The organism is Variovorax sp. UC122_21, from assembly GCF_044056785.1.
Taxonomy (GTDB): domain Bacteria; phylum Pseudomonadota; class Gammaproteobacteria; order Burkholderiales; family Burkholderiaceae_C; genus Variovorax.
Window position 1 is genome coordinate 1,500,548 of the sequence record NZ_CP172003.1, and the last position, 55,194, is coordinate 1,555,741.

48 protein-coding genes and 4 pseudogenes (1 of these 52 running past the window's edge) are annotated in these 55,194 nt (G+C 70.0%); 26 read left to right on the forward strand and 26 right to left on the reverse strand.

What is annotated here, in order from left to right:
- Positions 1-504: the 5' portion of an acyl-homoserine-lactone synthase gene (locus ACHMXE_RS07745; protein WP_395345282.1), read on the reverse strand. The gene continues 93 nt to the left of window position 1, outside the view; only the first 504 of its 597 coding nucleotides appear in the window; it begins with the start codon at positions 502-504; its stop codon lies beyond the left edge, outside the window.
- 406 nt (positions 505-910) lie between these two features.
- Here ACHMXE_RS07745 and ACHMXE_RS07750 point away from each other — a divergent pair, with 406 nt between their 5' ends.
- The 6 genes from ACHMXE_RS07750 (at position 911) to ACHMXE_RS07775 (ending at position 5,351) form a co-directional block, all read left to right on the forward strand.
- Positions 911-1,273, forward strand: coding sequence for a chorismate mutase (locus ACHMXE_RS07750; protein WP_203208000.1), 363 nt, complete (start codon positions 911-913; stop codon positions 1,271-1,273).
- Positions 1,252-1,599 carry a helix-turn-helix domain-containing protein gene (locus ACHMXE_RS07755; protein ID WP_395345285.1) on the forward strand — a complete coding sequence of 116 codons (348 nt, stop codon included), beginning with the start codon at positions 1,252-1,254 and terminating at the stop codon, positions 1,597-1,599. The genes ACHMXE_RS07750 and ACHMXE_RS07755 overlap by 22 nt, the downstream gene beginning before the upstream one ends.
- Positions 1,600-1,800: 201 nt before the next feature.
- Positions 1,801-3,477: a phage integrase family protein gene (locus tag ACHMXE_RS07760; protein ID WP_395345288.1), complete on the forward strand. Its 1,677-nt coding sequence runs from the start codon at positions 1,801-1,803 to the stop codon at positions 3,475-3,477.
- Between the two features lie 250 nt (positions 3,478-3,727).
- Positions 3,728-4,108, forward strand: coding sequence for a nuclear transport factor 2 family protein (locus ACHMXE_RS07765; protein WP_261216323.1), 381 nt, complete (start codon positions 3,728-3,730; stop codon positions 4,106-4,108).
- Positions 4,105-4,536, forward strand: a complete 432-nt coding sequence (locus ACHMXE_RS07770) for a PaaI family thioesterase (protein ID WP_395345291.1) — start codon at positions 4,105-4,107, stop codon at positions 4,534-4,536. The genes ACHMXE_RS07765 and ACHMXE_RS07770 overlap by 4 nt, the downstream gene beginning before the upstream one ends.
- Complete coding sequence (locus ACHMXE_RS07775) at positions 4,533-5,351, forward strand: helix-turn-helix domain-containing protein (RefSeq protein ID WP_395345294.1); 819 nt, start codon at positions 4,533-4,535, stop codon at positions 5,349-5,351. The genes ACHMXE_RS07770 and ACHMXE_RS07775 overlap by 4 nt, the downstream gene beginning before the upstream one ends.
- Here the strand turns inward: ACHMXE_RS07775 and ACHMXE_RS07780 are convergent.
- Positions 5,339-6,007: a CHAT domain-containing protein gene (locus ACHMXE_RS07780; protein ID WP_395345297.1), complete on the reverse strand. Its 669-nt coding sequence runs from the start codon at positions 6,005-6,007 to the stop codon at positions 5,339-5,341. The two genes, ACHMXE_RS07775 and ACHMXE_RS07780, sit on opposite strands and share 13 nt — an antisense overlap.
- Positions 6,008-7,187: 1,180 nt before the next feature.
- Positions 7,188-8,381, reverse strand: a pseudogene (locus tag ACHMXE_RS07785) (tetratricopeptide repeat protein); the annotation flags it as partial.
- Positions 8,382-8,512: 131 nt separating this feature from the next.
- Here ACHMXE_RS07785 and ACHMXE_RS07790 point away from each other — a divergent pair.
- From ACHMXE_RS07790 to ACHMXE_RS07810, 5 genes are all read left to right on the forward strand, one after another.
- Positions 8,513-8,953, forward strand: a complete 441-nt coding sequence (locus tag ACHMXE_RS07790) for a hypothetical protein (protein WP_395345300.1) — start codon at positions 8,513-8,515, stop codon at positions 8,951-8,953.
- Between the two features lie 5 nt (positions 8,954-8,958).
- Positions 8,959-9,822, forward strand: a complete 864-nt coding sequence (locus tag ACHMXE_RS07795; RefSeq protein ID WP_395345303.1) for a zinc ribbon domain-containing protein — start codon at positions 8,959-8,961, stop codon at positions 9,820-9,822.
- A gap of 113 nt (positions 9,823-9,935) precedes the next feature.
- Positions 9,936-10,172 carry a hypothetical protein gene (locus ACHMXE_RS07800; protein WP_395345306.1) on the forward strand — a complete coding sequence of 79 codons (237 nt, stop codon included), beginning with the start codon at positions 9,936-9,938 and terminating at the stop codon, positions 10,170-10,172.
- 199 nt (positions 10,173-10,371) lie between these two features.
- The gene (locus ACHMXE_RS07805) at positions 10,372-10,809 is read left to right on the forward strand and encodes a RidA family protein (RefSeq protein ID WP_395345309.1); all 438 of its coding nucleotides are present in this window, start codon (positions 10,372-10,374) and stop codon (positions 10,807-10,809) included.
- Entirely contained in the window at positions 10,806-11,132 is a 327-nt protein-coding gene (locus tag ACHMXE_RS07810; protein ID WP_395345312.1) for a putative quinol monooxygenase, read from the forward strand. The genes ACHMXE_RS07805 and ACHMXE_RS07810 overlap by 4 nt, the downstream gene beginning before the upstream one ends.
- A gap of 13 nt (positions 11,133-11,145) precedes the next feature.
- Here the strand turns inward: ACHMXE_RS07810 and ACHMXE_RS07815 are convergent, their stop codons facing one another.
- The 3 genes from ACHMXE_RS07815 to ACHMXE_RS07825 form a co-directional block, all read right to left on the reverse strand.
- Entirely contained in the window at positions 11,146-12,207 is a 1,062-nt protein-coding gene (locus ACHMXE_RS07815; protein WP_395345315.1) for a ketopantoate reductase family protein, read from the reverse strand.
- Between the two features lie 73 nt (positions 12,208-12,280).
- Positions 12,281-13,099, reverse strand: a complete 819-nt coding sequence (locus ACHMXE_RS07820; protein ID WP_395345317.1) for an IclR family transcriptional regulator — start codon at positions 13,097-13,099, stop codon at positions 12,281-12,283.
- Positions 13,100-13,220: 121 nt separating this feature from the next.
- Positions 13,221-14,114 (reverse strand): amidohydrolase family protein, encoded by an 894-nt coding sequence (locus ACHMXE_RS07825; RefSeq protein WP_395345320.1) that lies wholly within the window; start codon positions 14,112-14,114, stop codon positions 13,221-13,223.
- A gap of 354 nt (positions 14,115-14,468) precedes the next feature.
- Here ACHMXE_RS07825 and ACHMXE_RS07830 point away from each other — a divergent pair, with 354 nt between their 5' ends.
- The gene (locus ACHMXE_RS07830) at positions 14,469-15,275 is read left to right on the forward strand and encodes a Bug family tripartite tricarboxylate transporter substrate binding protein (protein WP_395345323.1); all 807 of its coding nucleotides are present in this window, start codon (positions 14,469-14,471) and stop codon (positions 15,273-15,275) included.
- Between the two features lie 16 nt (positions 15,276-15,291).
- On the opposite strand, the gene ACHMXE_RS07835 is transcribed toward ACHMXE_RS07830, so the two are convergent.
- Positions 15,292-16,044: an SDR family oxidoreductase gene (locus ACHMXE_RS07835; RefSeq protein ID WP_203208416.1), complete on the reverse strand. Its 753-nt coding sequence runs from the start codon at positions 16,042-16,044 to the stop codon at positions 15,292-15,294.
- 13 nt (positions 16,045-16,057) lie between these two features.
- Positions 16,058-16,870: an alpha/beta fold hydrolase gene (locus ACHMXE_RS07840; protein WP_203207984.1), complete on the reverse strand. Its 813-nt coding sequence runs from the start codon at positions 16,868-16,870 to the stop codon at positions 16,058-16,060.
- A gap of 741 nt (positions 16,871-17,611) precedes the next feature.
- Between ACHMXE_RS07840 and ACHMXE_RS07845 the strand changes: the two are divergent.
- The 5 genes and pseudogenes from ACHMXE_RS07845 to ACHMXE_RS07865 form a co-directional block, all read left to right on the forward strand.
- Positions 17,612-17,971 (forward strand): annotated as a pseudogene (locus ACHMXE_RS07845) (protein kinase); the annotation flags it as partial.
- A 92-nt stretch (positions 17,972-18,063) separates the two neighbouring features.
- Positions 18,064-22,398 (forward strand): AAA family ATPase, encoded by a 4,335-nt coding sequence (locus ACHMXE_RS07850; RefSeq protein ID WP_395345327.1) that lies wholly within the window; start codon positions 18,064-18,066, stop codon positions 22,396-22,398.
- Complete coding sequence (locus ACHMXE_RS07855; RefSeq protein ID WP_395345330.1) at positions 22,395-23,099, forward strand: response regulator transcription factor; 705 nt, start codon at positions 22,395-22,397, stop codon at positions 23,097-23,099. The genes ACHMXE_RS07850 and ACHMXE_RS07855 overlap by 4 nt, the downstream gene beginning before the upstream one ends.
- A 101-nt stretch (positions 23,100-23,200) precedes the next feature.
- Positions 23,201-23,590, forward strand: coding sequence for a response regulator transcription factor (locus ACHMXE_RS07860; RefSeq protein WP_395345332.1), 390 nt, complete (start codon positions 23,201-23,203; stop codon positions 23,588-23,590).
- Between the two features lie 245 nt (positions 23,591-23,835).
- Positions 23,836-24,786, forward strand: a complete 951-nt coding sequence (locus ACHMXE_RS07865) for an ATP-binding protein (RefSeq protein WP_395345335.1) — start codon at positions 23,836-23,838, stop codon at positions 24,784-24,786.
- Positions 24,787-24,976: 190 nt separating this feature from the next.
- On the opposite strand, the gene ACHMXE_RS07870 is transcribed toward ACHMXE_RS07865, so the two are convergent.
- On the reverse strand, positions 24,977-26,365 hold the full coding sequence (locus tag ACHMXE_RS07870; protein ID WP_395345338.1) for a pyridoxal phosphate-dependent decarboxylase family protein: 1,389 nt from the start codon (positions 26,363-26,365) through the stop codon (positions 24,977-24,979).
- 187 nt (positions 26,366-26,552) lie between these two features.
- Here ACHMXE_RS07870 and ACHMXE_RS07875 point away from each other — a divergent pair, with 187 nt between their 5' ends.
- Positions 26,553-27,053 (forward strand): Lrp/AsnC family transcriptional regulator, encoded by a 501-nt coding sequence (locus ACHMXE_RS07875; protein ID WP_395345341.1) that lies wholly within the window; start codon positions 26,553-26,555, stop codon positions 27,051-27,053.
- Positions 27,054-27,075: 22 nt separating this feature from the next.
- Here the strand turns inward: ACHMXE_RS07875 and ACHMXE_RS07880 are convergent, their stop codons facing one another.
- A complete protein-coding gene (locus ACHMXE_RS07880; protein ID WP_395345344.1) occupies positions 27,076-28,368 on the reverse strand; it encodes an epoxide hydrolase family protein in 1,293 nt (430 codons plus the stop codon).
- Positions 28,369-28,584: 216 nt separating this feature from the next.
- Between ACHMXE_RS07880 and ACHMXE_RS07885 the strand changes: the two genes are divergently transcribed.
- The gene (locus tag ACHMXE_RS07885; RefSeq protein WP_395345347.1) at positions 28,585-31,461 is read left to right on the forward strand and encodes an ATP-binding protein; all 2,877 of its coding nucleotides are present in this window, start codon (positions 28,585-28,587) and stop codon (positions 31,459-31,461) included.
- 24 nt (positions 31,462-31,485) lie between these two features.
- On the opposite strand, the gene ACHMXE_RS07890 is transcribed toward ACHMXE_RS07885, so the two are convergent.
- On the reverse strand, positions 31,486-32,718 hold the full coding sequence (locus ACHMXE_RS07890; RefSeq protein WP_395345350.1) for a hypothetical protein: 1,233 nt from the start codon (positions 32,716-32,718) through the stop codon (positions 31,486-31,488).
- Between the two features lie 136 nt (positions 32,719-32,854).
- Between ACHMXE_RS07890 and map the strand changes: the two genes are divergently transcribed.
- The 3 genes from map to ACHMXE_RS07905 all read left to right on the forward strand — a co-directional run bounded on the left by map (position 32,855) and on the right by ACHMXE_RS07905 (position 35,817).
- Complete coding sequence (map, locus tag ACHMXE_RS07895) at positions 32,855-33,646, forward strand: type I methionyl aminopeptidase (RefSeq protein WP_395345353.1); 792 nt, start codon at positions 32,855-32,857, stop codon at positions 33,644-33,646.
- A 123-nt stretch (positions 33,647-33,769) separates the two neighbouring features.
- The gene (locus ACHMXE_RS07900; protein ID WP_395345356.1) at positions 33,770-34,072 is read left to right on the forward strand and encodes a hypothetical protein; all 303 of its coding nucleotides are present in this window, start codon (positions 33,770-33,772) and stop codon (positions 34,070-34,072) included.
- Positions 34,072-35,817, forward strand: a complete 1,746-nt coding sequence (locus tag ACHMXE_RS07905; protein WP_395345359.1) for a RecQ family ATP-dependent DNA helicase — start codon at positions 34,072-34,074, stop codon at positions 35,815-35,817. Before ACHMXE_RS07900 ends, ACHMXE_RS07905 begins: the two co-directional genes overlap by 1 nt.
- A 178-nt stretch (positions 35,818-35,995) precedes the next feature.
- On the opposite strand, the pseudogene ACHMXE_RS07910 reads toward ACHMXE_RS07905, so the two are convergent.
- Positions 35,996-36,803, reverse strand: a pseudogene (locus tag ACHMXE_RS07910) (YihY/virulence factor BrkB family protein); the annotation flags it as partial.
- A gap of 251 nt (positions 36,804-37,054) precedes the next feature.
- Here ACHMXE_RS07910 and ACHMXE_RS07915 point away from each other — a divergent pair.
- Positions 37,055-37,393, forward strand: a complete 339-nt coding sequence (locus ACHMXE_RS07915; protein WP_395345362.1) for a hypothetical protein — start codon at positions 37,055-37,057, stop codon at positions 37,391-37,393.
- A gap of 13 nt (positions 37,394-37,406) precedes the next feature.
- Here ACHMXE_RS07915 and ACHMXE_RS07920 read toward each other — a convergent pair whose 3' ends face one another.
- The 5 genes from ACHMXE_RS07920 to ACHMXE_RS07940 all read right to left on the reverse strand — a co-directional run bounded on the left by ACHMXE_RS07920 (position 37,407) and on the right by ACHMXE_RS07940 (position 42,481).
- Complete coding sequence (locus ACHMXE_RS07920) at positions 37,407-38,399, reverse strand: Bug family tripartite tricarboxylate transporter substrate binding protein (RefSeq protein WP_395345365.1); 993 nt, start codon at positions 38,397-38,399, stop codon at positions 37,407-37,409.
- Positions 38,400-38,432: 33 nt separating this feature from the next.
- Complete coding sequence (locus tag ACHMXE_RS07925; protein WP_395345368.1) at positions 38,433-39,233, reverse strand: enoyl-CoA hydratase-related protein; 801 nt, start codon at positions 39,231-39,233, stop codon at positions 38,433-38,435.
- Positions 39,230-40,462, reverse strand: a complete 1,233-nt coding sequence (locus ACHMXE_RS07930; RefSeq protein ID WP_395345371.1) for a CaiB/BaiF CoA transferase family protein — start codon at positions 40,460-40,462, stop codon at positions 39,230-39,232. Before ACHMXE_RS07930 ends, ACHMXE_RS07925 begins: the two co-directional genes overlap by 4 nt.
- 136 nt (positions 40,463-40,598) lie before the next feature.
- Entirely contained in the window at positions 40,599-41,510 is a 912-nt protein-coding gene (gene gcvA / locus ACHMXE_RS07935; protein WP_395345374.1) for a transcriptional regulator GcvA, read from the reverse strand.
- Between the two features lie 5 nt (positions 41,511-41,515).
- Positions 41,516-42,481: an AraC family transcriptional regulator N-terminal domain-containing protein gene (locus ACHMXE_RS07940; protein WP_395345377.1), complete on the reverse strand. Its 966-nt coding sequence runs from the start codon at positions 42,479-42,481 to the stop codon at positions 41,516-41,518.
- A 136-nt stretch (positions 42,482-42,617) separates the two neighbouring features.
- On the opposite strand from ACHMXE_RS07940, the gene ACHMXE_RS07945 reads away from it, so the two are divergent.
- Positions 42,618-43,460, forward strand: a complete 843-nt coding sequence (locus ACHMXE_RS07945) for an oxidoreductase (RefSeq protein WP_395345380.1) — start codon at positions 42,618-42,620, stop codon at positions 43,458-43,460.
- Here the strand turns inward: ACHMXE_RS07945 and ACHMXE_RS07950 are convergent.
- Entirely contained in the window at positions 43,451-44,176 is a 726-nt protein-coding gene (locus ACHMXE_RS07950; protein WP_203207964.1) for a FadR/GntR family transcriptional regulator, read from the reverse strand. The genes ACHMXE_RS07945 and ACHMXE_RS07950 overlap by 10 nt on opposite strands.
- 96 nt (positions 44,177-44,272) lie before the next feature.
- On the opposite strand from ACHMXE_RS07950, the gene ACHMXE_RS07955 reads away from it, so the two are divergent.
- Both ACHMXE_RS07955 and ACHMXE_RS07960 read left to right on the forward strand, forming a co-directional pair.
- Positions 44,273-44,959: an RraA family protein gene (locus ACHMXE_RS07955; RefSeq protein WP_395345383.1), complete on the forward strand. Its 687-nt coding sequence runs from the start codon at positions 44,273-44,275 to the stop codon at positions 44,957-44,959.
- Between the two features lie 110 nt (positions 44,960-45,069).
- Positions 45,070-45,816: pseudogene (locus ACHMXE_RS07960) on the forward strand (transporter substrate-binding domain-containing protein).
- Positions 45,817-45,821: 5 nt separating this feature from the next.
- On the opposite strand, the gene ACHMXE_RS07965 reads toward ACHMXE_RS07960, so the two are convergent.
- The 8 genes from ACHMXE_RS07965 to ACHMXE_RS08000 are packed head-to-tail and all read right to left on the reverse strand — an operon-like array spanning position 45,822 to position 55,143.
- Positions 45,822-47,093 carry an acetyl-CoA hydrolase/transferase family protein gene (locus tag ACHMXE_RS07965; RefSeq protein WP_395345386.1) on the reverse strand — a complete coding sequence of 424 codons (1,272 nt, stop codon included), beginning with the start codon at positions 47,091-47,093 and terminating at the stop codon, positions 45,822-45,824.
- Complete coding sequence (locus ACHMXE_RS07970) at positions 47,090-47,794, reverse strand: aldolase/citrate lyase family protein (protein ID WP_395345389.1); 705 nt, start codon at positions 47,792-47,794, stop codon at positions 47,090-47,092. Before ACHMXE_RS07970 ends, ACHMXE_RS07965 begins: the two co-directional genes overlap by 4 nt.
- Positions 47,795-47,804: 10 nt before the next feature.
- Complete coding sequence (locus ACHMXE_RS07975) at positions 47,805-49,019, reverse strand: alpha-hydroxy acid oxidase (protein WP_395345392.1); 1,215 nt, start codon at positions 49,017-49,019, stop codon at positions 47,805-47,807.
- Positions 49,016-49,960, reverse strand: coding sequence for an SMP-30/gluconolactonase/LRE family protein (locus tag ACHMXE_RS07980; RefSeq protein WP_395345395.1), 945 nt, complete (start codon positions 49,958-49,960; stop codon positions 49,016-49,018). Before ACHMXE_RS07980 ends, ACHMXE_RS07975 begins: the two co-directional genes overlap by 4 nt.
- 5 nt (positions 49,961-49,965) lie before the next feature.
- A complete protein-coding gene (locus ACHMXE_RS07985) occupies positions 49,966-50,952 on the reverse strand; it encodes a Bug family tripartite tricarboxylate transporter substrate binding protein (protein WP_395345398.1) in 987 nt (328 codons plus the stop codon).
- A gap of 47 nt (positions 50,953-50,999) precedes the next feature.
- Positions 51,000-52,625: a thiamine pyrophosphate-binding protein gene (locus ACHMXE_RS07990; RefSeq protein WP_395345401.1), complete on the reverse strand. Its 1,626-nt coding sequence runs from the start codon at positions 52,623-52,625 to the stop codon at positions 51,000-51,002.
- Positions 52,626-52,627: 2 nt separating this feature from the next.
- Entirely contained in the window at positions 52,628-54,115 is a 1,488-nt protein-coding gene (locus ACHMXE_RS07995; RefSeq protein ID WP_395345404.1) for an aldehyde dehydrogenase, read from the reverse strand.
- Between the two features lie 47 nt (positions 54,116-54,162).
- Positions 54,163-55,143, reverse strand: coding sequence for a Bug family tripartite tricarboxylate transporter substrate binding protein (locus tag ACHMXE_RS08000; protein ID WP_395345407.1), 981 nt, complete (start codon positions 55,141-55,143; stop codon positions 54,163-54,165).
- Positions 55,144-55,194: the final 51 nt, after the last annotated feature.

Consider the following 55,194-nt stretch of genomic DNA (forward strand, 5'->3'; position numbering starts at 1 on the left):
TCTGCCCATGCGATGCGCGACGATTCCGGCGCGTCGAAGAATGCGCTCAACGCCGAGCGGCGAAACCGTGATCAGTTCGTCCGCACCGCCAAAGGCCGCGAGCCGCATGACGACGTCCAGAAGTGCCAACGCGCGACAAGATGCGTCGCTTAGCGACTGGGTAGCTGCATTGGAAGCGTCGAGGTCGGTCACAGCGAATCTGGAAAGCTCCCATACTTTCGCGCTGCGCGGAGGCGGACGGCCGTCGAGCAGGTTCGGAAACACGTCGCTCAAAAGGTAGGGCCGATCGGTCGGAAGAAGCCGCGCAACACCGCTCAACCGAGCGTCTCGTTCCCGAGCCATGACATACAGAGTGTCGTCACGGTCGAATTGATCGAGTTCGGTGACGCCGTCGTTTGCGAGCTTCCAGCCAAGTTTTTCGACAAATACGCGATAGCGGTAGTGCGCCATTGCGGAGAACGCGCTGGTCGACAAATTGCTGGCCGTGCCTGCGACGATGTGCATGGTTCGCTTTCGCTGGGTTGAGCAGATGGATTAGATGAAAGCGGACGCAATTTAGGAACTACCAGATTTGACGAGGACCATCGGCAGGGGCCACGGCTAGGCGACTGCTTGGCGAGCCCGAACACGTTGTCTGGGGATCTAGCTAGGAGAGAAAACTCCAGGACTTTTCGGCGCACGTGGCACCGGAAAGCCTTTCGCCGGGACTTTCACGATGCCGGGGCCTTCGAGGGGAAATTGCGTCGCACGAAACCTGTGCCGGCGCACAGCGGGATGGTCCTTGCCTGGCGCGGCTCGGCGGTCGCTGCGCGCCGAGATCCGAGCCCTGTGATTTGCTTGCTATGCAAGCCTTGCTGACGATGGCGGAAGCGATAAGGATTGCGTCCAGGAAACACTTTTCATCGGACTCATGCAATCACCATCCTCGTTCTACGCGCTTGACGATCAGGCACCAGGCGCCAGCTCCGATCAAGCGCTCGTTACTCTGCAAGCACTTCACGTTCAGCTTGATGGTGTAGACGAGCGACTGCTCCAGGCACTTCGCCAGCGGTTGGACTGCTGCTGGCGCATCGGTCTTCACAAGCGCAAGCACGGTATGTCGCTTTTGGAGCCTCGGCGTATGGATTTCGTCCAGAGAAAGGCTGTGAGGTTTGGAGCCGACCACGGCATTCGCGGCGGCTTTATGCAAGCGCTCTATTCGCTGATCATCGATGAGGCATGTCGCCTCGAGCTTGAAGCCATGAAGACGCCATGCGACAGCGGATTGAGCTGACGTCGGTGCGGCGGCTGCGAGCGGCTGGATCAGATGCCTTGGTAGGACATTCCTCGTCACACAGTGATGGTGTAGGAAGCCGCTCTGCGATCGGGAATCCCCCAGGACTGCTGAGTGCCCGATGGGATAGGCAAAGCGGCAGGAACTTGCTCGATCTCCGTACAGCGGCTTGCCTGTCCCAGAAGCAGTTGGCCGGAACCTCCGGCGTGTCGTGCGCGATGATCTCTCGTCTAGAACTTGGTCAGATCCAACCGCGGCCGGACGTTCTTGAGCGAATCGCATGCGCGATCGATTTGGCGGTTACGGTTCGTTTCTGCTCCCTATGAGAGGTTGTTGGTGGGCGAGGGCAGTTTCGGAGGGACGGTGGAAAGGTGCATCATGAGGTGTCTTCCAAGCCAGATTCTTGCTTGGGACAATAGTTAGAATGAGCCAGGATAGAGCGCCCGATATCGCAGGCCTTGCATGCGTTGTCCGGCACCGGCAAGGCACGCTGGGACGCTACTATCGTTCCGCCTGCGAGATCCCACATGAAAACCCACCGTCAACGCTTGCAGCGCGCGCACTTCGCGTTCATGCGGGCGTTGATTCAGGGGCTCGATGCGCGAGCGAGTTGGGATCGGTATCTGCTGCTCGAGGGGGAATCGGCAGACATGCGTAACGTAAGGCGCACGATCGGCTGGATGCGCGATGCCTTCGCAGCCGCTGCGCGGCGGGAGCGTCGCCCCGGCACAGCGCGGCTGATCCTGCTGGACCCTGAACGCTTCTCAAGCTCGCCCAAGCTGCCGACGCTGGAGGATTTCGCGCGCGAGCAAGGTTTGGAAGACTTTTCCCATGCCGAGCAGATCGAGGCTTACGAAGCTGCGCATCCGGGCGCGGGTTCCAGCGACGGTGCTGGGCAAGGCGCCGCGAGTTCGCGTCGCGCGCGGGTGGTGCAACGCCAGCTTGAAGCGCTGCGCTGGCTCGAAGACCTGACGGCTGAAGATCCTCGAGCTGACGATCCCGTATCCGCTTGGCTGAATCCCTTGCTGGCTGGCCGATTGGAGCGTAGTGGTTTGAGTACGCTGCGGGAGTTGGTGGAGCACGTCAATCAGAGCGGTTCGCGTTGGTGGGTCAGGGTGCCCGGGATCGGTGCGCACAAGGCGGCTCGAGTGGTCGAGTGGCTTCAAGCGACTGAGCAAGCACTCGGTCTGCGCGTGGGGCGACACGCGCTACGAAAGCGTTCACAACTTGCGTTCGATGAGCTCCAAGCGGTGGTGCAGCCCGCGTTGGAGCTTCGGCCTCTTGAGAAGCTGATGCTCCCGCCTTCTCTGGACGGCAGCAGTGGAGCTTTTCGGTGTGCTCCATCGATTGAAAGCAAGTCGTCTTCGAACAACGATGTCGAGGCTGTTCTCGAATGGATTCACAGCCGGGGTGCTCCATCGGGTTTGGAGTTCTCGTCGATGCCAGCGGTGCTCACTGCCACTCAGCGGTCCTATCGCAAGGAAGCCGAACGTCTGCTTCTGTGGGCTACCCTCAAGCGGGGCAAGCCTCTGTCGTCGCTCACAGCAGATGACGTCAGTGCTTACGCGGATTTCATCGTCTCACCGCCCGCCGCATGGTGCGGTCCGCGTCACCATCAACGCTGGTCGCCGATGTGGCGACCTTTTGAGGGTGCGCTCTCTCCATCAGCACAGCGCCAGGCGCTAGTGATCCTGCGAGGACTTTTTTCGCATCTTGTGCATCGGGGGTATCTCACGTGCAGCCCCTTTGTGAGCCACGCTTTGCCTGTGATTGCTCCGTTGACAGTGCAGCCTGATCACGCAGATCCAATACAGTGGGATCTCCTAGATCGGCAGTTGGGACTACAGAGCGACGACGAGGCGGCGCGTCGGCTGCGTCGGGCGCTGCGATGGATCCGCGCCACCGGTTTGCGAATTGGTGAAGTGGTTGCGCTGCGTTGCGAACACCTTGTTCCGCCTAGGCTCGAAGAAGCTGCCGACGCCGATACGGCGTGGCTACTCGAGGTCAAGGATGCGGAAGGCGTGACCAAGCGACTGCCGATTGCGGCCGCGCATGTACGCGAGCTGGAGGAGGAACTGGCGCGCCATGGACTCGAGCCACGTGTGGACGCGCAAAGCAATCGCGGCGTTGCGGTACTTGCGCGCTTCGATGCGGGGGGGCTCAGACCCGCTCCTGGTCGGCTTCGGGATTGCATAAGGCGATGAAGCGTTTCCTGCTCGAGGCGGCACAGGGACTGGACGAGTTGCAGGCATCGCGGGTTCGACGTCTTAATACGCACGATCTACGCCGTGTCGCGCGGCGCGCGACGCCTGGATCTGCCTCGGCATGAATCGCGCAGGGAGCGCATTCGACTACGTGTGAGGTCATCGACAACCCAGGCGTCGCGTCGCATGATGGCCGACGTCGGCCGGCCAGTTGGGCCCCGGCACCCCTCCCGGATTCGAAAGCCTCCCCATGCCCACAGCAGAGACCCTCGAGAAATTCATCGCGCGCGTGGAGTCCAACTTCCACGCCGAAGCCCTCGCCGAGTTCTATACCGAGGACTCGTCCATGCAGGAGAACCAGTCGCCACCGCGCGTGGGCCTGGCCGCCAACATCGCGCGCGAGCGCGCCACGCTGGCCCGCGCCTCCGCAGTCCGTTCGCAGTGCGTGCGGCCGGCCTTCGTGCAAGGCGACCATGTCGCGATCCGCTGGATCTTCGAGTTCGACTGGCTCGACGGCAGCAGCAGCCGCATCGAGGAGATCGCCTGGCAGCGCTGGTCGGGCGAGCGCATCGCGTCGGAGCAGTTCTTCTACGACCCCGCGCAGATGGCGCCGAAGAAGCCCGCGCCATGAGCGAGCCCAAGCCATTGGCCCATGCACGCGCGGTGCTGCAGGCCCAGCCCTTCAGCGTGCTGCTGGGCACCGAGATCCTGGCCTTCGGCCCCGCGCTCACTGAACTGCGCCTCGCGCTGCGGCCCGAGCTCAAACAGCAGCACGGCTTCGCCCATGGCGGCGTGCTCAGCTACCTGGCCGACAACGCGCTGACGTTCGCGGGCGGCAGCGCGCTGTCCGATGCCGTCGTTACCGCCGAGTACAAGATCAACTACCTGCGTCCCGCGCAGGGCGCCACGCTGCTCGCGCGCGCCCGCGTGCTGCACGGCGGCAAGCGGCAGGCCGTCTGCGCCTGCGAGATCTTCGCGATCGATGCCGAAGGCGGCGAGAAGCTGGTCGCCGTCGCGCAAGGCACGATCTCCGCGATGGGCGAGCGGCCGGCCGCGTGAGCATCGCGCTGATCCTGCGTCGCACGCGGCTCGAGCACGGCATCAGCCAGCTCGAACTGGCGGGGCGCCTCGACGTCTCGCAGCGGCACGTCAGTTTCCTCGAGTCGGGCCGCGCGCTGCCGAGCCGCGGCCTGATCCTCGCGTGGATGGCCGAGCTGGGCGTGCCGGTGTCGGTGCGCAACGCAGCGCTGTTGCAGTGCGGCTTCGCGCTGCCGCAGCCCGACGAGGACACGCAGGGCGCCGAAGCCCATCTCGTGCGCGAGGCCGTGCGCCGCACGCTCGAGGCACACCTGCCGCATCCGGGCCTGGCCTTCGATGCCGACTGGAAGACGGTGGAGCAGAACCGCGGCGCGCGCTGGCTGTCGTCGGTCGTGATGCCCGGGCTCTGGCGCACGGCCGGCGGCGGCGGCATGGGCCTGGACATCATCACGGCCATCGGCCATCCGCAAGGGCTGCTCTCGCGCGCCCGCGAGCCCGAGGCCACGGCCGCCGCGCTGCTCACGCAACTGCGCGCCGAAACCTGGAGCCGGCCCGCGCTCGCCTCGCGCGTCGAGTGGCTCGCACGCGCGCTCGAGCGCCGCTACCCGGGCCGTATGCCCGAGCGCGGCCGTGCGGTCGGCGTGCCGTATTTCAGCTTCGTCTTCGATACCGAGTTCGGCGCGCTGTCCTTCGAGGTCATGCAGAGCGTGTTCGCGCTGCCGCAGGACGTGACGCCGGCCTCGCTGCGCGTCGAGATGTGGTTCCCGCGCGATCGCGCCACCGCCGAGGCGATGGCGCGCCACGTGCCGCTGCAACCGGCGCCTCAGGTGCCGTAGAGCACGAACGGCGCCCAGTAGACGGGCTTGCGCAGGCGTTCCCCGTACTCGCCCTCGGCGAAGGCGCGCTTGGTTTCCGCCAGCGCGCGCTCCACCGGCAGCTTGCGCTCGATGCGCGCGAAGAAGGCCTCCATGAAGCGCGCCGTGCTCTCGTCGCTGACCGGCCAGAGCGTCATCACCGTGTTGACGTTGCCCGCCACGTACAGCGCATAGGGCAGCCCCATCACGCCGTCGCCCGCCACCACCTTGCCGATGCCGGTCTCGCAGGCCGACATCACGACCAGGTCGCTGCGCAAGGTGTAGCCCGGCCATTCCGCGGCCGTGACATAGCCGTCCACCGACGGCGGGTTGTCCACCTGGCCCAGCACCAGCGCGCTCAGCGCCGGCACGCTCGGGCTCAGGTAGCCGTGCACCGAGAACAGCAGGTGCCGGTACTTCGCGAGCTCGCCGCCGCGGTCGAGCCGCTGCAGGTTCTGCTCGGTCGCGTCGGCGCCGCTGATCAGGTCGATCTGGCGATGCCGGAACACGCGCGCGATGCTCTCGAGTTCGCGCTGCGTGCCGGGCAGGTTCTCCCAGCTGTTCTCGGCGCAGTTCCTCGACCGCCGCGCCGATGCCTTCCTCGCTTTCCGCCGAGGCGCGGGCCGACAGCAGCGCATCGTCGCCGGCGGCCGCGCCGCGTTTGCCCGATGGCTGCGCCGCGCCAGCCTGGCCTTCGTACACCGGATTGCCGATCGCCAGCATCGCCTTGCGCGGTGGCAGGCGGCCGTAACTGGCGGAGCGGCGCTGCAGCAGCTCCATCATCGAAAGCGACTGCACATAGCCCACGCTGTGCCGCTGTGCGAGCAGCTCGCCGTCGACCGGCAGCGCCTCGAACGGCAGCATCGCGAGCGCGCCATCGGGCGAAACAATCAGCCGCCGCCGCGCGCCGATGCTCGCCTGCAGCGGCGCGATCAGCCGCTTCGACAGCCATTGCCCGATCGGCGCCGCATCGCTCACGCGTTGCGCGCCTTCCTGCGGCGGCTGGGCGGCCGGTGCCACGCGATAGCGCTCGGGTCCGAGCTGCCACACCGCCTGTCCCTCGCCGAGCGCATCGCCCACGAGTCGCCGGTAGGCATCGATGCTGTCGGCCAGGCCGGGCAGCGGTGCGAGCTCGGCAGCCTGCAGCAGCCCGCTGCCATCGACCACGAAGGCCATCACGCGGTCGCCATCGAGCAGATAGCTCACGAACACGCTGTCGGCCGGCAGCAGTCGCTTCGCATCGGCCAGCGAGGCGATGTGCGGCTGCGACAGCTGCGCGTACTTCGGATGCTGCGCGCGCAGCCGCCGCTGCAGGTCGGCATAGGACAGCACCACGCGGTTGCGCTCGGCCTCCAGCGTCTGGCGCCGGTCGACCTGCGCACCAGTCTCGTCGAGGCTGCGGTCGATGCGTGCCAGCTCGGCCTCGTGCCGGTCGACCGCCTCCTGTTCTTTCGCGGGGAGCAGCCGGCCGCGGTTGGCCTGCTGCAGCGCCGTGCTCTCGATCAGGGTGCGCGCCTTCGACAGCTCCGCGATCTCGAAGGCCCGCGCGTTCTCGCCGTCGCGCACGCTGGCCAGCGCGTGGTGGCGATAGCCCTCCACATAGCGTTCGAACAGCGCACGCCGGCTCTTCACGCTCAGGCCATGCTGTGCGCGCAGCGACTCCACGTCGCGCTGGAACCGCGGCATCAGCGGCTTCACCGTGTCGAGCCGGTCGGCCGCCAGCGCGGCGCCCATGCGCTCGATCAGCGACAGCAGCGTCTCGGGATGCGCGTCGCCGAGCAGCGCGCGCCGGCCCTCGTGCGCGCGCTCGAACAGCGCGAGCGCCTCGTTCGCATCGCCGGCCGACAACACCGAGCGACCCAGGCTGTGCACCGCGGCCAGCGTCAACGGATGCTGCTCGCCCATCAGCGCGACGCGGATGTCGAGCGCCTCGCGCGAGCGCTGCGCCGCTTCTTCGTGCCGGCCCTGCGCCTCGAGCACGCTCGCGTAGACGTTGAGCGCGTAGAGCGTGTCGGGATGGCCCGCGCCGCGCACGGCCGCGAGTTGGGTCCAGGCCATGCGCGCCTTCTCGTGCGCCGCGCCGAGCCGGCCCATGCGGCGCAGCTCGATGGCCTCGGCGCTCGCGGCCCGCGCGCTGCGCGGATCGGCGTCGCCATGGGCGGCGGCCGTGAGTTCGTGCACGCGCTGCGCATAGGCCAGGGCCTCGCGGTGGCGGTACAGCGCCGAGTAGGTGGCCGACAGGCTGGCCAGCGAACTCAGCGTGTCCGGTGCCTGCGCGCCCAGCACGCGACGGCGCGCTTCGTAGACCTGCTCGTGCAGCTTCAGCGCCTCGGCGAAACGGCCGAGGTCGGTGAGGTTCACCGCCACCGCATTGCGCATGCGCAGGGTTGTCGGATCCTCGGCGCCCCATTGCGCCTGCGCGGCCGCGGCCAGTTCCTCGCCGATCGCCAGCGCCTCGCCGTAGCGGCCCGATTCGCCGAGCGTGCCCGCGAGGTTGTGGCGCGCGACCAGCGTGTTGCGCGCGGCCGGGCCGGCCGACTTCAAGGTGAGGCGGTAGATCTCTTCCTGCAGCGCGAGCGCCTCGCGGCAGCGGCCGACCTTGCACAACTGCAGCGCGAGTGCGTTGCGGCCCGACAGCGCCGCATTGGCCTCGCGGCCCCAGAAGGCATCGCGCCAGGCCGCGCGCTGTTCGAGCCAGGCCAGCAGCGCGGCATCGTCGGCGCGCGCATCGCTGGTGTCGGCGAGCCGGCCGAGGATCAGGTCCTTCGCGAGGAAGGCCTCCATCGACAGCGAAGCGGCTTGCTCGCGCGGCAATTGCTGCAGCGCGCGGCGAAGCCGTTCGTCGCTGTCGCGAAAGCGGCCGGCTTTGTCGAACGCGTCGGATTCGCGGACGAGGCCGCCGACTTCCGTATAGGCCGGGCCCAGCGGCGGAAACGGCGGCGCGGCCGCAGTGGCCAGCGGCAGCAGAAGCAGTGAAAGCAGGAGGCGGTGGAGCGACGTGGGCAATGGCATCTTTCGCGCGGTGGATGCCCCGAAGCTAAGGGCGCCGGCGCCGCTGCACGACTACGAGCTTTCGTAGCGCGCGGCCCGCTGCGATGGCGCGAGACTTTCGTCTTCGGCAATGGCGAATGGCGAGGCAATCGATGTTTAGAGGAAAGTTCACACCCCTGGTCTTCCTGCTCTGCGGCGCGGCGTACTGCCAGGTCGCCTCCAGCCTCGAGCTGATCACCGATGCCGAGGCGAAGCTGCCTTCGGCCTATCTCGAGAACAAGCGCGCCGGTCTCACGCGCGGCCCCGGCATCGAGGTCGCGAGCCCGAGCACCGAGGCCGGCCGCGAGGCGGTCACGCTGAAGATCGGCTTCAAGCCGCGCGGCGGCGTCGTGATCGATCCGAAGACGGTGAAGGTGCAGTACATGAAGGAACCGGTGGTCGATCTCACCGAGCGCGTGCGGCCCTACATCAGCGACGCCGGCATCGCGATCGACGCCGCGCGCGTGCCAGCGGGCGAACACCAGCTGCGTGTGCAGGTCGGCGACACCGAGGGGCGCGTCAGCAGCAAGTTGATCCAGTTCAAGGCGCAGTAGGCCGCATGGGCGTTGCCGCCACCTCGCCGGACGCACCGGATACGCCGCGCACCGTCGCCTGTCCCTACTGCGCCGAGCCCATCGCCAAGCAGGCGCTGGCATGCCGGCATTGCGGGCGCGACCTGTTCTTCTTCGCACCGCTGCGGCGCGAGCTCGAGGCGCTGTCGCGGCGGGTCGCGGAACTCGAGGGTGCGCTGAGCGCATTGCGCAGCGCCGCTGCCGCGCCGACTGCGCCGGCCGCGCCGGTGCTCCCGGCACCGGAAGCGGCCGAGCCCGCGATCCCGCCAACCCCGGCACAACCCCAGCGCCCCGGCATCGGCTCGGTGCTGCTGTTCCTCGTGCTGCCCGTGCTGTGCCTGGTCGCGATGCATGCCGTGACCATCGTGCTGCTCGACCTCAACGAGCTGTACCTGCGCGTGGCGTCCGTGATCCTGCCGCTGGGCCTGGGCATGCTGTTCGTCGCGCTGTTCAGGGTGCGGCTGCCCTACCAGCTGCTGATGGCCGTGGCCATCGCCGTGCTGTCGGTGCTCGGCATGGCGGCCGTCATCGCCTATGCCGATGACGTGCCGCTGATGCCGCGGGGCGCGCGCGAATGGCGCGAGATCCTCTATTACGTGACGAGCATCGCGTTCAGCCACATCACCGGCATCTTCACCGGCCTGCTGGTGTTCCATCGCCGCAACCGCGGCATCGACCGGCTCTCGCACCGCCTCGCGAGCGCGCTCACCGACGGTTCGCCGGCGCCAGGCAGGGCGCAGCGGCTGCGCCAGTACACCGAGCGCATCCGCGACTTCATCACGCTGGTCACGCCTATCGTGACGGCGATCGTGTCGGTGGTCACCGGCGTCGTGACCTTGCTCAAGAAGTAACGAAGCACCGGCCGACCATGGCCAATGTCCTGCATGCGCTGTCGCCGAAGGATGGCGTGCCGCGCCGTGACCGCTGGCGAGGCTGATGGTTTCATCCGTACAAGGAGGTCCCCATGCCAGCCAGCACCCGCAGCGCCGAACATGCAGAGAACACCGAGCCGCTCTCGCGCGAGGAACCCGATGTCGGCAGCGAGGAGTCGGTGCCGACCGATGGCCGCGACACCGAGGGCGAGAAGCTGATGAAGGAGGTGAAGAACCCGAAGCTTCACGAGCCGGGGTTGGCCGAGCACAAGACGCCAGAGAAAGCCGAAAAGGCAGAGAAGGCCGAGGACGACAAGAAAGACGCCTGATCTTCGGCCAGACGAGCGCCAGCTCTGTCTCCTTGCGGCTGCGTCGATGCCGGCCAGCCGCGGGCGCAGCACCAGGCGGGTTTTCCGCGTCGCCTCCGGCGCGCGAAAGTGCTTGACCTCCAGTGCACTCGAGCCCTTGCAATGGTGGCGGCCCCCAGATGGGCCGATGTTTCCACCGCCATTGAAAGGACCGCTCCCGATGACCCATGCACCAAGCGCCACGCTGTTCCACAACCCCGCCACCCTGCCGCCACCGGTGGGTTACTCGCACGTGGTGCAGTCCCGGGGCGGCCGCCTCATCCACGTGTCGGGCCAGGCCGCGCGCGATGCCGATGGCGCGCTGGTCGGCGAAGGCGACTTCACCGCGCAGCTGCAGCAGTGCTTCCTCAACATCCAGCATGCGCTCGAAGCGGTCGGCGCCTCGATGGCCGACCTCGTCAAGCTCAACTACTTCTGCGACGAGCGCGTGCCCCAGGTGGCCTTGCGCTCGGTGGTCGTCGTGCGCGACCGCTTCGTGAACACGCAGCGGCCGCCGGCCAGCAGCTTCGTCGTGGTCAAGCGCCTGGTGCGGCCCGAATGGCTGATCGAGATCGAGGCCGTGGCGCATGCCGCCGCGCTCGAAGGGAGCGACGCATGATCGCGGTGCTCGGGCATATCGAGGTCGAGCCTCGGGCCGCCGAACGCCTGCGGCAACTGGGCATGAGGCTCGAACGCGCCACGCGCGCGGAGCCGGGCTGCCGCCACTACGCCATCGGGTTCGACGCGCAGGTGGCGGGGCGTGCATGGCTCAGCGAGCTGTGGGATGACGACGGCGCCCTGCAGGCCCATTTCGAGACGCCCCACATGAAGGAATTCCGCGCCGACCTCGCGGCTTTGCCTGGCCTGGCATTCGATGCGACGCGCTACCGCGTCGAGGCCAGCGAGGTGCTGGTGCGACGGCCGCGCTCCGACGCGGCATAGAACGGCCGGCCCCTCAGGCCATGACGTCCGCCAGCAGATCCGGGCTCGGCACCAGCTCGCCGCGCTCGATGCGCCCAATGATCTCGTTCACGCGCCGGTGGTAGCGCACGTCCACCCCGACCTCCTCGCCGCGCCGCGCCACCAGCCCGTTGATGTACTCGGTCTCGGTGCGCCGGCCCTTCTGGATGTCCTGGCCCATCGAGGGCCGCTGGCCGTCGCTGCGCGAGTTCGCCACCTCGAGGATCATGCGCGTGATCGCGTCGCGCGCCGCGGCGTCTTCCTCCGCGCGCGCCAGCAGGTCGAGGTCGAGTCCGCCCACCGGCTCGAGCGCGAGGCCCAGCGCGCGGCCCACGCGGATGCTCGAGCTGCCGAGCCGGATCGTGAGTTCGCGCGCCACCTCGTTCATATCGCGCTGCTTGCCGCTCAGGCCCGTGAGCGCGCACACGCCGTTGCGCATCGCGTTGATCGTGAGCTTGGACCAGCGCTCGCCCCAGAGGTTGGTCGTGACCCGGCTGGTGTCGCCGTGCGCGAGCAGCGCCGAGATCGCTTCGGCGCGCGGCGTCACGCGACCGTGCAGCTCGCCCACGCGCATGCCCCATTTCTTCTCGTCGCCCAGCGGCGAGTTGCGCACGATGCGGGCCGGCGCCACCAGCTCCGCCGCCAGCGCGCTCACCGAGCAGCCCAGCGTGCGTTCCCAGCCGGCGATGGCCGCGATGCTGTCCTCGTTGATGCCGTTCTGCAGCGACACCACGCAGCCCGTGGGCGCCAGCAGCGGCAGGATCAGCTGCGTGGCCCAGGCCGTGTCGTAGGACTTCACGGCGATGAAGGCGACGTCGAAGGCCGCCTTGCGCGCAAGCTGCGCCACCTCGCCCACGTGCAGCGCGCGCACCTTCGCATGCACCGCGCCCGCGCCGTCCATGCCGTTCATTCCGCTCACGCGCAGGCCATCGCGCCGCATGGCCTCCACGTGTTCGGGCCAGGCGTCCACCAGCGTGGTGTCGACCCCCGCCCTGGCCAGGTGCGCGCCCACATAGCCGCCCACGGCCCCCGCGCCTACGATGCATATCCGCGTCATTCGTCGCTCCTTCTTCGATCGGTTGAAAACGCGAAGCGCGCCGCCAGCCGCCCGAAGGGGAGGGCGCCGCGCCTCAGAGGTTGAAAGCGCGCGCCTCCGTGCCGAGCTCGGCGGCCGCGCCCTCGAGTTCGCCGCGCAGCTGCGCCAGGTGCTGCTCACCATAGAGCTCGGGCGTGCCGAGCAGGCACAGCGCGGCGAAGGCCTGGCCATCGGCACCGCGCACCGGCGACGCAAAGGCATGGATGCCGGGCACCACGTCGCCGAGGTTCACGCCGAAGCCGTGCCGGTCGGAGCGCTCGCGCATGCGCTGCAGCGCGGCGAGCCGCCCGGAGCCGCAGCGCGCCACTTCCTGCGCCACGTTGTCGAGCAGCACCGCGCGCGCCTGCGCCGCGTCCAGCGTCTGCAGGATCGCGACCCCGCCCGCCGTGGTGAACAGCGGCCGGCGCGCGCCCGGGTAGAGCACCGAGCCGGTCAGCGGAAGCTGGCCCTGGCGCACGCTGCACACATGCTCGTTGCCGCTGCGCAGCAGCAGCACCGCGATGCCGCGCATGCGGCGCGCGAAGGCTTCGAGCATCGCTTCGGCGCGGCGCTGGAACAGCAGGTGGTCGGGCAGCGCCAGTCCCAGTTCGTGCATCAGCGGCCCCGGAAGGTAGTGCCGGTCGGCCGCGCGCTGCGTCACCAGGCGCTCCTCGACCATGCAGGCCAGCATGCGGTGCACGGTCGCCTTGTCGAGCTCGCAGGCCACGGCCAGGTCGGACAGCCGCCAGCCGAATTGCGGCCGCGACGCGACCACGCGCATCAGCTTGATCGCGCGGCCCAGGCTGCGCGTGCCGGGGCGTTCGGGGGCGGTGGCGGCGAATGCGTCCTGGATGATCGGCTGGTCGGTGTCCATCGTCGGTGCTTCCTCGGGCAGATGCGGGGGAGGCCCACCGGACAGGGGCGCGGCGGGCGCGAACCATGCATTCTGCGATGGCGGGATGCGCGCGATCAGCGAAGACACCGCGGCTCGCTCCTCAGTCGCCACCGAAGCCATAGAGCCGCGCCGGATTGTCCACGAGGATGCGATCGAAGGTCCGCGCGTCCGGCGACCACTGCCGCAACTGCGCGAGCACGCCGGCGTTGTCGACCGCGTGCGGCGCGCTGACCTCGGTGGCCGAGGCGGCCGCGCCCGGCTGCGGATGCGGCCAGTCGCTGCCCCACAGCATGCGTTCGGGGTTGCAGCCGATGAAGCGGCGCGCCAGCGCTTCCATGTCGGCATGGCCGGGCATCGTGCTGCAGCGGTAGGGGGCCGAGAGCTTGACGTAGGCCTTCCCCTCCTCGACGAGCGCGAGCACCGCAGCCAGCGCTGGGGCGTCGGGACCGTCCACCGCCTGCGCGCCCGCGTAGTGATCGAGCACCACCGGCACCGGCAGTTCGCGGATCGCCGCGGCGCAATCGGCCAGCAGCGGCAGGCTCGCATAGACCTGCACATGCCAGCCCAGCGGCGCCACGCGTTCGGCCGTGCGCCGAAGCTGCGTGGTGGCGCGGTGGGACTCGCCCTCGCGGTCGATCTCGAGGTTGACGCGCACGCCGCGAACGCCGGCCGCGTCCAGCGACTGCAATTGCGCGTCGGTGGTGGCGTCGTCGATCACCGCCACGCCGCGTGCCCGCGCCGGACCCAGCTGTCGCAGTGCCTGCAGCGTCGCCGTGTTGTCGAGCCCGTAGACGCTGGGCTGCACGATCACCACGCGCGCGATACCGAGCGCGTCGTGCCATTGCGCCAGGGCCTCGATCGATGCCGGTGGCGGCGTGTAGCGGCGCGCGGGCAGCAACGGAAACTCGCGCTCGTCGAGGAAGACGTGCGTGTGGCAGTCGCAGGCGTCGGGCGGGAGCTGCGACGAGGGCCGCTGTATCGATGGTGTCGTCATGCTGTGGCGACGATAGCCGTCCGGTCCGCGCCCTGGCCGCACCGTGGGCAGCGGAATTTCATGGGTTGAACTTTCGCGCGCCGCCACGAGCGCACGCCGCGGGGGGGCTCGATATTCTGCGCAGGGCCCGGGCAAGCCCGCCGCGGACATCACAGAACAACGGAGACGACATGCCACCCTTCATTTCGCGCAAGACCTTCCTTCGACGGCTGGCCGGATCGCTCGCACTGGCCCTCGGGCCCGCCGCGGCGCTGGCCCAGGGTTTTCCCGCCAAGCCCGTGACCGTCGTGGTCCCGTTCGTGGCGGGCAGCCCCACCGACATCGTCGCGCGCGCCTTCGCCAGCGAGTTCTCGCTTGCGCTCGAACACGCCGGTGCTGGTGGACAACAAGCCCGGCGCCAACCAGACCATCGCCGGCAGCTACGTGTCGCGCGCGGCGCCCGACGGCTACACCCTGTTCTTCGCCAACCTGCCGGCCGTGGTCGCGCCCTCGCTGCGCGCGAGCCTGCCCTACCAGGGCGTGGGCGACTTCGCGCCGGTGTCCGACGTGCTGACCATCGGCTTCATGCTCGTGACCGCGCCCAACGTGCCGGCCACCACGCTCAAGGAGTTCGTCGCGCTGCTCAAGGCCGACCCGTCGAAGTACTCCTATGGCTCCTCGGGGATCTCGACGCCGATCCACCTGATGGCGGAGATGTTCAACAAGGAGCTCGGCGTCAAGACCCTGCACGTGCCCTACAAGGGCGCCAACCAGGTCCAGCTCGACCTCATGAGCGACCGCGTGACCTACGCCTTCCTGCCGACCGGCACCATGGACTACGTGCGCGCCGGCAAGCTCAAGGCCTTCGGCCTGGCTGCCAGCCAGCGCGACCCGGCCTACCCCGAGCTGCCCACCATGGAGGAGTCGGGCATGCCCGGCTTCAAGGCCACGGTCAACTTCGTGCTCGTCGGCCCGAAGAAGACGCCGCCCGATGTGCTCGCCAAGCTCAACGCCGCGGCCAACAAGGTCGTGGGCAGCGATGCCTTCTACGGCAAGGTCAAGCCCGTGGGCGGCGTCGAGCTGTCGCGGCCCGCAACCACGGCGCAGGTCGGCGCGCACATCGCGGCGGAGGAGGCGCGATGGAATGCGCTGATCAAGCGGGCCGACATCCAGCTCGAGTGAAGTCGCGCCGTAGTCTTCAGAGCGTGAGCCCGCCGTCGATCGTGAAGCTCGCGCCGGTCACGTAGCGGGCCTCGTCGCTCGCCAGATAGGCGATCAGGCCCGCGATCTCGCGCGGCTGCGCGACCCGCTTGAGCGGGCTCATGCCGGCCAGCGCGTCGATCGCGCCGGCATTCATGTCGGTGTCGGTCGGGCCGGGCTGGACGTTGTTGACCGTGATGCCGCGCGGCGCGAGGTCGAGCGCCACGCCCTTGACGAGGCCCGCGACCGCGGTCTTCGTCAGCTGGTAGACGCTCGCGCCGGCCAGGCCGGTGCGGATCGCCACGTTGCTGCCGATCGTGACGACGCGCGCGCCGTCGCGCAGATGCGGCAGCGTGGCCTGGATCGCGAGGTAGACGCCGCGCACGTTCACGTCGAGCATGCGGTCGAGGTCCTCGAGGCTCACCGTGTCGATGGTGCCCATGCGCAACAGGCCGGCGTTGACCACCAGCACGTCGATGCTGCCGAAGCGCTCGACCGCGCGCGCCACGGCGTGGCGGATCGCCGCGGGATCTGCGCTGTCCGCCTCGATCGCCAGCGCCTGCGCGCCGCCGGATTCCACCGATGCCACGAGTTCGCTGGCCTTGTCGGGGCGCGACACGTAGGTGAAGGCCACGGCATGGCCGTCGGCCGCGAGGCGCTGCACGGCGGCGGCCCCGATGCCGCGTGCCCCGCCGAACACCAGTGCCGTCTTCGCGCCGTTAATGCCTTTTTCGATGTTTATGTCGTTCATGGCGTTCTCCTTCTCAACCGCCCGCGGCCTCGACGATCACGCGCGTGACCGCCTCGGGCTGCGAGGTCATCACCACATGCGACGCGCCCTTGACCACCACCGTCTTCTTCGCATGCGCGCGCTCGGCCATGAAAGCCATCGCGGCCGGCGGAATGTTCTTGTCGCGGTCACCGTAGACGAACCACGAAGGCACCGACTTCCAGGCCGGCGCCCGCGCCGCTTCGTTGAGCGCGGCCTCGGCGATCGGGCGCTGACCCACGGCCATCAGGCGCGCCTGGGCCAGCGGCACGTCGGCGGCGAACTGCGCGGGAAACTTGCCCTGGTCGATGTAGAGGTCCTTGCCTCCGTCGGCCAGCGGCACCGGCGGCGCCAGCGTCGGGCCTAGCGTGCTGCCCGGGAACTGGCCGGTGAGGCCGAGCGCGGTTTCGCCGGCCTCGGGTGCGAAGGCCGCCACGTAGACCAGCGCCTTCACGTTGGGCTTGCCGTTGGCGGCCGCCGTGATGACCGAGCCACCATACGAGTGGCCCACGAGCACCACGGGCCCCTTCACCGAATCGACCACGGCGGCGACCGAGGCCGCGTCGTAGGCCGGACCGCGCAGCGGGTTCGCGGCCGCGATCACGGGGTAGTGGCGTTTCTGCAGGTCGCGCACCACGCCGTCCCAGCTCGACGAGTCGGCGAAGGCGCCGTGCACCAGCACGATGGTGGGCTTGGGCGCCGGCGTGCCAGGCGCGGGCTGCGCGAAGGTGGCCAACGGCGCGAGGGCGGCGAGGCCGAAGGCGCCGGCGAGGAGGGTGGCGCCGAGGCGGCGGGAGATCGTGGTCATGGTGTCTTTCCTTGCTTGAACAGGGGGAGGAGGGTCGTCGGCATCGGCCGATGGCGCTGAATCTAGGGGCGCTGCCGCGTTGGCTCCCTTGCCTCTGTATGCCTGTGTGTCCAGGCGGCCCATGAGCACATTACTTTTCATGCCGGGGCGCCAAAACCCCGCTTCGGCGCCCCTGCCTAACAACGCCTAACACCCGCCAACGCCAGCCGCCGTCGCTGCGCGACCAGCGCGGTTCCAATCGAAGCCGACAGTCAGAAGCAGCCGAGGGACACCGAAACATGGACGGCGCATCTGCATCGCACGGCCGCCGCGGCGGCCCGCTCAACGCAGGAGGCTCACACCATGCAGGATCAGGAACTCGGTGAACGCAACCCGGTGGCGGCGCCCGATCCGCTCGAACGGCAGGCCATGCCGTTCCAGGACTTTCGCGAACTCAGCGGCGGCATGCCGCGGCTCGAACGCGCGCGAGCGGGCGCCGGGCCCACCTCGCTGGTCGCGGGCCGGGGCCAGGCCACGCCGGCCGCGGCCGCGCTGCTGCAGCGCGAGTACGGCTTGCGCCATGTGCTGCGCGACGACTGGGCCGCGCTTCCCGTCGCGCTGATGCCGCACGGCGAAGGCGCGCTGCTGGTGCTGCGCGACCCGGGCGGCGAGACCCTGCGCGGCAGCGGCGCGAGCGCGGGCGCCAGCGACACTGCCGCCTTCCTCGATCTCGCGCTGCGGCTGGTCGCCGCCGTCGGCGCGATGCACGCGGCCGGCGTGCTGCATCGCGCGATCACGCCCGACCGCCTGCTGCTCGTGCCCGACGGCCGGGCCTGCCTCACCGGCTTCGGCCATGCCGCCACCATGTCGGACGCAGAGGGCGCGCCCGATCACGGCGAGGCCGCCTGGGACGAGGACTGCTTCCACTACATGGCGCCCGAGCTGGGTGCGCGCATGAACCTGCGCGTGGACGCGCGCGCCGATCTCTATTCGCTGGGCTGCGTGCTCTACGAGCTGCTGACGGGCCGCCCGCCGTTCCAGGGCGAGGATGCCGCGGCACGCGTCCATGCGCATGCAACCCGCACCGCGCGCGCGCCGGGCGAGCTGGTGGCGGATGTGCCGGAGCAGCTCTCGCTGCTGATCATGAAGCTGCTCGAGAAGGCGCCCGAGCAGCGCTACGCAGACGCCGCTGGCGTGCTGGCCGACCTGCGCCGGTGCGACACCCTGCTGCGCGAGCGCGGCAGCATCCGCGCTTCGCGCTCGATGCGCACTCGGCGCTGCGCCGGCTGCCGCGCCTCACGCGCGTGCTGGGCCGTGATGCCGAGCTCGAGGCGCTGCTCGCGCTGTACCGCGGCGTTGCGCTCGATGCGCGCTCGCGCGTGGCCTGGGTCTCGGGCCACTCGGGCATCGGCAAGTCGACGCTGCTGCGCGAGGCCATGCTGCGCATGCAACAGTCGTGCGCGCCGCTGCTGGCCACGGCCAAGAGCGAGGAGGGGCGCCGCGGCCGGCCCTATGCGCTGGTGGTCGACGTGCTCGAGCAGCTGCTGCAGTTCGTGCTCGGTTGCGCCGAGGACGAGTTCGCGCTCTGGCGCCGCCGCATCGCCGCCGCGGCCAAGCCGGTCGACCGCACGCTCGCGGGACTGCTGCCCGCGCTCGCCGTCGTGCTCGGCGCGCAGCCCGAGGCGCCCGATGCGCCCGACGCCGCTCCCGGGCTCGAGCGCGAACGCGTGCTGCAGGGCATGGCGCGGTTGCTGGCCTGCTTCGCGAGCTCGGCGCGGCCACTCGTGATCCTGCTCGACGATCTGCAGTGGGCCGATGCCGGCACCCTGCAGGTGCTCGAGCGCCTGTTGCACCAGCACGAGGACGCGGCCCTGCTGCTGGTGGGCGCCTACCGCGCGGGCGAGGTCGCCGAGGACCATCCGCTGCGCGCCGGCCCGCTGGCCCAGGTGCCCGGCGCCGCGCGCATCGAACTCGGCCCGCTCGACGAAGCCGCGCTGCGCGAGATGATCGCGCAGGCGCTGCAGCAGGCACCCGACGAGGTCGACGAACTGGCGCGCGCCATCGGCCACAAGACCGGACGCAATCCGCTCTTTGCGCACCACCTGCTGCACCTTCTGGCCGATGACGGCGTGCTCGTCTATGACGCGGACAGCGCCGCATGGCGCTGGAGCCTCGAGCGCCTTGCCTCGCATCCGGGCGTGGACAACGTGGCCGAGCTGATGGCGCGCCGCTTCGAGCTGCTGCCCGCGTCCGCGCAAGCAGCGCTGCGCGTCATGGCCTGCCTCGGCCACCGTGCCTCGGCCGAGTCGCTCGCGGTGGCCATAGGCCTGGCGCCCGGCGCCGAGGCGGTCCGTGCGCTCGATGCGGTGCTCGAACCCGCGCTCGAGGCCGGCAGCGTGCACCGCGAGGGCGAGGACTGGGTGTTCTGGCACGACCGCATCCGCGAAGCCGCCTACCTCTCGCTCGCGGCCGGCGAGCGTCCGGGCCTGCACCTGCAGATCGTGCGCCGCCAGATCGCGAATCAGGGCACGCACCAGAGCGCGCATCAAGGCGCGCCGTCGCAGCGCTTCACGCTCGCCGTGCAGGCCAGCCTCGCGCGCCCGGCCGTCGACGCGCCCGAGGAGCGGCGTGCCTTCGCGCGGCTCAACCTCGAGGCCGGCCGGCAGGCCAAGGCCGCCACCGCCCATCATTCGGCGCTCGGCTTCTTCCGCGCCGCACTGGCCTTCCTGAGCGAAGACGACGCGAGCGAAGATGGCCTGCATGCACGCGCCCTGTGCGGCGAGGCCGAGTTCATGACCGGTGCGCTCGAGGTGGCCGAGGCACGGCTGGCAGCGCTCGAGCAGGTTGCGGGCGAGGGCATCTTCGCCGCCGATCTCACGCGCCTGCGCGCGGCGCTTTACACCACGCTGGGCCGCTTCGACCGCGCGCTCGACGTCGGCCTGGCCTTCCTGCGCAAGGCCGGCATCGAGCTGCCGCGCCAGCCCGATGCCACCGCGGTGGACCGCGAGCATGCGGCCCTGCAGGCCTGGATCGACCGCCACGGCATGGCCGCCTTCCGGCAGTTGCCGATCGTGGCCGACCCGCTGCGCCGCGCCATCACCGACATCTTTGCCGACCTGATCCCACCCGCGCTCTACACCGACCAGAACCTGGTCGACCTGATCCTGCTGCACATGGCGCGGCTGGGCATCGCGCACGGCCATGCCGATGCCTCGGCCGACGGCTACGTCTGCATGACGCAGGTGTTCGGCGTGCGCTACGGCGACTACGCCACGGCGCGCGAGTTCGGCGCGCTCGCGCTGCACCTGGTCGACGAGCGCGGCCTCGCGCGCTACCGCGGCCGGGTTTACATGACCTTCGGCACCATGGTCGTTCCGTGGTCGCAGCCCGCGCGCGCGGCACGCGACTACATCCGGCGCGCCTACGAGCTCGCTGTGGCGAGCGGCGACCACACCTTCGCGATCTACTGCGGGCGCAACCAGGCCACGGGCATGCTGTTCGCGGGCGAGCTGCTGGGCGACGTGCGCGACACGGTCGAGCGCGGCCTGGCGATTGCGCGCGATGCCAACTTCCAGCTCGTGATCGACGCGCTGCTCGCGCAGAAGCAGCTGCTGTCGCAACTGCAGGACGGCAGCGACGGCGACCCGCAGGCGCAGCCGCGCGTGCCGCGCGAGGGCGATCCCGCCACGCTCGTGGACTTCGCGTTCTGGGTCTATCGCCTGCAGGCCGCGCTGCTGTTCGGCCGGCTCGACGAGGCACTCGAGGCGCGCCGGCGCGCCGAGGCCTGCGCCGATTCGGCACGCACCTTCGCCGAGAGTGGCGACCTGCCGTTTTACGGCGCGCTGGCGCTGCTCGCGCTGCCCGAGCGCGACCCTGCACAGCAGGCCGCGCTGCGGCGCGACCTGGCCCAGCTCGAGACCTGGGCGCTGGCCTGCCCCGGCAACTTTCTCGCGCGGCACGAGCTGGTGCGCGCGGAGCGTCTTCGCATCGACGGCGATCCCGCTGCCGCGGTCGAGGCCTATGCGCGCGCCGTGACGCATGCGCGCCGGCACGGATTCACGCAGGTGGAGGCGCTGGCGGCCGAACGCGCCGGTGCCTTCCATGCGGCGCGTGGCGACGAGCTGTCGGCCTACGGCAACCTGCGGCATGCGCGCGGCGCCTGGCAGCGCTGGGGCGCCATGGCCAAGGTGCGACTGCTGCAGGCCGAGTACCCGGGCCTGTTCGAGAGCGACGAGCAGGTGGGCGCCGGCAGCCGGCTGCAGGCGCTCGATGCGCAGGCCGTGCTGCGCATCTCGAACGCGCTGGCCAGCGAGATCGTGCCCGAGCGGTTGGTCGACACCCTGCTGCGCACCGCGCTCGAGAACGCCGGTGCCGAGCACGGCACGCTGGCGCTGCTGCGCGAAGACGCCTGGCAATTGCGCGCCCGGGCCTCGGTGGTCGACGGCACGATCGCCGTCACGCAGGAGGCCGCGGCCTTCGGTCCCGACGTTCTGCCGCTCGGCATCGTGCAGGCCGTCGCGCGCACCCAGCAGCACATGGTGATCGACGATGCGCGCGAGAACGCTTCGTTCGCGCAGGACGACTACATCCGCCGGCGCCGGCCGCGCTCGGTGCTGTGCGTGCCGCTGATGCGCCATGCGCGCCTGGTCGGCGTGCTCTACCTCGAGAACAACCTCGCCTCGCACGTGTTCACGCCGGCCAAGGCCGAGGTGCTCGAGGTGATCGCTTCGCAGGCCGCCTTCGCGCTCGAGAACGCGCGCCTGTACGAGGAGCTGGTCGACCAGAACCGCCAGCGCGCCCGCGCCGAGGAGCAGTTGCGCGGCGCGCTCACCGACCTCGAGCGCGCGACCCGGCTCAAGGCCATGGGCGAACTGGTCGCGTCGATCGTGCACGAGGTCGGCCAGCCGATCGCCGCCGTCGACACCTCCGCGAGCGCCGCGCTGCGCTGGCTCGACCGCAGCCCGCCCGACATCGCCGAGGCGCGCGAGATGCTCGCCCACATCGGCAAGAGCGCGCTGCGCGCGCGCAGCATCATCCAGGCCCTGCGCGCCAAGGCACGCAATGCCGAGCCGCGGCTCGCGGCCTTCGACCTCAACGAGGCACTGCGCGAAGCGGCCGTGCTGGTGGCCGGCCCGCTCGACACGCTCGGCGTGGCGCTCGAGCTGCGCGGCCTGGAGGCGGCCGTGCTCGTGCACGGTGACCGCGTGCAGTTGCAGCAGGTGGTGGTCAACCTGCTGATGAACGGCGCGGAGGCCATGGCTTCGCTGCCGCCAGGCCCGCGTCCGCTGTGCCTGAGCTGTGGTGGCGATGGCGAGGGCCGGGTGCGCGTGACCGTGGACGACGCCGGCACCGGCATCGGCGACGAAGCGGGCGAGCACCTGCTGAAGCCTTTGTTCACGACCAAGGCCGACGGCATGGGCATGGGCCTGGCGATCTGCAAATCGATCCTCGACGCGCATGGCGGCACCTTGTCGCTGTCGCGGCGCGAGCCCGCGGGCACGCGCGCCGTCTTCACCTTGCCCCTGTCCGAACCTGGCCTCGCCCCATGACCTCTTCCCAAAGCCTCCTCACCAGATCCCCGGGCGCTCCGCTGGCCGGCGACGCGCGCGTGGTGTTCGTCGTCGACGACGACGACCTGGTGCGCGCCGCCATCGGCAGCCTGTTGCGCTCGGTCGACCTCGAGGTGCGCGCCTTCGCCACCACCGAGGAATTCCAGGCCGCGCCGCGCGCGTCCGGGCCCTCGTGCCTGGTGCTCGACGTGCGCCTGCGCGGCCAGAGCGGCCTTGCGTTCCAGCAGGCCCTGCGCGAGGCCGGCCGGCCGCACATGCCGATCATCTTCATGACCGGCCATGGCGACATCGCGATGACCGTGCGCGCCATGAAGGCCGGCGCCGTCGACTTCCTCACCAAGCCCTTTCGCGACCAGGACATGCTCGACGCCGTGGCCGCCGCGCTGGATGCCGACGCCAGGCGGCTCGACACCGACCGCGCGCTCCAGGCCTCGCGCGACTGCTGGGCCCTGCTCACGCCGCGCGAGCGCGAGGTGGTGCAGCACGTGGCCTCGGGCCTCATGAACAAGCAGATCGCCGACCGCATGGGCATTGCCGAGATCACCGCGAAGATCCACCGAGGCCAGGCCATGCGCAAAATGGAATCGCGCTCGGTCGCCGAGCTGGTGCGCAAGATGGAAGCGCTCGGCGTCGTGCAGGGCCTGCCGCGCGTGCAGCCGGCCGTCGCGCACCATACCTAGAGATGATGGCGCCGCACCGTGCCGCCGGTATTCTGCAAGCCCGGGTCGTGCCCGCGTGTCCTGCGCCTTCGTCCCAAGCCCGGTAGAGAACGGGAAGCCTCTTGTCCCTGTCAGCCATCGATCTCGTTTCCATCGTCGACGACGACCCCTTCGTGCGCGCCGCCACCAGCAGCCTGGTGCGCTCGTTCGGCTGGGAGACGCGCGCGTTCGAATCGGCAATGGACTTCCTGGCCTCGGGCCTGCAGCGGCAGACCCGCTGCCTCGTGTGCGACATCCGCATGGAGGCCATGGACGGCATCGAACTGCTCGAGCGCCTCGACCGCGACGGCCTGCGCGTGCCCACGCTGTTCATCACCGCCTATGCCTCGGCGCGCACGCGCGAGCGCGTGCGCGCCAGTACCGCGCTGTGCCTGATCGAGAAACCGATCGACGCCGCCGAACTCGAGGCCTGGATCCGGCACGCCTTGCACGACGCCGCGGCGCGGCGCTGAGGCGCGTCGCCCGCGCCATCGTCTCTTGCCGCGCCAGCCGCGCGCATGCCGGGGGCAAACCTTCGTAGGGGTTGGGCGAACGCTGGTGCGATGGTGGGCGGCCCACCTCGCGTGATGTCATCGCTTCCATGCCGGCCGGTGCGTCGGCGACAGGAGATTCCAGATGACCCCGCAGCCTTCAGACACCCATCGCCCTCGCATCCGCAACACCTGCCAAGGCGGTTCCGCGCACGCAGGGCCTGGCCTTGTACGCCGCCCGCGCGCTGGCGCTCGCCGCCCTCGGCCAGAACACGCACGCCGCCACGCTCGCGCCCATGGTCTGCAGCATCGACGACGGCCTGCTGTGGATCCTCGGCGTGTCAGTGCTCGTCGTGCTCGCGCTGATCGGTGTCTGCCTCGGCCTCGAGGTCCTGGCCTACCGCGCCGGCGCCGTGCGCATCGCCCGCGCCCTCGAGTCGCACGGCGGCGATGCCCGCATGCCCGAACTGCCCGAGAGCGGCCCGCGCGCCATCGCGCGGCTGGCACGCGCCATCAACAAGGGCCGGCGCCGCCGCGTCGAACGCGAGGCCGAGCACCTCGACGTGCAGGCCGCCTATGCCCACGACCTGCGCACCCCGCTCACCCGCATGGGCCTGCGCTGTGAGATGCTCGACGACCCCGCGCTGCGCGAAGCGATGCAGCGCGATCTCGCCGAGATGCAAGAGCTGGTCGAGGCCAGCGTCGCCAGCGCGCGCCTGCAGCGCAGCGTGGCCGAGCCACTGCAGCGCGTTGATGCCGACGGCCTGCTCGACAACCTCGTGCGCGGCTACCGCGACGCCGGCCGTGCCATCGCACTCGACGGCCGCATCGGCCAGCCTGTGGTCGCCTGCCCGCTCGCGCTGCGGCGCGTGCTGGCGAACCTGATCGACAACGCGTTGCGTTATGGCAGCGACGTGCGGGTGTGCGCACACGTCGATGCGCAACGGCTGGTGCTGGCGGTGGTGGATTCGGGGCCGGGGATCAAGCCGGCGCAGATCGATGCGGTGTTCGCGCCGTGGGTGCGGGGGCGGCAGGGGCAGGAGGACAAGCCTGGGTCTGGGCTTGGGCTGGCGATTGCGCGGCGGTTGGCGCGGTCGATGCAGGGGGAGTTGTTGCTGCAGAACCGGCGTACTGGAGGGTTGGAGGCGCGGTTGACGTTGCCGTTGGTGGTGGCGTGACGCCGTGGCAGAGGAGAGTGGGGCGGGTGCGATTGGGGCGGCGCGGATTTGTCACACTCAGTGTGGTGCGGACGGAGAAGGGCTATAGATCGAGACGCGCCGGGGTTCCCTTATTCAGTCTTACGTCGCATCACGGGCAAATAAAGCTTCCCTGGTTAGCGACCGGCTCAAGGGCACGGCCGGTGGTTCGTTAAGAAAAGGATTTGTAGATATGAACGCCTGAAGCGAGCACCGCGTCGGCGCATGACGACAGCATCCGAATCGTCTCCCGCATGTCGCTCTCAGTGGCATCCGGATGAATGGCACAGATTCGCAGCACGGTTCGATTGCGCAAGCGTGTCGTCAACACCGTCGCAAAGCCCTCCTGAAGTGCCCGCGATGAAATCTCGCTGTTCAGCGCATCGAGCGCCTCCGGGCTCATGGCCGCATCCGTCATGCGGAAGGTGACGATGCCCAACTGCGCGGGCGACACGATGTCCCAGCGAGGATCCTTCTCGAGCTCGTCCTGAGCCCAGGTTGCCAATCGGCAACCATGCGCAATCGCCTCGCCCATGGCGTCCGACCCCAGCACCTGCAAGGTGAGCCACAGCTTCAGTGCGCGTGCCGGTCTGGTGAGTTCGACGCCGAGGTCCCAGAAATTGATCTGGTCGGCGTCGGTGTCGGCGTGCGCATCGAGCAGGTATTCGGGTCGGGTATGGAAGACCTGTGAGAGGTGCTTGCGCTGACGCACGAAGACCATCCCGCAGCCGTAGGTCTGGAACAGCCACTTGTGCGCATCCCAGCTCAGGCTGTCGGCTTCGCCGATGCCGTCGAGCAAACCCCGATGCGATGGCGACAGCGCGGCGGATGCACCGTACGCGCCATCTACGTGCATCCACATGTCGTGTGCGTCGCACAGTGCGCGAATCCGTCGCAGTGGATCGATGCTGCCGGTATTCGTCGTGCCCGCGCTCGCCACCACGGCGAAAGGCCTGAGCCCATCGGAGATGTCCTGCTCGACCGCGGCCGCCAGGGCCGTCATGTCCATGCGGAACGCGGCATCGGTGGGCATGCGGCGGATCTGATGCGGCAGCAGCCCGAGGATCTTCAGACCTTTGGCAACGGATGAATGCGTTTGCTCCGAGACGTAGACAACGCCTTGCAGGCGCTGCGCCGGCTCGAGCTTGAAATCGCGTGCCATCGCAAGCGCCGTCAGGTTGGCCATGGAGCCCCCCGACACGAACAGGCCGCCAGCCGAAGGCGGGAGCCCGACCTGCGCCGCCAGCCATTGAATCAGCGCCGCCTCGATGACGCTGGCCCCCGAGCTCTGCAGCCAGCTGCCGGCGTGGATGTTGTGAACGGCGGTCAAGTAGTCGCCCAGCGCCGACAGCGGCGAAGACGGTCCCGGAATGAAGGCCAGGAACCGGGGATGGTCCATGCGCGCACGCCAGGGGTAGATCTCGTCCAGCATCTGGTCGATCACCTCTTCCAGCGGCCGGGCTCCCGCGGGCACGCCGATCGCGCGAAGCGACTCGGCGCTGGCGTGATCGATCACGTCCACGGGGCGTTGTTCGCGCGATGAATGGCCGATCGGGCTCATGCGAGACAGGACCCGCGCCCATGCTTCCGGTGGCACCGCTCCGAGCAGGCGGCTGGGTGGGGCTCCCTCTGATGCCGAGGGAGGAAGGGCGAGGTCCGATAGTGCAGGCATGTTGTTCACCGAATGATGTTCTGTCTTTGGCTTATTCTCCCGAACATCATTCAGCTGCCCTAGCGCTTTCAGGACCATGGCCAAAAATACGAACCAGCTTCAACCGGAGAGCAAGGCACCCGCCCGCCTGGACGCCGTCGACCGAAGACTGTTAGGGCTTCTCGCGAACGACAGCACGCTCAGCTATGCCGCGCTGGGCGAATTGCTTCACCTGTCGGCGCCCGCGGTGCACGAGCGGGTGAAGCGGCTCAAACGCGACGGGGTGATCCTCGCGACCGTGGCGCGCCTCGATGGCGCGAAGCTGGGGCGGCCGCTGCTGTGCTTCGTGCAGGTGATCACCAGTACCGTGAAGCGTGCCCGCCAGGTTGCGGCGCTCGAATCGCTTCCCGATATCGAGGAGATCCACATCGTCACCGGCGACAGCGGCCTGCTGTTGAAGGTGCGCACGCGCGATGCACAGGCGCTGGAAGTGCTGCTGGCACGCATCCACGAGGTCGAGGGCGTGGAAGGAACGCGTACGCAGATGGCGCTGCGCACGCTGGTCGAACGCGGGCCCAGTCCGCACGCGGCGGATTGACGACAGGGCCCGCGCGCCCGGCTCAGCGCAACGACCTGAACGCCGCCCGCACCTCCCGGCTGAACAGCTCCGGCTGTTCCCAGGCCGCGAAGTGCCCGCCGTTGTCGACCTCGTTCCAATAGACGAGCTTGTGATAGGCGCGGTCCGCCCAACTGCGCGGCGCCTGATAGATCTCGCCCGGAAACACCGTCACGGCCGCGGGCAGCGAGATATCCACCGCATTGAAGTTGTTCGAGTGGTCCTCCCAATAGATCTGCGCCGCCGAGGTCGCGCTGTTGGTGAGCCAGTACAGCGAGATGTCGTCGAGCATCTCGTCGCGCGGGAGCACGCGCTCAGGCACGCCGCCCGAATAGGTCCAGGTCGCGAACTTGTCGTAGATCCAGGCGGCCTGGCCCACGGGTGAGTCGGCGAGGGCGTAGCCCAGGGTCTGCGGGCGCGTGACCATCATGGCGGAGTAGCCCGAGCTGTTCCTGTAGAAGTCGTCGAGCTTGTCGAAGGCGGCGCGTTCCTTCGGCAGCAGGCCGGCGGGCGCGGGGCCGCCCGCGGCGAGGATGGCGGCGATCTCGGCGGGCACGGTGCCGGGCATGTTGACGTGGATGCCGATCAAGCCCGGCACCTTCTGGATCGCCATGCGGTGCGAGATCACGGAGCCGCAGTCGCCGCCCTGCGAGACGAACTGCTTGTAACCCAGCCGCGCCATCAGCACGCCCCAGGCGCGCGCGATGTGGTTGGAGTCCCAGCCGGTGGCCTCGGGCTGGCCCGAGAAGCCGAAGCCCGGCAGCGAGGGCAGGACGAGATGGAAGGCATCCTCGGCGCGGCCGCCGTGCGCGGTGGGGTCGGTCAGCGGGCCCACGACCTTGAGCAACTCGAAGATGGAGCCGGGCCAGCCGTGGGTCATGATCAGCGGCATGGCATCGGCGTGGCGCGAGCGGATGTGGGCGAACTGGATGTCGAGGCCGTCGATGGTGGTCACGAACTGTGGTACGGCATTGAGCCGCGCCTCGCCCTTGCGCCAGTCGTAGTCGGTGGCCCAGTAGCGCACCAGCGAACGCAGGGTGGCGAGGCGCACGCCCTGCGAGGTGTCGGCCACGGTCTCGGCGCTGGGCCAGCGCGTGGCGGCGAGGCGCCGGCGCAGGTCGACCAGCGCCTCGCGATCGACGGCGACGCGGAAGGGCCGCACCGAGGTGTCGTCGGGGCCGGTGGCCGAAGGCGGGCGCAGCATGGCGAAGGCGCCGGTGGCGGCCGACGCGGCGCTGAAGGCCATCGAGGTGGCGAGCAGGCGGCGGCGCGTGAGGGAGGAAATCGGTTCGGTCATGGCGTGGTCTCTGTGAAGTGAAAGCCACTCGATTGAAGCCAGCCGATGTATCCCGCATGTGTGAAGAATCGGCCGATTCGCATGCCTGTGTATTCGAAGCACGGCGCGACACACAGCCATACAAATCCACCGCGCGCCGGCCCCGCGAAGCCCGTGTCGGCGCTGTGGCTCGGGTATCCTCGGCGCGCCCCGACGCCCGCAGACCCCCCACCCGCCATGAGCGACGCACCGCCCTCCGGGGCCGACGACATCCTTCACTTCGGACCCTTCACGCTGCGCGTGGGCGAACGCCTGCTCGCGCGCGACGGCGAACCGGTGGAGCTCGGCGGTCGCGCGATGGACGTGCTGCTGGTGCTGGTCGCGAAGGCCAACGCGATCGTGAGCAAGCAGGAGCTGATGGCGCGCGCCTGGCCCGGCATGGTGGTGTCCGACGGCAGCCTGCGCTACCAGATCACGATGCTGCGCCAGGCCTTGAACGACGGCCAGGACGGCGCGCGCTACCTGTCGAACGTGGTGGGCCGCGGCTATTGCTTCGTCGCACGCGTCACGCGCGGCGAGGCCGCGCCCGAAATGCGGGCCGACGCGCCAGCCGCGGTGGGACCGATCGAACCGGGCCTGCCGGCGCAGCCGCTGGAACTGCTGGGCCGCGCCAAGGACCTCGCGGCGATTTCCGCGCAGCTCGCCAGGAGCCGCTTCGTCACCATCGTGGGCTCGGGCGGCGTGGGCAAGACCTCGGTCGCGATCCGCGTGGGGCAAGACATGTTGAGCGGCTTCGACGGCGCGGTGGTGTTCGTCGACCTCTCGATGCTGGCCGACCCCGGCCTGGTGCCGAGCGCCATCGCCTCGATGCTCGGGTTGTCGGTGCGCTCGGCCGATCCGGTGCCCAGCCTCATTGCCTACCTGCGCGGGCGGCGGATGCTGCTGATCCTCGACAACTGCGAGCACGTGATCGCGGCGGCCGCGTCGCTGGCCGAACGCATCTTCCAGGCCGCGCCCGGCATCCACCTGCTCGCGACCAGCCGCGAGGCGCTGCGCGTGCCGGGCGAGCACATCCATCCGCTCGACCCGCTGGCCACGCCGCCCGACCAGCCCGGCCTGCTCGCGCGCGACGTGCTGCTGTATCCGGCCACGCGCCTGTTCATGGACCGGGCCGGCGCGAGCGGCGCGATGCCGGCGCTCGACGATGCCGACGCACAGGTCGTCGCGGGCATCTGCAGGAAGCTCGACGGCCTCGCGCTCGCGATCGAGCTCGCGGCACGCCGCGTGACGACCTATGGCCTGCGCCAGACCGCCGCGCTGCTCGACGAGCGGCTGGCGCTGTCGTGGCTCGGCCAGCGCACGGCGCGGCCACGCCACCAGACGCTGCAGGCCACGCTGGACTGGAGCTACGAGCTGCTCGACCCGCGCGAGCGCGCGGTGCTGTGCCGGCTCGCGGTCTTCGTCGGCCGCTTCTCGCTCGAGGCCGCGCGGCAGGTGGTGGCCGACGATGTGTTGACGCAGGCGCAGGTGGTCGACGCGATCGCGAGCCTGGCCGAGAAATCATTGCTCGCGGTGCATCGCGCGGGCGGCTCCGCGCAGTACCGCCTGCTCGAGAGCACGCGCGCCTATGCGCTCGCCAAGGCCGATGCACACACCGCCGAGGCGAGCGCGCGCCGCCATGCGCTGCACTTCCGCACGCGGCTCGAGCGCATGGCCGCCGAGCACGATGCGTTCTCGGGCGACACCGCGCGCGCCTCCGATCTGGCCGACCTCGGAAACGTGCGCTCGGCGCTCGCCTGGTGCTTCGATCGCGGCGGCGACAAGGACCTGGGCCTCTCGCTGGTGGTGGCGGCCGTACCGGCCTTCATGGCGATGTCGCTGTTGGCCGAATGCCATGCCTGGTCGAAGCGCGCGCTGGCCGAACTCACGCCCGCCGCGCGCGGCAGCGCGGTCGAGATGCATCTGCAGGCGGCCGTGGGCCTCTCGCAGATGTTCACGCGCGGCAACAGCGACGAGGTGCGGCATGCGCTCGAGCGCAGCCTGCAGGTGGCCGAGGCGCTCGGCGACGGCGCGAGCCAGGTCCAGCTGCTGGCGCGGCTGCAGATCTTCCACGAGCGCATCGGCGATTTCGTGGAGTCGCTGAGTTACGCCAAGCGCTGCGCGCGCGTGGCGGCCTCGATCGACGACCCGACCGCCCGCGCCACCGCGGATTCGCTCGTGGGCTTGTCGAACCACCTGCTGGGCGACCAGGCCGGCGCGCGGCATTTTCTCGAGGCCGCGATCGCGGGGTCGACGCTGTCGCGGCAGGGCACCAGCATCTACTCGGGCTTCGACTTCCACAACCGCGCCTGCATCTCGCTGGCCCGCACCCTGTGGCTGCAGGGCCATCCCTCGCAGGCGATGGCGCTGGCGCAGCGCGCGGTCGACGAGGCGCGCGCGCTCAACCATCCGGTCACGCTGTGCATCGCGCTGATCTGGGCCGTGTCGGTCTATCTCTGGGCCGGCGATCTCGAGCGCGCCGAGCGCGACATCGACAGCTTCATCGCCTTCGCCGAATCGCACTCGCTCACGCCCTACCTCGCGGTGGGCCGCGGCGTGAAGGGCGAGCTCTGCGTGCGGCGCGGCGATGCGGAGCAGGGCGTGCGCGCCCTGCAGGGCTGCCTGGTCGAGCTGCGCGAATCGCGCTACGAGCTGCTGACCTCGGCCTTCAACCTCACGCTCGCGGAAGGCCTGGTCATGACCGGCCGGCACGACGAAGCCCTGGCCCTGATGGACGACACGCTTGCGCTGGTCCATGCCAAGGGCGACCTCTACAACCTGCCGGAGCTGCTGCGCGTGAAGGCGCGCGCCCTGTCGGGCGGGCCGGCCCCGCGCCTCGCGCACGCGCGGCAATGCCTGGACGAAGCGCTGGCCGTCAGCCGCCAGCAGGGCGCGCGCTCGTGGGAGCTGCGCGTGGCGATGGACCTGGCGCGGCTTTGGGCCGATGGCGAGCGCGCGCAGGAGGGCCGGGATCTGCTCGCGGAGGTGTTCGCCAACTTCACCGAGGGCTTCGAGACGACCGACCTGCAGGAGGCCGCGCGACTGCTCGACGGCGCGGAGGATGCGGCGGGCTGACCGCGACGGCGGCCGCCGCTCCACTCACTGGCGCTGCACGGCCTCCACCGTCGTCGCCAGTTCCCGCAGCCGCCGCAGGCAGTCGCCCTCGGGATAGCCGAGCACCTTCCAGCGCGGCACGGCCAGCGGCAGCCGCTCGAGCAGGTGGCCCGCATGCTCGGCGAAATGTGGCCACGCGACGATGGTCGGGGTTTCGCCCGCGACCTCGCAGAGAAAGACCAGGTCGGCCTCGGGCAGCCAGGTGTCGACGCCCTTGGGCAGCACCGCATAGCTGATCACGGCGCCATCGGAGTCGCGCTGCAGCAGGCTGTGCTTGGCGACGAAGACGTCGACGCCCGCCGCCTCGTGGGCCTTCTCGAGCACCTCCTGCTGGTCGTTGTAGTCGACCGCTTTTTCCTCGCGCAGCAGCGCCGTGAGCTGCACGCCGGCCTGCCCGGGTGGGGTCCACAGCGACCAGGTCTTGTCGCGCAGCCTGAACATCTCGGCGCTCAGCGGGCGCGACTGTTCGCGCAGCACCCGGCGCGCGGTGGCGATCATGTTCTCGAGTGCGTCCGCATCGCCGGCACCGCAGACCAGCAGGCAGGTGCGGTTCGGCGCCATCGCCACCGGGTCGCCATCGAGCGGCAGCTGCCAGGCCAACTCGTGCAGGAAGATGCGGCCGGCGTCGTAGTAGTCGCCGTAGTTCGACACGTAGAGCCCGGGCGCGAGCTGGCCGAAGGCCGGCGCGGCCTTGTGGCGCAGGTTGTCGACCGCGATCTCGAAGGCCTGCTCGAAGCCGATGCCCCAGCGCTCGAGGTCGTCGTTGCTCACCTGCGCGATCGCGTGGTCGCTGTCGATGGCGACGGCCGCGCCCAGCGTCGGCGAGAACGGGCTCCACGCCATGGTGTCCTCGAGCTTCTTCGAGAAGTCGCCATGCGAGATCCGCGCGAGGTCCACGCCGGCGAGGCGCCGCAATATCGGCAGCAGCCGCGGCCGGGCCTCGTCGAAGTCGGCGGGCCGGTCGCTGCCGATGCCCGCCACCCCCAGCGCGAAGCGCTCGATCTGCTCGCGGCGCTCCGCCGGCCGGGCCTGGCAATAGTCGGTGTAGAGGTTGTGCAGGTAGACCGTGCCGCCGTCGGCGCGGCGGATCAGGAACTGCTCGGGATCGAGGACGAGCTTCTCGTCGGGCAGCAGGCGTTGCAGTTCCTGCAGGAGCAATCGGGCGACCTGTTCGGTGCCGGGCTTCCGGTCGAAAAGGCGGCGGATGAATGACAGCATGTTCCCCTCCTGCGAACCAGTATAGGCAGCGCCCGTGTCACGCCGGCCCCTCCTTGCGGGCGAGGGTGGATGCTACGGAACATGTATGATTCATATATGTTTCGTATATTCGAAGCGCATTGAGGTTCGAGCATCCATGGCTTCCGGCATCCACATCAAGTCCCCCGAAGAGATCGAGAAGGCGCGCCAGGCCGGCCGCCTCGCGGCCGAAGTGCTCGCCATGATCGAGCCGCACGTGGTGCCGGGCGTGAGCACCGAAACCCTCGACCGCATCTGTCACGACTACATCGTGAACGTGCAGGGGCTCGTTCCGGCCAATGTGGGCTACCTGGGGTATCCGAAGACCATCCTCACCTCGGTCAACCAGGTGGTCTGCCACGGCATTCCCTCGCCCGACAAGATCCTGAAGAAGGGCGACATCGTCAACATCGACGTGGCCGTCATCAAGGACGGCTGGTTCGGCGACACCAGCCGCATGTACTTCGTCGGCGCGCCGAGCGTGCTCGCGCGCCGGCTGGTGGAAACGACCTACGAGGCGATGCGCGCCGGCATCCTCGCCGTCAGGCCCGGCGCCACGCTGGGCGACGTCGGCCACGCGATCCAGTCGGTGGCGCAGCGCGAGCACTTCGGCGTGGTGCGCGAGTTCTGCGGCCACGGCATCGGGCAGGTCTACCACGAGGACCTGCAGGTGCTGCACTACGGACGCCGCGGCGAGGGCCTGCGGCTCGTGCCGGGCATGGTGTTCACCATCGAGCCGATGCTCAACGCGGGCGGGCGCGAGATCCGCCACCTGCCCGATGGCTGGACTGTGGTGACGAAGGACCGCTCGCTTTCGGCCCAGTGGGAGCACATGGTGGCGGTCACGCCCGAGGGCCACGAGGTGCTCACGCGCTGGCCCGACGGGACCGGGAGCTACCCGCCGGTCTGAGGCGTCCGTCGAGGCGACCCGCAGCCGTAGACATCGATGGCGGCCCGGATGCGCGAATCTCCTACTTCCGACGCGCCCGATGGCTCCCAGTCTGTGCACCTGTCTCCAAAGGAAACGACGCACATGGCAACCAGCAGCATCCTCGGCGGCGAGCACGCCCCGACCGCCCCCAAGGGCACCGACGCCGACGCCCTCGGCCCCAGCGATTCCAGCGACAGCGGCAGCGATGCCGCGGGCGACGACCGCGCGGTCATCGACGGCGGCGAGGAGCCGGCGACCAACGCGGACATCCTGCCCGACCGGGTGGGCGTCTTCCCGGACGCCGCGATGGAAGTCGCCGACGCCGTCGACGATCCCGAAGCGCTGAATCCCGAAGAACTTGCCGACGAGAACGACGGCGAGGACGACGACGAAGAGACCGCCTGATGCCAGGCGTTCCCGATGCGGCCGCGCGCCTGAAGCACACGCTGCGCCACGTGTTCGGCCATGCCCGCCTGCGTGCGGGCCAGGCCGAGGTCATCGAGCGCGTGATGGCCGGCCGCTCGACCCTGGCCGTGATGCCCACCGGCGCCGGCAAGTCGCTGTGCTACCAGCTGCCGGCCCTGCTGCTTGAGGGCCGCACGCTGGTGGTGTCGCCGCTCATCGCGCTGATGAAGGACCAGTGCGACAAGCTGCAGGAACTGGGCATCGCCGCCGTGCAGGTCAACAGCGCACTGAGCGCCGACGAACTCGAGCGGGCCGAACAGGCGATCGACGACGGCAGCGCGCGCATCGTTCTGGTCACGCCCGAGCGTCTGTCGGACCCCGCGTTCATGCAGCGCCTGTCGGCCCATCCCGTGGCGCTGGTGGCGGTCGACGAGGCGCATTGCATTTCCCAGTGGGGCCATGACTTCCGGCCCGCCTTCCTCGAGATCGGCCCCGCCGTCCGCGCGCTCGGCAACCCGCCCGTGCTCGCGCTCACGGCCACCGCGGGCGAGGAGGTGGCGGCGGATGTCATGAAGAACCTGGGCATTCCGCGCGCCGGCCTCATCGATACCGGCGCCTACCGCGCCAACCTGCAGTTCGCGGTCGAGCAGATGACGCAGGAGCCCGATCGCCAGCGCCGCATCGTCGAACTGGTGCGCGAGGAGGCCGGCAGCGGCATCGTCTACGCCGCCACGGTGAAGGCCGCGCAGGAGGCTTTCGACGCCTTGAAGGCGGCCGATCAATCGGTCGCGCTCTACCACGGCAAGCTCGGCGCGCGCGAGCGCGCCGAGGCGCAGGAAGCGTTCATGGCGGGCAGCGCGCGCGTGATGGTCGCGACCAATGCCTTCGGCATGGGCATCGACAAGCCGGACATCCGCTTCGTCGTGCATTGCCAGATGCCGTCGAGCCTGCATGCCTACTACCAGGAGGCCGGCCGCGCGGGCCGCGACGGCGAGCGCGCGCGCTGCGTGCTGCTGTTCCACGCCAAGGACCGGTCGGTGCAGCAGTTCTTTCTCGCGGGCCGCTATCCGCAGCTCGAGGACCTCGATGCCGTGTACCGGCAACTGCTCGCGGAGCCATCAACGGCCGAAGGCTGGACCGCCGCGAACCTGCTCGATGCGCTGGAGCGTCCGCGCACGCGCATGCAGGCCGCGATCGCCTTGCTGCGGCAGCAGAAGCTGCTCGCCATCGACCGTCGCGGGCGCATCGCGCTGCGCCAGGCGATGGCCGAGCGCGCCGACTTCGGCGCCATGCTCGACGGCTACAAGGCGCGGCGCGAGCAGGACCGCGAGACCCTCGAGCGCATGCTCGCCTATGCGCAGTCGGGCCAGTGCCGCTGGCAGCTGCTGCTCGACGACCTCGATCCCTCGGCCACCGCCAAGCGCTGCGGCACCTGCGACAACTGCCGGCGCATCGCGGCCCACGAAGCCGCGATGGCGCAGCCCATCGTGGTGAGCGAAGAGACCGCCAAGGCTGCGAAGCGCGAGCGCATTCCCTTCGCCGAGAGCGATCCCGTGAAGGTCAAGCGCTTCGGCGCCGGCGTCGTCGTGGCATCGACCGACGGGATGGTCACGGTGGCTTTCGAGGATGGCAGCCGGCGCTGCTTCCATCCCGACTACGTGAGCCGCCGGCGCGCGTCGCGCAAGAAACCCACCGCACTCGCGATGGCTGGCGCCGCTAGCTTCGCGGCACCCGTGCCGGCCTGATCCGCCGCATCGCCACCGCCATGAACAGCGCGCCGCCGGCGAACATGGCCAGGGGCGCTGCCAGCCCGCGCGGTGCGCGAGGAGCATCCTTGGGGGACACGCGCACGCCCGGGCCCAGGCTGTCCGTGCCCACTTCCGCCTGCCGCGCGGCTTCTTGCGTGGCCGCCTGCGCCTTGCTCGCGGCCACCGACCCATGGGCATTGGCATAGACCTTGGTGAACTCCGCGCCCAGCAGGAAGATCTGCGCCGCGTAGTAGACCCACGCCAGCAGCACCACCAGCGAGCCCGCGGCCGCGAAGGATTCGTTGACGCCGCTCTTGCCGAGGTACAGGCCGATCAGCACCTTGCCGATCTCGAACAGCACGGCGGTCACGCCGGCGCCGACCCACACGTCGCGCCAGGCGATCGGCGCGCTCGGCATGAACTTGAAGATCATCGCGAACAGCACGGTGAGGATCGCGAGCGAGACGAGGATGTTGACGCCCTGCAGCAGCGCCTCCCATCCCGGCAGCAGCGCGGCGCTCCAGCTTCCCAGGGCGGCCAGCGCCGCGCTCACCACGAGCGAGACCATGAGCAGGAACGCGAGGCCGAGGATCAGTCCGAACGACAGCACCGCGCGCGCGCAGGATGCCCCACACGCCCTGCGGCTTCGCGCGCTCGGGCACATGCCAGATGCGATCGAGCGCGCTCTGCAGTTCGGCGAAGACCGTGGTCGCGCCGACGACCAGCACGACGATGCTGATCGCGCCAGCCACCAGCCCGCGCGAGGGTTCGCTGGCGCTGCGGATCAACCCCTGCACCGCGAGCGCGCCTTCCGCGCCGATCAGGCCCGAGAGCTGCGCCGCGATCTGGCCCTGCACGGCTTCGGCGCCGAACAGCGCGCCGGCGATCGCGATCACGATCACCAGCAGCGGCGCCAGCGAGAACATCGTGTAGTACGAGATCGCCGCGCCCATGCTCGGCGCGAAATCGTCGATCCATGCCATCACGGCGTCCTTGCACAGGCGCGGGAGAGAGGGCTTTGGGGTCGCGGGGATGGTTGGGGTCGAGGAGGAGGCCATGGCCGTCACCGTGCCGGCGCGTTCGCGGGCCGGCCGTAGGAGACCGGCGTCTCATGGCGTGGGTCGCGCGGGATGCGCGTTGGCTGACACGGGAGGGCGCGGATGCCCCACCCGGGCCGATGCGGCGTGGCGGTCCATTGAAGTCTTCTCTCCATCACTTCACGAAAGTCTTCTCCATGAACCGAATCACTCGAATCCTTTGCGCCAGCGGTTTCGCGCTGGCCGTCGTGCCCGCCCTGGCCCAGTCCGGTGGCAGCGGCGGTGGCGGCGGCGGGCCGGGCCTGAACAGCTCGGACAGCGTCGCGACGCAACCGAAGAATGGCGGCACCTCGGCCACCACCCAGCCTTCCGCGACCAGCCAGGGCAATTCGATGTCGGGTGGCAACCTGAAGCCGCAGGGCAAGGCGTCGAACCAGAAGACGCGCCCCGGAACGAGCTCGACGACGAGTTCCCGAATGGGCGAGAACCCCAACACGCAAGCCACGGGACAGGGCCGCACGACCAGCCCTCAGTAAAGCCGCGCGTGGGTCACTCCGGCTCGATGCCTGCGGCCTTGATGACCTCGCTCCACCGGCGCGACTCGGCGGCCTGGAATCTCGCGAGTTCCTCGGGCTCGGTCGTCCACGCGGAGGCGCCCGAGGCCTGCAGGAAGCTTTGCGTCCGGGGGCCTACGACGGCGGCGGCCAACGCCTCGCGCAATTTCGACACCACGGGCGCCGGCGTGGCGGCGGGCACATAGGCCGCGAACCAGTAGCCGAGGTCGTAGCCCTTGATGCCCGACTCGTCGAAGGTCGGCACGCCGGCAAGCGCTGGCACCCTCTTGGCGGACGAGACGGCGATCGCGCGCAGGCGCCCGCCCTCGATCTGCGGAATGCCCGTCACGGTGTCGACGATCATCAGGTCGAGCTGCCCGCCGATGAGGTCGGTCATGGCGCTGGGGTTGCTGCGATAGGGCACGTAGAGCAGGTCGGTGCCGCTCATCTGCTTGAACATCTCGCCGGCGATGCGGCTCGACGAGTTGCCGGCGCCGAACGACAGCTTTCCGGGAGCGGCGCGCGCGGCGGCGATGACGTCGGCGAGGCTCTTCAGCCGCGAGTCCGGACGCACCACGAGCACCATGCCGCCGCGGCCCAGGCCGGTCACCGGCTTGAAGTCCTTCACCGGATCGTAGGGAAGCTTCTTGAACAGGTGCGGGTTCGCGACCTGCGTGGTGTTGGTCGTGATCAGCACCGTGTAGCCGTCGCCCGCGGCCCGGGCCACCTCCTGGCTCGCGATGAGCCCGCTCGCGCCGCCCTTGTTCTCGACGACGACCGGCTGCTTGAGGCGCTCCGCGACGCTGGCACCGACCGCCCGCGCGAGCTGGTCGGTGGCGCTGCCCGCGCCGAAGGGAACGACGAGGACGATCGGCTTGCTCGGATAGGGGGCGGCTTGCGCCCACACGGCGGGCATCGCCATCGTCGCGGCCGCGAGGACGCAGGCCGAACGGACGATCCGGAAAATCTGGCTGGCGGTGTTCTTCATCTGCTTGTCTCCTGTCTTGCTCGTTCTCGATGGCTAGCGGGCGCCGCGCGCGTTCGCGAGGAAGCCGCGCACCGCGTTCTTGTGCTCGTCGCCGCACAGCAGGATGGCCTGCATCGAGGCCGCCTGCTCGAGCGCGCCGGACAGCGTCGACTGGCTGGCATCGCGCACGAGTCGCTTGGCCATGCGCATGCCATGCGGCGGATTCATCGCGATCCGCTCGGCGAGCTTGCGTGCTTCCTCCTGGAGCTGGCCCGCGCCGAACACCTGGGAAACGACGCCCAGGCGCAGCGCGGCCTGCGCGTCGATGAATTCGCTCGTCAGCGTGAGCTCCATGGCTTTCGACAGGCCGACGAGGCGCGTCAGGAACCAGGCGCCGCCGATGCCCGACACCAGCCCGAGGCGCAGGAAGCTCTCGGAGAAGCGGGCGTCCTCGCTGCACAGGCGCACGTCGCACATGAGCGACAGGTCGAAGCCCGCGCCGATCGCGAGGCCGTTGACCGCGGCAATGACCGGCACCTCGATGCCGTGGACCGCGTGCGTGATGCGATGCAGGCTCTTGAGCAGCCGTTCGCGCACCTGCGTCGTGCTGCCCGCCATCAGGTCGGTGCCGTCGCGCATGTCGTTGACGTTGCCGCCGGTGCAGAAGTTCTTGCCGCTGGCGCACAGGACCACGCAGCGGACCTCCTCGTGCGCGTTGACGCGCTCGAGCGCATCGGCGAGCGCCGAGGTCATCGCGAGGTTCAGTGCGTTGCCGGTGGCGGCGGACTGCATGGTGATCGTGAGAACGGCGCCATCGATGCGCGATGCGACGAGGTCGGAAGGGGAGGAGGTCATGCGGTGATGCTTCGGGAGGGAGTGATGGGGGTGGCGGGGGTGGCGATGGCGCCGCAGCGCAACAGCGCGTCGATCTCTTCGTCGGGGATGCCGTAGGCCGCGAGCACGGCCGCGGAGTGCTGTCCCACGAGCGGTGGCGGTGTGGCGCGTGGGCCATCGCCGCCTGCGTTTCCGATCGCGAATCCGGGCATGCGCACCGCGCCGGCGATCGGATGCTCGATCACGGTTTCGACGCCGCTGCCGCGGTACTGGAGCGAGGACGTGACCTCCGCATAGCCGGCGATCGGCGCGCAGAGGATGTCCACCGCTTCGAGCGTCGAGAGCCAGGCCTCGGTCGGCCGCCGCTGGAACGCCGCGGCCAGTTGCTGGAACAGCGCGTCGCGATGCCTGACCCGCGACACGTTGTCCGCGAACAGCGGGTCCCTCTCGAGCGCGGGCTGGCCGATGGCATTGCAAAGCGCGCTCCAGCGCTCGGGCTGGTAGGCCGCCACCATGATCCAGCCATCGGCGGTCGGAAAGGCTTCGTTCGGCGCCGCGTACGGCGCTGCGCTTCCGCTCTTGCCGGGCTCGATGCCGCTGGCCAGGTAGGACGCAAGTCCCACCTGCTGGAGCATCAGCGTGGCGTTGTAGAGGCTGACGTCGATGTGCTGGCCCTCGCGTCCCTGCCGCACCGGGACGAGCGCGCCGAGGATCGCGATGGTCGCGAGGTAGCCGGTCGCCATGTCGGCGACGGGGCTCGGGACTTTCGAGGGCGGCGACCCCGCCGGGCCTAGCGTGCTCATCAAGCCCGCGACCGCCTGGATGATTCCGTCGACGCCGGCCTTGCCACTCGAAGGACCGTGCTGCCCGTAGGCCGAGATCGAGCAGTAGACCAGCGAGGGATTGGCCTCGCGCACGCTGTCGAAGTCGAGGCCGAAGCGCTTCATCACGCCGGGCCTGAAGCTCTCGATGACCACGTCCGCCGAAGCCATCAGGCGCCGCACGAGGTCGCGGCCCTGCGGTGTCTTGAGGTCGACCGCGAGGCCCTGCTTGTTGCGGTTCACGCTGAGCGAGATCACGCTCTCGCCGTGGAGCCAGGGCGGTCCGATGCGCCGCCCCATCTCGCCTTGGGGCGACTCGATCTTGACGACCTCGGCGCCGAGATCGCCGAGCAGCATGCCGCACAACGGACCCGCGACGACGTGCGAGAAGTCGAGCACGCGCAGCCCGGCCAAACTGGTTCCCAACATCTGTTCTTGCCTCTTGTTCTCGAAGCCGGCGGTATGCCGGCGCCCACCGTCAGGGGGTGGTTTCAACGAGGCTCGAGAATAGAAATCGGCTGCCTCGCGGGCAAACGACATTTGCTGCGGAGGCTTTGACTTTTTGTTAAAGCGCCGAGGGCACCGTGGTGCTCGACGCGGCGACCGCGTCCGCCAGCCAGCGCCGGAACGCCGCCAGCTCGACCGATTCCTCGCGCTCGCGGGGCGAGGCGAAGTAGTAGGTGTGATCGCCGCGATCGAGCGCGAGCCCGAACGGCATCACCAGCCTTCCCTCGGCGAGGTCCTTCTCGACCAGCGCCTTCTGCGCCATGGCCACGCCATGCCCCTCGACCGCCGCCTGGTAGGACAGCAGCGAGGTCTCGTACTTCATGCCCTGGTAGGCGTTGACGCCGGGCGCGCCGGCCGCGCGCAGCCACAGCGCCCAGTCGTCGATGCGCGCGAGCGAGTGCAGCAGCGTCTCGGAGGCCAGCGCGCGCGGCTCCCGCGGACCGGCGGCGCCAGCGCGCGGCGACATGACCGGCACGAGCTCGTTAGGCACCAGCTTCTGCACGATCAGTCGTGGCCAGTGGCCGTCGCCGAGTTCGATGCCGGCGTCGATGTCCTCACGGCTGAAGTCCAGCGGCGCCGCCGATGCGGTCAGCTGGACGTCGATGCCCGGGTGCAGTTGATGGAAGCCCGCGAGCCGCGGAATCAGCCAGCGCACCGCGAAGGTGGCCGGCGAGCGGATCCGCAGCACGCGCCGCCGGTAGCCGCCACCCATCGCGGCATTGGTGGTCTCCCGCAGGGCCATGAAGAGGGGCGTGATCTCCGACAGGTATTTCGCGCCCGCGGGCGTGAGAGACAGGCCGCCATGCTCGCGGCGGAAGAGCTGGAAGTTCAGGAACTCCTCGAGCACGCGGATCTGCCGGCTGACGGCCGCAGGCGTCACGAACAGTTCCTCGGCCGCCTTCGAGATGCTCAGCAGGCGCCCCGCGGCCTCGAACATCTTCAGCGGGTTGAGCGGCGGAAGCGGCGTCATGGCATTCAGTGCGCGGCCACGTACAGCGCATGCGGCGAGGGATCGGGCCGTGCGAACGCCTCGCGCATGCGCGCGGCCTCCTCGGCCGGGCCGCGGCCGAACATGCGCTTGAACTCGCGGCTGAACTGCGAGGGGCTTTCGTAGCCCACCTGCGCGCTGGCATGCGCGGCCGTGACCTGGTGGCGGGCCATGATCAGCCGGGCCTGGTGCAGGCGCGTGGTCTTCAGGTACTGGATCGGCGAGGTCGACGTGACGGCCTTGAAGTGCGCGTGGAACGAGGTGGGGCTCATGCCGGCTTCGTCGGCGAGACCGTCGATGTCGAGCTTCTGGTCGAAGCGCGCATGGATGGTGCGGATGGCCTTCGCGATCTTGCCGAAATGGCCCTGGCGCGTGAGCGAAGCCCGGATGGCGCTGCCCTGCTCGCCGGTGAGAACGCGGAAGTAGATCTCGCGAACCACGTCGGGACCCAGGATGGGGGCCTCGAGCGGCGAGTTCATCGCCTCGAGGAAGCGAAGCACGGCGCGGGCCAGGCGCTCGTCCATCGGGGTCGACATCAGGCCCTTGGGCGCCGCGCCTTCGTCGGACCCGTGCTCGTCGAGCTTCATCATCAGTTCCGCCGCGACCTGGAAGTCGAGGCGGAAGTAGATCGCCAGCAGCGGCTCCTGCGCCGATGCGTCCGTGTCCATCGAGAAGGGAACGGGCACCGACACGGCCAGGTAGTGCTGCGCGTCGTAGAGGTAGACCTCGTCGCCGAGGAAGCCGCGCTTGCGGCCCTGCAGCACGATGACGATGCCGGGCTCGTAGAGCACCGGCGCGCGGGCCAGCGGCCGGTCGGAGCGGAGGATCCGGACATCGGGCAGCACGGTCAGGTTGTAGCCTTCGATCGGCGCCAGGGGCTGCACCAGATCGACCATCTGCTGCTGCACATGGGAGACCGTGGGCGGTGCGTTGCGAGGACGAGCGTCGTTCATGGGAGCCGCGAATCTGCCACAGCCGGGCCGCCGGGTCCACGGCTTCGTAGTTCTAGGCAAGCCATGTGTGCGACTCGGCATATCGCGACCGTGCTGCGATTTCTACGATCGGTGCCTGATCTTCAAGGAGCCGACCATGACCCAGACCACATCCAGAACCTTCCTCATCACGGGCGTCAACTCGGGATTCGGAAAAGCCTTCGCGGCAGCCGCCCTCGCGCAGGGGCACACGGTGCTCGGTACCGTCAGGAGCGAAAGCAACAAGGAAGCGTTCGAGCGCAGCGCGCCCGGCCGATCGCATGCCGTGCTGCTCGACGTCACCGATTTCGAAGCGATCGAGCGTTCCGTTCCCCAACTGCTCGCCCAGCACGGGCCCATCGACGTGCTGGTCAACAACGCGGGCTACGGGCACGAGGGAACGCTCGAGGAGTCCAGCCTGGCCGAGATGCAACGCCAGTTCGACGTGAACGTCTTCGGCGCCGTCGCCATGATCAAGGCCGTGCTGCCCTCGATGCGCACGCGCCGCCGCGGCCACATCGTCAACATTACCTCGATGGGCGGCTTCATCACCATGCCCGGCATCGCCTACTACTGCGGCAGCAAGTTCGCGCTCGAGGGCATCTCCGAAGTGCTTGGCAAGGAAGTCGCGGGCTTCGGCATCCATGTCACCGCCGTCGCGCCGGGCTCGTTCCGCACCGACTGGGCCGGGCGCTCGATGGTGCGAGCGGAGCGCAGCATCGCGGACTACGACGCGCTCTTCGATCCCATCCGCGAGGCCAGGCAGGCCAAGAGCGGGGCGCAGACCGGCGACCCCGCGAAGGCGGCACAGGCGCTGCTCGCGTTGGTCGATGCGTCGAATCCGCCGGCGCACCTGCTGCTGGGCACCGATGCACTGGGGCTCGTGCGCGCCAAGCTCGCGGCGATGTCCGATGAGATCGATGCCTGGGAAGCGGTGACGCGCTCGACCGATCACGCCTGAGGTTCGCGCAGCAGCGCATGCAGCGCCGCCGCCATGTGGGCCTGCATGGCGGCCGCGGCGCCGGCCACGTCGCCCTCGCAGATGCGGGCCACGAGTTCAGCGTGGCCATCCTGCACCTGCTGCAGGCTCTTGCGGGTCTTGCGCCGTTCCATGCCCTGGCGCGACAGCGATTCCAGCGACGCGCGGATCGAGCCGATCATCTGCCACAGCAAGGGGTTGCCGCTGGCGCGCGCGATCTCGACGTGCAGCTCGGTGTCGAGCGCCGCATAGGTGGCCGGGTCGCGCAGGCAGCCCTGCATGCGCGTCACCAGCGCCGTCATGCGCTCGATCTGGGCCGGCTGCCGGCGCGCGGCCGCGAGCGCCGCGGACTGACCTTCCAGCGCCGCGCGCACGGCCATCAGGTCCTCGGTGGAGTTGTCGAGCACCTGCAGCGCGCGCGCGAAGTAGATCGACATCGCGGTGGCGTCGAGGTCGCGCCGGATGATCGGGCTCTTGCCGTTGGCGATGTCGACCACCCCCATGCCCTTGAGCGTGCGCAGCGCCTCGCGCACCACGGGCCGGCTCACGCCGAGGATCTCGGCCAGCCGGCCTTCGCCGGGCAGCGCGGCGCCGGGCGCCAGCCGCGAGCGCTCGATGTAGCCGAGCAGGCTCTGCACGGCCTGCTCCGACAGCGGCACGCGCTCGAGCTTGTCCAGGACGAAGGGGTGGGCGGTCATGGCTACCTATCATATAGGGTGAGAGCTTGCGACCGAGGCGGGCGCCCCGTTCAATCGGGCCATTGATCGACTGGCTGACCGAACGAAGAGACAAGCATGTGGAAAGACGATGACGAGCTGTTCCAGCTCATGAAGACCAAGCTGTTCCCCGCCGTCGTGGGCGACATCCTCGACACCATGGGGCTGCTGCGGCAGTTCCTGCCGCCCGCCATCCGGCCGGTGGAGCGCTCGATGGTGATCGCGGGCCGCGCGATGCCGGTGCTCGAGACCAACTGCTTCGCGCGCACCGAGCCCGAGGGCAAGACGCCGCTGAGCCGGCAGCCCTTCGGCCTGCTGTTCGAGGCGCTCGACGACCTGAAGCCCCACGAGGTCTACGTCGCCACCGGCTGCGCGCCGCAGTTCGCGCTCTGGGGCGGGCTCATGACCACGCGCGCCCAGCACCTGAAGGCGGCGGGCGCGGTGCTCGACGGCTACTCGCGCGACACCAACGAGGTGCTGGAGCTGGGCCTGCCGGTCTTCTCGCTCGGCGGCTATTCGCAGGACCAGGGCCCGCGCGGCAAGGTCGTCGACTACCGCGTGCCGGTGGAGATCCAGGGCGTGCGCGTGCGTCCGGGCGACATCGTCTTCGGCGACCAGGACGGCGTGCTGATCGTGCCGAAGGAAGCCGAGGTCGAGGCCTTGCGTCGCGCGCTTGAGAAGGCCAGCACCGAGAACGCGGTGCGCACCGCCATCCGCAATGGCATGAGCACGGTCGAGGCCTTCGAGACCTTCGGCGTGATGTGACGAGACCGCCTCGTCCTCTCGTCGTGCCCTGCCGACCCATTCACAAGGAGACTCACATGTTCGATTCGATGTCGCGCCGGCAACTGCTGGCGGTCGCGGCCGGGGCCGCCATGGCCGGCCTGTCCGGTGCCGCCGTGGCGCAAAGCGCCGCGGAAATCCAGAAGAAGGGCCAGCTCACGGTCGGGCTGCTCGTGGACTTTCCGCCCTACGGCACCACCAATGCGCAGAACCAGCCCGACGGCTACGACGCCGACGTCGCGCGGTTGCTGGCCAAGGACCTCGGCGTCAAGCTCAACCTCGTGCCCGTCACCGGCCCCAACCGCATCCCGTTCCTGCTGACCAACAAGGTCGACCTGCTCGTGGCCTCGCTCGCGATCACGCCCGAGCGCGCCAAGTAGGTCGACTTCTCGTCGCCCTATGCGACCGCCACCGTGATCCTGTACGGCGCGAAAAAGGTCGACATCAAGAGCGCGGCCGACCTCAAGGGGCGGCGCATCGGCGTGGCGCGCGCGAGCGTCCAGGACGTGGCGCTGACCGCCATGGCGCCCGAGGGCACCGAGATCCGCCGCTTCGACGACGATGCCTCGGGCATGCAGGCGCTGATCTCGGGCCAGGTCGATGCGATCGGCTGCTCCACCACCGTCGCCGCGCAGATCGCCAAGCGCGTGCCGCCCGACACCTACGAGAAGAAGTTCACCGTGCGCGAGCAGGTCATGGCCATCGCCATGCGGCCCGGCCAGGCCGAGCTGAAAAAGACGCTCGACGAGTTCGTCGCGCGCAACCGCGCGAATGGCGAGCTCAACAAGCTTTATCAGAAGTGGTTGGGGACGGACTTTCCGGTGATTGCGGCGCCCTGATTCGCTCACGCGCGGCGAAGCAGTGCTCCTGCTTCGCGCTGCAGCGCCTCGCGGTGCTCGGGCGCCGCGATCGACACCATGGCCGCCACGCGCTCGCGGATCGTCAGCCCTCGCAGCCGGGCCATGCCGTGCTCGGTGGCGATCACGTCGACATCGCTGCGGGCCGTCGTCACCGGCCCATGGAGCCGGCTGACGATCTTAGAGCGGCCGTCCTTCCCGGTGGAGGGCAGCGCGATGATCGAGACCCCGCCGTCCGATTGCGATGCGGCGCGCACGAAATCGACCTGCCCCGCGACCGCGCCGATGTGGTCGCCCTCGATCGCTTCGGCGTTGACCTGTCCGGTCAGGTCGACCTCGAGCGCCGAGTTGATGGACACGAGTCGCTTGACGCGCGCCAGCGTCGCGGCGGCGTGGGTGTAGCTCGCGTGGCACAGGCGCAGGCCCCGGTTCTCGTGCGCGAAGCGGTAGAGGCGCCGGGTGCCGAACAGCATGCCGGTGACGGTCACGCCGGGATCGATGCCCTTGTGCGCATTGCTGATGGCGCCGCTTTCCACCAGGTCGACGACCGAGTCGCCGATCATTCCCGAATGGATGCCGAGGTCGCGGCGATCGGACAGCATCGCGACGACGGCTTCGGGAATCGCACCGACGCCGATCTGCAAGGTCGCCCGATCGGGAATGGCGTCGGCCAGCCTCGAGGCGATCTGCCGCTCGATCGCGCCGAAGCGCGCCGTGGGCAGTTCGATCGGCATGCGATCGGTGGGCACGGCCACCGAGATCTCGTCGGCGCGCAGCGGTTCGTCGCAGGGCGTCCAGGGCACGTTCGCGCTCACCTCGGCGATCACGACGCGGGCGCGGCGCAGGGCCGTGCGCAGATGGTCGTTGACCAGGCCGAAGCTGTGCTCGCCGCGCGCATTGGCGGGGCTCACGAGCAGCATCACCACGTCGCTGCGGATCTGCCCGGCCTCGAGCATCGGGCCGATCGACGAGAAGTGGCACGGCATGGGATCGAGCGCGCCCGCGGCCACGAGCTTCCTGAGCGACCCGATGCCGCCGATGCCGCTGAAGCGCAGGTGGTCTGCGTGCTTCGGGCCGAAGGTGCTGGAGAAGGCGGTGGTGCAGAAGAACACGCCGGCGCCGCTGAAGGCGGCGCGCTGCGCCACCAGTCTCTCGGTCAGGCTCAGCGGCTCGCCCGTGCCCTGGCCGAACACGATGCCGTCGCCGGGCCGCACATAGGTGGCGAGGTCCAGGTCCTCGAGGCGCACGGTCCGCGTCATGGCCGTGCTCCGATCGGCTCTTGGGGGACGCAGGCGCGCATGCCGGCCTCGATGAGCCAGTCCACCGAGACGTAGCGCAGGTTGGCGCCACGGCGCTGGAACAAGGGCAGTTCCTCGGTCGTGGCCGGATAGCCGAAGCTCCGACCGAGGCCGTGCAGGGTGGCGCAGGCCTCGTCGATGGCCGCGAGGGTCTGCGGCGTGTGGCGTCCGCGTCGGCCGGCCAGTTCGTAGGCGATGTCGTTCGGACCGATGAGGAAGGCATCCACGCCCGGGACCGCGGCGATCGCCTGCAGCGACTCGAGGGATGACCGGGTCTCGATCTGGATCACCAGCGACTTGCGGATCGCGTCCTCGCCGCAGGCGTAGCGCACGAGTTCCGCGGCCTCCTCGACCTGGGCCGCGGTCTCGATGTGCGGCACGACGAGCGCATCGGCGCCGCGGTCCAGCAGCCGAATCAGCTCGGGGCCCGCGCGCGAATGGGAGCGCACGGCCGCGGGCAGGCCGCAGGCACGCGCGGCGACGATCAGCTCCGCGGCCGCATCCAGCCCGATCCCGGTGCGTTCGCAGTCGATGAAGGCCGCATCCGCACCGTGGCGTGCAAGCAGCGGCATCAGGTCGGGATTGCGTCCGCCCACATTGACCATGGTCACGGGCTCGCGTGCGCGCAGGCTGGCGGTGAAGGCATTCGGGCTCGCGGCCATGCGGGAACGGTCACTGGACATCGGCGGCCACCTCCCGCGGCGGGACGCGGATGTCCGCTGGCTCGGGCGGGTGCCCGCGCTCCTCCCACAGGAAGTCGCGGGCCAGATCGGCTGCATTGGGGCAGCCGATCTGGCCGAGCGTGAGGTCCAGTTCGGCGCGAAGAATCTCGACCGCGCGCTGCGCGCCGGCGGCACCGTGCGCGGCCAGGCCATAGCCCGCGGCGCGGCCCACGAAGCACAGCCGCGCGCCCAGGCACAGCGCCACGGCGATGTCGGAGCCGCGCCGGATGCCGCTGTCGAACATCACGACCATCCGCTTGCCGACGGCGGCGACGACCTCGGGCAGCGCGTCGATGGCGGCGACTCCGCGATCGAGCTGCCGGCCGCCGTGGTTGGAGACGATCACGCCGTCCACGCCCAGCGTCGCGGCGTGTTGCGCGTCTTCCGCGCTCAGGATGCCCTTGAGGACGAGATGGCCCGTCCATTGCTGGCGCAGGCGCTCGACCAGCGACCACCGGTGCGGCGTGGGGACCTGCGACGCATAGAAGCTCGTGAGCTCGCGCGCACCGATGCCCGCGGGCGCATACGGCAGGACGTTCTCCATCACCGGCAGGCCGTTGCGCAGGTAGCGCGCGACCCAGGCGGGATGGCGCAGCGACTCGAGGATCACCGCGGGTGTCGGCTTGTAGGGACGCACCCAGCCGCTGCGCATGTTGCGCTCGCGCTTGGCATGCAGCGGCACGTCGACCGTGACCACCAGCGTCTCGATGCCGCTGGCCGCGGCCCGCCGCAGCAGGTCGGCCTCGATCTTCGCGTCCTTGCAAGGGTAGTACTGCAGCCAGGCGCCCGGTGCCTTGTCCGCGATGGCCTCGGTCGTGGCATTCGAGGCGCCGGACAGCACGAAGGGCAGCCCGTTGCGATGCGCGGTCTCGGCCAGCAGCAGGTCGCCCTGGTGGCGCACCATTCCCAGCATGCCCATCGGGCCGATGCCGAACGGCGAGCCGTAGGTCTTGCCGAACACGGTGACCTGCTGCGAGCGCGTCGAGATGTCCACCAGATAGCGCGGCCGCAGCAGGTGCGTCCGCAGGCGGCGCTCGTTGCGCGCGAGGGCCTCCTCGTCGTCGGCGCCGCCCTCGAGGTAGTCGTAGATCACCCGCGGGAGATAGCGACGTGCCTGGCGCTGCAGATCCGCGATGCTCAGGCATTGGGCAGGCGTGGCGCTCATGCGTGCGCGCCCTCCGCGTGGCCGGACGCCGTCCGCTGCGCCTGCGTGGGCGCGCCGGGGGTCTGCACTTCGGCGACCAGCACGTGCTCGCCGGCCGTGACGAAGATCCGCCCGCGGCCGGGGCCGCCGTAGGCGCAGTTGGTGGTCATGCGCCCGACCGGCGAATCCAGCCGCAGCGCGGGTTGGCCGAGCTCGTCGAAGATCCAGACCGCGCCCAGGCCCACGTGGCACACGGCGATGCCTCCACCCTCGTCGAGCGCGAGGCCGTCGGGACCGCCGCCACCCGACAGCTGGATCCAGCTGCCGACCTTGGTCACGAGGCCGTGCTGCTTGACGAGCGGCACGCGCCAGATCGCGTTGGCGCGCGTGACGGCGACGAACAGCACGTCCTCGTGCAGGTTGAGCACGAGGCCATTGGGGCTGGGCACGTTCGAGAGCAGGCAGTCGAGCCGGCCATCGGCGGCGAGGCGATAGACGCGGCCGGTCGCATCGTGCAGGCCGGTCTGGCCCTGGTCGGTGAAGTACAGGTCGCCGTTCGAGGCGAAGCTCAGGTCGTTCAACCCCTTGAAGCGCTGGACGAGCGCGCGATCGAGGAAGGGCTCGACCTCTCCGGTGCGCGGGTCGAACACCATCAGCCCGTTCTTGTTGTCGGCGATGAAGGCGCGGCCGTCGGGATGGAACGCGAGGCCGTTGGGCTCGCCGTCGTACTCGAGCTCGCAGTGCATGTTCCCCTCGGGGTCGATCCTGAAGAGGCGGCCCCAGGGGATGTCGGTCACCCAGAGGTCGCCCCGGGCGTCGAAGGACGGGCCTTCGAGGAAGGCGGGCGCCTTGGCCCCGTGCAGCTGCACGTCGACCCAGGTGGAGCGCCTGTTCCTGACGTGGAAGCGCTCGGGAACGGTGGCGAAGACTTCGAACTTCCGGCTTGGCGGTGCGGCGTACATGGTGCTCACTCCATCCGGATGCCGAGGTCCTTCACCAGCGGACCCATGTTGGCCGATTCGGACTTGATGAGCTTCACGAAGTCGTCGGCGCCGATCCAGTTCGCCTCCAGGCCGAGCGCGCCCATCTTGTCGCGCAGGTCGGGCATGGCGAGCACTTCCTTGAGGTCGTCCGAGATCTTCTGCCGGATCGGCGCGGGCAGGCCGGCCGGGCCCATGAGGGCGTGCCACATCGGGGCCTCCGAGTTCTTCAGCCCGAGTTCGCCCAGCGTGGGAACGTCGGGCAGCGAGGCGATGCGCCGGGCGCTGTTGGTCGCCAGCGGGCGCAGCTTGCCTGCCTTGAACAGCGGCGGATAGGCCGGCACGCCATCGAGGCCCGAATGGATCTCGCCCGACAGCAGCCCCTTGGTCACGTCGGCGCCGCTCTTGTAGGCCACGTACCGCGTCTTCACGCCCGCGTCGCGCATGAAGCGCTCGGCGGCCAGCTGCACGCCGACCACGCCGCCGCCCATCGTGAAGGCCTCGGGGGACTTCTTCGCCAGCGCGATGAACTCCTGCATGGTGTGCGCCGGCAGCGTGTCGTTGGCCACGAAGATCAGCGGCACCGAGGCGATGACCGCGATCGGGGTGAAGTCCTTGAGCGCGTCGTACGGCAACCTCGTGACGGCGAACTGGTTGACGGTGAGCGTGGAGTTGATCGGCTGGAACAGGGTGTAGCCGTCCGGCGCGGCGCGCGCGGCCTCCACCGCCGCGATGATCGTGTTGGCGCCGGGCTTGTTGTCCACCATCACCTGCTGGCCCCAGCGCTCGGTGAGCTTCTGCGCGATGTGGCGCGCGGTCGCGTCGGCCGTGCCGCCGGCGGCGAAGGGCACGATCCAGCGGATCGGCCGCGTCGGCCAGTTCGGCGCGGCCGTTTGCGCGCCCGCGACGAGCGCGGACAGCAGGAGGCCGAGGCCGATCAGGCCGGCCAGCAGGTTCTTGAAGCACTTGGGCATGGATGTCTCCAGGGGGTTTTTGTCGAAGGGGAAAAGAAGGGCGCGGTTCAGCCGCGCAGCGCGCGCGCCTGCGCCTGGTAGCCGGTGGGGTCGACGCGCACGTCGATCAGGCTCGGACCGTCGTGGTCGAGCGTGGCGCGCAGCGCCTGGCGGTAGCCGGCCTCGTCGTGCACGCTGAAGGCGCGCAGGCCGAAGCCACGGGCGACGTCGGCGAAGTCGGCGCGGGACCAGCCGACGCCGGCGGGCGCCATGCCCCGGTTGCGCTGCTTGAGCGCGATCAGGGACAGGGCGCCGTCGTTGAAGACCACCACGCACAGCCGCGCGCGTTGCTGCGCCGCGGTGGCGAGTTCGCCCGCGCACATCATCAGGCCGCCATCGCCGGTGAACGCGAGCGTCGGCCGGCCGGGATCGTGCAGGGCGCGCGCGATGGCGGCGGGCAGGGCGAAGCCCATGGTCGCCAGGCCGTTCGAGATCAGCGCGCCGCCCGGCGCATCGGCGCGCCAGAGCGCCATGGCGGAGAACATGTGGGCACCGGCGTCGACCGTGATCGCGGGCCGCGGCGACGCGGCCGCGTCGAGCGCGACCTCCACCACGGCCTGCGGCGACAGCGCCGTGCCGTCCTCGCCGCCCGCGCAGCCGAGGCGCTCGCGCATCCCGAGCCGCAGCGCGGCGATTTCCTCGGAGCTCCACTGCGAGCGGCGGCTTTCGGGCAGCACGGAGGCCAGCGCGGGCGCGAGCGGACCGAGAAGGCTCGCCGCGGCCCGCACCGGCTGCACCGGCCGCGCGAACAGGGCGAGCTCCAGCACCGGCGTGTCGCCGCAGCGCACCGGGCCGATCAGCTCGACCGGATCGAGCCCGATCGAGAGCACGAGGTCCGCCGCATCGAGCGTGGCTCGTTCGGCGGCGCCGCCCGTGACGTGGCCGACCGTCCATTCGGCGTCGTCGCTGAGCAGCCCCTTGGCCTTGTAGGTGGTCAGCACCGGGCAATGCAGTTGCTGCACGAGCCGAGCCACCTGCTGCAGGGTTCGGGGCTCGCGCGCTTCCAGGCCCAGCAGGACGACCGGTCGCTTCGCCCGCGCGAGCAAGGCCGTGGCGTCGGCCTGCAACCGTGTTTGTGGCTGCGGCGCGATTACCGGTGCCGGCGGCGGCGCGGCCGCATCGATGGCCACGCGCCGTTTCGCGTTGGCACCCGTCAACACGAGGTGCACCGGCCCCCAGGGCGCGGCCAGCATCGCATCGACCAGGCCTTCGAACTCGAGCGCCGGATCCTCGGACTCGAGCCGCGCCGCGGCCTTGACGACCGGCGCGGACATCGCGTGCTGGTCGAACACCTGGTGCGCATCGAGCGCGCGCTGCGCGTCGGTCCAGCCATCGCTGATGAAGAGCACCGGTGCTCGGTCCAGGCTCGCATGGGCCAGTCCGTTCATCGCACTGGCCGCGCCCGGGCCCTGCGTCGCGACGGCGACGCCGAAGCCATGGCGCAGTTCCGCATCGGCGGCGGCCATCAGCGCGGCGCCGGTTTCGGTGCGGCACAGCACGAAGTCGATGCCATGGCGGTCGAAGGCCTCGATCAGGTCGAGCGAGCTGCCGCCGCCCGGCACGCCGAACGCGCGTTTCACGCCATGTGCCGCGCAACCGCGCGCGACGAGTTCCGCAATGGATTGCTGCGTCATGCTCAGACCTTCAGCACGAAGGGGTCCTGGATTTCGTCGCTGGTCTCGCACCAGACGCTCTTCGTCTGCAGGAACTGCTCGACCGACTCCATGCCGTTGACGCGGCCGATGCCGCTGTCCTTGTAGCCGCCGAAGGGCGAGTTGAAGGCCATCGCCCGGTAGGTGTTGATCCACACCGTGCCGGCCTGCAGCCTGCGCGCCATCGAATGCGCGCGGCGCAGGTCGCGCGTCCACACGCCCGCGGCGAGGCCGAAGCGGTTGCCGTTGGCCAGGGCCAGCACCTCGTCGTCGTCGGAGAAGGGGAGCACCGCGAGGACCGGGCCGAACACCTCCTCCTCGAGGATCGGGTTGTCGCGGCCGAGCCGGTGCAGGATCGTCGGCTCGAAGAAGTAGCCCTGCTCCAGGCCCGGCACCGTGGCGCGGCGCCCGCCCTGCAGCACTTCGCCACCGGCGGACACGGCCTTGGCGACCAGCGACAGGTTCTTGTCGAGCTGCGCCGCGGTGGCGGCGGGCCCCATCTGGGTGTCGGCGGAGAGCGGGTCGCCCAGGCGGATCGCGCGGGCGCGCTGGACCAGCCGCTCCACCACCTGGTCGTAGATGCGCTCGTGGATGTACGCGCGCGAACCGGCGATGCAGGTCTGGCCGGCGGCGGCGAAGATGCCCGACAGCAGGCCCACCACGGCGTTGTCGACGGGCGCGTCGTCGAACACGATGTTCGGACTCTTGCCCCCGAGCTCGAGCGTGCAGCTCGCGAGCCGCGCCCCGGCGCGCGCGGCGATTGCACGGCCCGCGCCATCGCTGCCGGTGAAGCAGATCTTGGCCACGCCCGGATGGTCGACCAGCGCTTCGCCGGCCGCGCGCGCGCCGGTCACGACGTTGAGGGTTCCCGGCGGGATGCCCGCCTCCTCGGCGAGGCGCACCAGTTCGAAGGCCGAGGCCGAGGTGACTTCGGAAGGCTTGAGCACCACCGTGTTGCCGGCCGCCAGCGCCGGCGCGCAGCTCATGATGGTGAGGAAGGTCGGCGAGTTCCAGGGCACGATCACGCCGATCACGCCGAGCGGTTCCCGCAGCGTGTAGTTCAGCACGCTCTGGCGCTCGAGCGGGATCACGCGGCCCTCGATCTTGTCGGCCAGCCCGCCGAAGTAGTAGAGCCACTCGCGCACCACGGTGGCCTGCGCCTTCATCTCGGCCAGCAGCTTGCCGTTCTGGGCCGATTCCAGGCGCGCGATGGCCTCGCTGTGGGCGGCGATGCGCTCGCCCCAGGCCATCAGGAGGCGGCCGCGCCGGGTGTTCGACAGCCGTCCCCATTCGCCCTCGAGCGCCGCTTGCGCGGCGCGCACCGCCCGGTCCACGTCGTCGGCGTCCGAATCGGCGAAACGGCCCCAGGGAGCGCCGGTGGCGGGGTTCGTGCTCGTGAAGCTGCGTCCGGCGCGCGCGGGTTCGGCGCGGCCGGCGATGTGGTTCTGGAACTGCGGTGTCTCGGTCTGCATGAAGCTTCTTTCGGCGTGATGGTTGAAAGGGTTCGGGGGCGGCCCGCTCATTCGGGCTGGAGGCCGGCGGCCTGGATGGCCGCGCCCCAGGCGCGCTGCTGTGCCTGGACCAGCGCGGCGAGTTCGGCCGGGCTGCCGGGGCGCACCTCGAGGCCCATGGCCGCCATGCGCTGCCGCACCTCGGGCTTGCCGAGCACGCGCAGCAAGGCGGTGTTGAGGGTGGCGACGACCGCCGCCGGCGTGCCCGCGGGGGCGAGCAGCCCGCCCCAGTTGTCGAAGTCGAAGCCCGGATAGCGTTCGCCGACCGCGGGCAGCTCGGGCAGGATCGGCGAGCGTGCGTTCGCCATCACGCCGAGGGCGCGCAGCCGTCCCGATTCGACGAAGGGCCGCGCGGAGCCCCAGTCGGTGAAGAGGAAGTCGACCCGTCCCGCCGCCAGGTCGGTGAGGGCCTCGGGCGAACTCTTGTAGGCCACCTCGGTCGCGGCGAATTCCGCGACGCGGCGGAAATGCGCGCCGCCCACGCGGCCGGAGGCGTTGCCGTAGCCATAGAACGCGCTGCCCTTCGCTCGCAGCCGTGCCACCAGCCCCGGCACGTCGCGATCGGGGGCGCTCGCATTCACCAGCAGCACGAAGGTGTAGTTGTTGAGTCCGCCGACGGCGGTGAAGTCCCGCACCGGGTCGTAGGGCAGGTTGCGCGTGAGAAAGGGCGCGGTCGAATGCGTGGAGGAGCTGCCCATGCCCAGCGTGTAGCCGTCGGGCGTGGCCCGTGCGAGCGCGGTCGTGGCGATCTGGCCCAGCGCGCCCACCTTGTTCTCGATCACCACCGGCGTGTCGAGCTCGGGCTGCAGGTACTGGCCCAGCAGCCGCGCCAGGTTGTCGCCGCCGCTGCCGGGGCCGAAGGCCACGATCACGCGGATCGGTTTCGAGGGAAAGGCCGGCTCGGCCGCGGCGAGGCCATGCCACGGACCGCAGGCGATGCACAGCGCGAACAGCAGCGCGCTTCGGTGAGAGGGTTGCAGGAAAGGCATGGGTTGCTCCGGGGCGGCGGTGTGGGGGGCGGTCTCGCGCGGGTGCCGCGC

What these genes read in the sequence shown, in the direction of transcription:
- ACHMXE_RS07750 (WP_203208000.1), top strand. Translation starts at nt 911, where the DNA reads ATGCAATCACCATCCTCGTTCTACGCGCTTGACGATCAGGCACCAGGC.
- ACHMXE_RS07755 (WP_395345285.1), top strand. Translation starts at nt 1,252, where the DNA reads ATGCGACAGCGGATTGAGCTGACGTCGGTGCGGCGGCTGCGAGCGGCT.
- ACHMXE_RS07760 (WP_395345288.1), top strand. Translation starts at nt 1,801, where the DNA reads ATGAAAACCCACCGTCAACGCTTGCAGCGCGCGCACTTCGCGTTCATG.
- ACHMXE_RS07765 (WP_261216323.1), top strand. Translation starts at nt 3,728, where the DNA reads ATGCCCACAGCAGAGACCCTCGAGAAATTCATCGCGCGCGTGGAGTCC.
- ACHMXE_RS07770 (WP_395345291.1), top strand. Translation starts at nt 4,105, where the DNA reads ATGAGCGAGCCCAAGCCATTGGCCCATGCACGCGCGGTGCTGCAGGCC.
- ACHMXE_RS07780 (WP_395345297.1), bottom strand. Translation starts at nt 6,007, where the DNA reads ATGCGCTGCTGTCGGCCCGCGCCTCGGCGGAAAGCGAGGAAGGCATCG.
- ACHMXE_RS07790 (WP_395345300.1), top strand. Translation starts at nt 8,513, where the DNA reads ATGTTTAGAGGAAAGTTCACACCCCTGGTCTTCCTGCTCTGCGGCGCG.
- ACHMXE_RS07795 (WP_395345303.1), top strand. Translation starts at nt 8,959, where the DNA reads ATGGGCGTTGCCGCCACCTCGCCGGACGCACCGGATACGCCGCGCACC.
- ACHMXE_RS07800 (WP_395345306.1), top strand. Translation starts at nt 9,936, where the DNA reads ATGCCAGCCAGCACCCGCAGCGCCGAACATGCAGAGAACACCGAGCCG.
- ACHMXE_RS07805 (WP_395345309.1), top strand. Translation starts at nt 10,372, where the DNA reads ATGACCCATGCACCAAGCGCCACGCTGTTCCACAACCCCGCCACCCTG.
- ACHMXE_RS07810 (WP_395345312.1), top strand. Translation starts at nt 10,806, where the DNA reads ATGATCGCGGTGCTCGGGCATATCGAGGTCGAGCCTCGGGCCGCCGAA.
- ACHMXE_RS07815 (WP_395345315.1), bottom strand. Translation starts at nt 12,207, where the DNA reads ATGACGCGGATATGCATCGTAGGCGCGGGGGCCGTGGGCGGCTATGTG.
- ACHMXE_RS07820 (WP_395345317.1), bottom strand. Translation starts at nt 13,099, where the DNA reads ATGGACACCGACCAGCCGATCATCCAGGACGCATTCGCCGCCACCGCC.
- ACHMXE_RS07825 (WP_395345320.1), bottom strand. Translation starts at nt 14,114, where the DNA reads ATGACGACACCATCGATACAGCGGCCCTCGTCGCAGCTCCCGCCCGAC.
- ACHMXE_RS07835 (WP_203208416.1), bottom strand. Translation starts at nt 16,044, where the DNA reads ATGAACGACATAAACATCGAAAAAGGCATTAACGGCGCGAAGACGGCA.
- ACHMXE_RS07840 (WP_203207984.1), bottom strand. Translation starts at nt 16,870, where the DNA reads ATGACCACGATCTCCCGCCGCCTCGGCGCCACCCTCCTCGCCGGCGCC.
- ACHMXE_RS07855 (WP_395345330.1), top strand. Translation starts at nt 22,395, where the DNA reads ATGACCTCTTCCCAAAGCCTCCTCACCAGATCCCCGGGCGCTCCGCTG.
- ACHMXE_RS07870 (WP_395345338.1), bottom strand. Translation starts at nt 26,365, where the DNA reads ATGAGCCCGATCGGCCATTCATCGCGCGAACAACGCCCCGTGGACGTG.
- ACHMXE_RS07875 (WP_395345341.1), top strand. Translation starts at nt 26,553, where the DNA reads ATGGCCAAAAATACGAACCAGCTTCAACCGGAGAGCAAGGCACCCGCC.
- ACHMXE_RS07880 (WP_395345344.1), bottom strand. Translation starts at nt 28,368, where the DNA reads ATGACCGAACCGATTTCCTCCCTCACGCGCCGCCGCCTGCTCGCCACC.
- ACHMXE_RS07885 (WP_395345347.1), top strand. Translation starts at nt 28,585, where the DNA reads ATGAGCGACGCACCGCCCTCCGGGGCCGACGACATCCTTCACTTCGGA.
- ACHMXE_RS07890 (WP_395345350.1), bottom strand. Translation starts at nt 32,718, where the DNA reads ATGCTGTCATTCATCCGCCGCCTTTTCGACCGGAAGCCCGGCACCGAA.
- map (WP_395345353.1), top strand. Translation starts at nt 32,855, where the DNA reads ATGGCTTCCGGCATCCACATCAAGTCCCCCGAAGAGATCGAGAAGGCG.
- ACHMXE_RS07900 (WP_395345356.1), top strand. Translation starts at nt 33,770, where the DNA reads ATGGCAACCAGCAGCATCCTCGGCGGCGAGCACGCCCCGACCGCCCCC.
- ACHMXE_RS07905 (WP_395345359.1), top strand. Translation starts at nt 34,072, where the DNA reads ATGCCAGGCGTTCCCGATGCGGCCGCGCGCCTGAAGCACACGCTGCGC.
- ACHMXE_RS07915 (WP_395345362.1), top strand. Translation starts at nt 37,055, where the DNA reads ATGAACCGAATCACTCGAATCCTTTGCGCCAGCGGTTTCGCGCTGGCC.
- ACHMXE_RS07920 (WP_395345365.1), bottom strand. Translation starts at nt 38,399, where the DNA reads ATGAAGAACACCGCCAGCCAGATTTTCCGGATCGTCCGTTCGGCCTGC.
- ACHMXE_RS07925 (WP_395345368.1), bottom strand. Translation starts at nt 39,233, where the DNA reads ATGACCTCCTCCCCTTCCGACCTCGTCGCATCGCGCATCGATGGCGCC.
- ACHMXE_RS07930 (WP_395345371.1), bottom strand. Translation starts at nt 40,462, where the DNA reads ATGTTGGGAACCAGTTTGGCCGGGCTGCGCGTGCTCGACTTCTCGCAC.
- gcvA (WP_395345374.1), bottom strand. Translation starts at nt 41,510, where the DNA reads ATGACGCCGCTTCCGCCGCTCAACCCGCTGAAGATGTTCGAGGCCGCG.
- ACHMXE_RS07940 (WP_395345377.1), bottom strand. Translation starts at nt 42,481, where the DNA reads ATGAACGACGCTCGTCCTCGCAACGCACCGCCCACGGTCTCCCATGTG.
- ACHMXE_RS07945 (WP_395345380.1), top strand. Translation starts at nt 42,618, where the DNA reads ATGACCCAGACCACATCCAGAACCTTCCTCATCACGGGCGTCAACTCG.
- ACHMXE_RS07950 (WP_203207964.1), bottom strand. Translation starts at nt 44,176, where the DNA reads ATGACCGCCCACCCCTTCGTCCTGGACAAGCTCGAGCGCGTGCCGCTG.
- ACHMXE_RS07955 (WP_395345383.1), top strand. Translation starts at nt 44,273, where the DNA reads ATGTGGAAAGACGATGACGAGCTGTTCCAGCTCATGAAGACCAAGCTG.
- ACHMXE_RS07965 (WP_395345386.1), bottom strand. Translation starts at nt 47,093, where the DNA reads ATGACGCGGACCGTGCGCCTCGAGGACCTGGACCTCGCCACCTATGTG.
- ACHMXE_RS07970 (WP_395345389.1), bottom strand. Translation starts at nt 47,794, where the DNA reads ATGGCCGCGAGCCCGAATGCCTTCACCGCCAGCCTGCGCGCACGCGAG.
- ACHMXE_RS07975 (WP_395345392.1), bottom strand. Translation starts at nt 49,019, where the DNA reads ATGAGCGCCACGCCTGCCCAATGCCTGAGCATCGCGGATCTGCAGCGC.
- ACHMXE_RS07980 (WP_395345395.1), bottom strand. Translation starts at nt 49,960, where the DNA reads ATGTACGCCGCACCGCCAAGCCGGAAGTTCGAAGTCTTCGCCACCGTT.
- ACHMXE_RS07985 (WP_395345398.1), bottom strand. Translation starts at nt 50,952, where the DNA reads ATGCCCAAGTGCTTCAAGAACCTGCTGGCCGGCCTGATCGGCCTCGGC.
- ACHMXE_RS07990 (WP_395345401.1), bottom strand. Translation starts at nt 52,625, where the DNA reads ATGACGCAGCAATCCATTGCGGAACTCGTCGCGCGCGGTTGCGCGGCA.
- ACHMXE_RS07995 (WP_395345404.1), bottom strand. Translation starts at nt 54,115, where the DNA reads ATGCAGACCGAGACACCGCAGTTCCAGAACCACATCGCCGGCCGCGCC.
- ACHMXE_RS08000 (WP_395345407.1), bottom strand. Translation starts at nt 55,143, where the DNA reads ATGCCTTTCCTGCAACCCTCTCACCGAAGCGCGCTGCTGTTCGCGCTG.